Source organism: Mesorhizobium australicum WSM2073 (assembly GCF_000230995.2).
GTDB lineage: Bacteria > Pseudomonadota > Alphaproteobacteria > Rhizobiales > Rhizobiaceae > Mesorhizobium > Mesorhizobium australicum.
Genome location: NC_019973.1, coordinates 4,233,480 through 4,289,543 on the forward strand (window position 1 = coordinate 4,233,480; position 56,064 = coordinate 4,289,543).

General features: G+C 61.8%; 54 protein-coding genes (2 of these 54 running past the window's edge). 14 read left to right on the plus strand and 40 right to left on the minus strand.

The window, feature by feature from the left end:
* Window positions 1-799 carry the 3' portion of a nucleoside triphosphate pyrophosphohydrolase gene (gene mazG / locus MESAU_RS20295; protein ID WP_015317916.1) on the plus strand. Its footprint begins 26 nt before the window's first position, so 799 of the gene's 825 nt are visible here — the last part of the coding sequence; its start codon lies beyond the left edge, outside the window; the stop codon is at window positions 797-799.
* Window positions 800-861: 62 nt separating this feature from the next.
* Here mazG and hflX read toward each other — a convergent pair whose 3' ends face one another.
* The 8 genes from hflX to dusB form a co-directional block, all read right to left on the minus strand.
* Window positions 862-2,253, minus strand: a complete 1,392-nt coding sequence (gene hflX, locus MESAU_RS20300; RefSeq protein ID WP_015317917.1) for a GTPase HflX — start codon at window positions 2,251-2,253, stop codon at window positions 862-864.
* Complete coding sequence (gene hfq, locus MESAU_RS20305; RefSeq protein ID WP_006202172.1) at window positions 2,254-2,499, minus strand: RNA chaperone Hfq; 246 nt, start codon at window positions 2,497-2,499, stop codon at window positions 2,254-2,256.
* A gap of 144 nt (window positions 2,500-2,643) precedes the next feature.
* Window positions 2,644-3,507 (minus strand): D-amino-acid transaminase, encoded by an 864-nt coding sequence (locus tag MESAU_RS20310; protein WP_015317918.1) that lies wholly within the window; start codon window positions 3,505-3,507, stop codon window positions 2,644-2,646.
* Window positions 3,508-3,593: 86 nt separating this feature from the next.
* Window positions 3,594-4,955, minus strand: a complete 1,362-nt coding sequence (ntrX, locus tag MESAU_RS20315; RefSeq protein WP_015317919.1) for a nitrogen assimilation response regulator NtrX — start codon at window positions 4,953-4,955, stop codon at window positions 3,594-3,596.
* Entirely contained in the window at window positions 4,945-7,275 is a 2,331-nt protein-coding gene (locus tag MESAU_RS20320; RefSeq protein ID WP_411961428.1) for a sensor histidine kinase NtrY-like, read from the minus strand. Before MESAU_RS20320 ends, ntrX begins: the two co-directional genes overlap by 11 nt.
* A gap of 84 nt (window positions 7,276-7,359) precedes the next feature.
* On the minus strand, window positions 7,360-8,820 hold the full coding sequence (gene ntrC, locus MESAU_RS20325) for a nitrogen regulation protein NR(I) (protein ID WP_015317921.1): 1,461 nt from the start codon (window positions 8,818-8,820) through the stop codon (window positions 7,360-7,362).
* Complete coding sequence (locus MESAU_RS20330; protein ID WP_015317922.1) at window positions 8,817-9,959, minus strand: two-component system sensor histidine kinase NtrB; 1,143 nt, start codon at window positions 9,957-9,959, stop codon at window positions 8,817-8,819. The genes ntrC and MESAU_RS20330 overlap by 4 nt, the downstream gene beginning before the upstream one ends.
* Complete coding sequence (gene dusB, locus MESAU_RS20335; RefSeq protein ID WP_015317923.1) at window positions 9,956-10,984, minus strand: tRNA dihydrouridine synthase DusB; 1,029 nt, start codon at window positions 10,982-10,984, stop codon at window positions 9,956-9,958. Before dusB ends, MESAU_RS20330 begins: the two co-directional genes overlap by 4 nt.
* Window positions 10,985-11,124: 140 nt before the next feature.
* Here dusB and MESAU_RS20340 point away from each other — a divergent pair, with 140 nt between their 5' ends.
* Both MESAU_RS20340 and MESAU_RS20345 read left to right on the plus strand, forming a co-directional pair.
* The gene (locus MESAU_RS20340) at window positions 11,125-12,354 is read left to right on the plus strand and encodes a bifunctional 2-C-methyl-D-erythritol 4-phosphate cytidylyltransferase/2-C-methyl-D-erythritol 2,4-cyclodiphosphate synthase (protein ID WP_015317924.1); all 1,230 of its coding nucleotides are present in this window, start codon (window positions 11,125-11,127) and stop codon (window positions 12,352-12,354) included.
* Complete coding sequence (locus MESAU_RS20345; protein ID WP_015317925.1) at window positions 12,351-12,860, plus strand: CinA family protein; 510 nt, start codon at window positions 12,351-12,353, stop codon at window positions 12,858-12,860. The genes MESAU_RS20340 and MESAU_RS20345 overlap by 4 nt, the downstream gene beginning before the upstream one ends.
* Here the strand turns inward: MESAU_RS20345 and MESAU_RS20350 are convergent.
* The 11 genes from MESAU_RS20350 to eno form a co-directional block, all read right to left on the minus strand.
* A complete protein-coding gene (locus MESAU_RS20350) occupies window positions 12,836-13,294 on the minus strand; it encodes a type II toxin-antitoxin system RatA family toxin (RefSeq protein WP_015317926.1) in 459 nt (152 codons plus the stop codon). The genes MESAU_RS20345 and MESAU_RS20350 overlap by 25 nt on opposite strands.
* A gap of 10 nt (window positions 13,295-13,304) precedes the next feature.
* The gene (lipA, locus tag MESAU_RS20355) at window positions 13,305-14,270 is read right to left on the minus strand and encodes a lipoyl synthase (protein WP_015317927.1); all 966 of its coding nucleotides are present in this window, start codon (window positions 14,268-14,270) and stop codon (window positions 13,305-13,307) included.
* A gap of 137 nt (window positions 14,271-14,407) precedes the next feature.
* Complete coding sequence (locus MESAU_RS20360; RefSeq protein ID WP_015317928.1) at window positions 14,408-14,665, minus strand: GlsB/YeaQ/YmgE family stress response membrane protein; 258 nt, start codon at window positions 14,663-14,665, stop codon at window positions 14,408-14,410.
* Window positions 14,666-14,764: 99 nt separating this feature from the next.
* Window positions 14,765-16,213 (minus strand): dihydrolipoyl dehydrogenase, encoded by a 1,449-nt coding sequence (lpdA, locus tag MESAU_RS20365; RefSeq protein WP_015317929.1) that lies wholly within the window; start codon window positions 16,211-16,213, stop codon window positions 14,765-14,767.
* A 16-nt stretch (window positions 16,214-16,229) separates the two neighbouring features.
* A complete protein-coding gene (locus tag MESAU_RS20370; protein ID WP_015317930.1) occupies window positions 16,230-16,865 on the minus strand; it encodes an SGNH/GDSL hydrolase family protein in 636 nt (211 codons plus the stop codon).
* A gap of 4 nt (window positions 16,866-16,869) precedes the next feature.
* Window positions 16,870-17,283 carry a hypothetical protein gene (locus MESAU_RS20375; RefSeq protein WP_015317931.1) on the minus strand — a complete coding sequence of 138 codons (414 nt, stop codon included), beginning with the start codon at window positions 17,281-17,283 and terminating at the stop codon, window positions 16,870-16,872.
* 14 nt (window positions 17,284-17,297) lie between these two features.
* Window positions 17,298-18,674 carry a pyruvate dehydrogenase complex dihydrolipoamide acetyltransferase gene (locus tag MESAU_RS20380; RefSeq protein WP_015317932.1) on the minus strand — a complete coding sequence of 459 codons (1,377 nt, stop codon included), beginning with the start codon at window positions 18,672-18,674 and terminating at the stop codon, window positions 17,298-17,300.
* Between the two features lie 18 nt (window positions 18,675-18,692).
* On the minus strand, window positions 18,693-20,123 hold the full coding sequence (locus MESAU_RS20385) for a pyruvate dehydrogenase complex E1 component subunit beta (RefSeq protein ID WP_015317933.1): 1,431 nt from the start codon (window positions 20,121-20,123) through the stop codon (window positions 18,693-18,695).
* A gap of 14 nt (window positions 20,124-20,137) precedes the next feature.
* The gene (pdhA, locus tag MESAU_RS20390; protein WP_015317934.1) at window positions 20,138-21,175 is read right to left on the minus strand and encodes a pyruvate dehydrogenase (acetyl-transferring) E1 component subunit alpha; all 1,038 of its coding nucleotides are present in this window, start codon (window positions 21,173-21,175) and stop codon (window positions 20,138-20,140) included.
* 191 nt (window positions 21,176-21,366) lie between these two features.
* Window positions 21,367-21,690, minus strand: a complete 324-nt coding sequence (locus MESAU_RS20395; protein ID WP_015317935.1) for an FtsB family cell division protein — start codon at window positions 21,688-21,690, stop codon at window positions 21,367-21,369.
* 150 nt (window positions 21,691-21,840) lie between these two features.
* The gene (eno, locus tag MESAU_RS20400) at window positions 21,841-23,115 is read right to left on the minus strand and encodes a phosphopyruvate hydratase (protein WP_015317936.1); all 1,275 of its coding nucleotides are present in this window, start codon (window positions 23,113-23,115) and stop codon (window positions 21,841-21,843) included.
* A gap of 197 nt (window positions 23,116-23,312) precedes the next feature.
* On the opposite strand from eno, the gene MESAU_RS32255 reads away from it, so the two are divergent.
* The gene (locus MESAU_RS32255) at window positions 23,313-23,438 is read left to right on the plus strand and encodes a hypothetical protein (protein ID WP_015317937.1); all 126 of its coding nucleotides are present in this window, start codon (window positions 23,313-23,315) and stop codon (window positions 23,436-23,438) included.
* A gap of 58 nt (window positions 23,439-23,496) precedes the next feature.
* Here the strand turns inward: MESAU_RS32255 and MESAU_RS20405 are convergent, their stop codons facing one another.
* The 6 genes from MESAU_RS20405 to MESAU_RS32260 all read right to left on the minus strand — a co-directional run bounded on the left by MESAU_RS20405 (window position 23,497) and on the right by MESAU_RS32260 (window position 26,690).
* A complete protein-coding gene (locus MESAU_RS20405; protein WP_015317938.1) occupies window positions 23,497-23,862 on the minus strand; it encodes a PRC-barrel domain-containing protein in 366 nt (121 codons plus the stop codon).
* Between the two features lie 84 nt (window positions 23,863-23,946).
* The gene (locus tag MESAU_RS20410) at window positions 23,947-24,150 is read right to left on the minus strand and encodes a dodecin family protein (RefSeq protein ID WP_015317939.1); all 204 of its coding nucleotides are present in this window, start codon (window positions 24,148-24,150) and stop codon (window positions 23,947-23,949) included.
* A 77-nt stretch (window positions 24,151-24,227) separates the two neighbouring features.
* Window positions 24,228-25,070: a 3-deoxy-8-phosphooctulonate synthase gene (gene kdsA / locus MESAU_RS20415; protein ID WP_015317940.1), complete on the minus strand. Its 843-nt coding sequence runs from the start codon at window positions 25,068-25,070 to the stop codon at window positions 24,228-24,230.
* Window positions 25,067-25,948: a VOC family protein gene (locus MESAU_RS20420; protein ID WP_015317941.1), complete on the minus strand. Its 882-nt coding sequence runs from the start codon at window positions 25,946-25,948 to the stop codon at window positions 25,067-25,069. The genes kdsA and MESAU_RS20420 overlap by 4 nt, the downstream gene beginning before the upstream one ends.
* Before the next feature lie 147 nt (window positions 25,949-26,095).
* A complete protein-coding gene (locus MESAU_RS20425; protein WP_015317942.1) occupies window positions 26,096-26,386 on the minus strand; it encodes a Dabb family protein in 291 nt (96 codons plus the stop codon).
* A gap of 169 nt (window positions 26,387-26,555) precedes the next feature.
* Entirely contained in the window at window positions 26,556-26,690 is a 135-nt protein-coding gene (locus MESAU_RS32260; protein WP_023773660.1) for a hypothetical protein, read from the minus strand.
* Between the two features lie 335 nt (window positions 26,691-27,025).
* Between MESAU_RS32260 and MESAU_RS20435 the strand changes: the two genes are divergently transcribed.
* A complete protein-coding gene (locus tag MESAU_RS20435; RefSeq protein ID WP_015317944.1) occupies window positions 27,026-28,282 on the plus strand; it encodes an SAM-dependent methyltransferase in 1,257 nt (418 codons plus the stop codon).
* 122 nt (window positions 28,283-28,404) lie between these two features.
* Here the strand turns inward: MESAU_RS20435 and MESAU_RS20440 are convergent, their stop codons facing one another.
* Both MESAU_RS20440 and MESAU_RS20445 read right to left on the minus strand, forming a co-directional pair.
* Window positions 28,405-30,384: a bifunctional 2',3'-cyclic-nucleotide 2'-phosphodiesterase/3'-nucleotidase gene (locus MESAU_RS20440; RefSeq protein ID WP_015317945.1), complete on the minus strand. Its 1,980-nt coding sequence runs from the start codon at window positions 30,382-30,384 to the stop codon at window positions 28,405-28,407.
* Window positions 30,385-30,534: 150 nt separating this feature from the next.
* A complete protein-coding gene (locus MESAU_RS20445) occupies window positions 30,535-31,800 on the minus strand; it encodes an NAD(P)/FAD-dependent oxidoreductase (RefSeq protein ID WP_015317946.1) in 1,266 nt (421 codons plus the stop codon).
* 164 nt (window positions 31,801-31,964) lie between these two features.
* Between MESAU_RS20445 and MESAU_RS20450 the strand changes: the two genes are divergently transcribed.
* The gene (locus tag MESAU_RS20450) at window positions 31,965-32,624 is read left to right on the plus strand and encodes a 5-formyltetrahydrofolate cyclo-ligase (protein WP_015317947.1); all 660 of its coding nucleotides are present in this window, start codon (window positions 31,965-31,967) and stop codon (window positions 32,622-32,624) included.
* Window positions 32,625-32,628: 4 nt separating this feature from the next.
* Here the strand turns inward: MESAU_RS20450 and MESAU_RS20455 are convergent, their stop codons facing one another.
* Complete coding sequence (locus MESAU_RS20455) at window positions 32,629-33,102, minus strand: Lrp/AsnC family transcriptional regulator (RefSeq protein ID WP_015317948.1); 474 nt, start codon at window positions 33,100-33,102, stop codon at window positions 32,629-32,631.
* Between the two features lie 157 nt (window positions 33,103-33,259).
* On the opposite strand from MESAU_RS20455, the gene ald reads away from it, so the two are divergent.
* Both ald and MESAU_RS20465 read left to right on the plus strand, forming a co-directional pair.
* Complete coding sequence (ald, locus tag MESAU_RS20460; RefSeq protein WP_015317949.1) at window positions 33,260-34,375, plus strand: alanine dehydrogenase; 1,116 nt, start codon at window positions 33,260-33,262, stop codon at window positions 34,373-34,375.
* Window positions 34,376-34,590: 215 nt separating this feature from the next.
* Window positions 34,591-35,895 carry an outer membrane protein gene (locus MESAU_RS20465; protein ID WP_041163459.1) on the plus strand — a complete coding sequence of 435 codons (1,305 nt, stop codon included), beginning with the start codon at window positions 34,591-34,593 and terminating at the stop codon, window positions 35,893-35,895.
* A gap of 232 nt (window positions 35,896-36,127) precedes the next feature.
* Here the strand turns inward: MESAU_RS20465 and MESAU_RS20470 are convergent, their stop codons facing one another.
* The 5 genes from MESAU_RS20470 to MESAU_RS20490 form a co-directional block, all read right to left on the minus strand.
* Window positions 36,128-36,595 carry a DUF1203 domain-containing protein gene (locus MESAU_RS20470; RefSeq protein ID WP_015317951.1) on the minus strand — a complete coding sequence of 156 codons (468 nt, stop codon included), beginning with the start codon at window positions 36,593-36,595 and terminating at the stop codon, window positions 36,128-36,130.
* 199 nt (window positions 36,596-36,794) lie between these two features.
* On the minus strand, window positions 36,795-37,358 hold the full coding sequence (locus MESAU_RS20475; RefSeq protein WP_015317952.1) for a GNAT family N-acetyltransferase: 564 nt from the start codon (window positions 37,356-37,358) through the stop codon (window positions 36,795-36,797).
* A gap of 4 nt (window positions 37,359-37,362) precedes the next feature.
* Window positions 37,363-38,259, minus strand: a complete 897-nt coding sequence (gene sseA / locus MESAU_RS20480) for a 3-mercaptopyruvate sulfurtransferase (RefSeq protein WP_015317953.1) — start codon at window positions 38,257-38,259, stop codon at window positions 37,363-37,365.
* Between the two features lie 37 nt (window positions 38,260-38,296).
* A complete protein-coding gene (locus tag MESAU_RS20485) occupies window positions 38,297-39,040 on the minus strand; it encodes an alanyl-tRNA editing protein (protein WP_015317954.1) in 744 nt (247 codons plus the stop codon).
* On the minus strand, window positions 39,040-40,074 hold the full coding sequence (locus MESAU_RS20490; RefSeq protein ID WP_015317955.1) for a cysteine synthase A: 1,035 nt from the start codon (window positions 40,072-40,074) through the stop codon (window positions 39,040-39,042). The genes MESAU_RS20485 and MESAU_RS20490 overlap by 1 nt, the downstream gene beginning before the upstream one ends.
* A 224-nt stretch (window positions 40,075-40,298) precedes the next feature.
* Between MESAU_RS20490 and MESAU_RS20495 the strand changes: the two genes are divergently transcribed.
* The gene (locus MESAU_RS20495; RefSeq protein ID WP_015317956.1) at window positions 40,299-41,120 is read left to right on the plus strand and encodes an SDR family oxidoreductase; all 822 of its coding nucleotides are present in this window, start codon (window positions 40,299-40,301) and stop codon (window positions 41,118-41,120) included.
* A gap of 91 nt (window positions 41,121-41,211) precedes the next feature.
* Window positions 41,212-42,186, plus strand: a complete 975-nt coding sequence (locus tag MESAU_RS20500) for an alpha/beta hydrolase (RefSeq protein WP_015317957.1) — start codon at window positions 41,212-41,214, stop codon at window positions 42,184-42,186.
* A 103-nt stretch (window positions 42,187-42,289) separates the two neighbouring features.
* On the opposite strand, the gene MESAU_RS20505 is transcribed toward MESAU_RS20500, so the two are convergent.
* Complete coding sequence (locus MESAU_RS20505; RefSeq protein ID WP_015317958.1) at window positions 42,290-43,711, minus strand: DEAD/DEAH box helicase; 1,422 nt, start codon at window positions 43,709-43,711, stop codon at window positions 42,290-42,292.
* A gap of 409 nt (window positions 43,712-44,120) precedes the next feature.
* Between MESAU_RS20505 and MESAU_RS20510 the strand changes: the two genes are divergently transcribed.
* Window positions 44,121-45,653: an acyl-CoA carboxylase subunit beta gene (locus tag MESAU_RS20510; RefSeq protein ID WP_015317959.1), complete on the plus strand. Its 1,533-nt coding sequence runs from the start codon at window positions 44,121-44,123 to the stop codon at window positions 45,651-45,653.
* Window positions 45,654-45,665: 12 nt separating this feature from the next.
* Here MESAU_RS20510 and MESAU_RS20515 read toward each other — a convergent pair whose 3' ends face one another.
* Entirely contained in the window at window positions 45,666-47,213 is a 1,548-nt protein-coding gene (locus MESAU_RS20515) for a bifunctional ADP-dependent NAD(P)H-hydrate dehydratase/NAD(P)H-hydrate epimerase (RefSeq protein ID WP_015317960.1), read from the minus strand.
* A 357-nt stretch (window positions 47,214-47,570) separates the two neighbouring features.
* On the opposite strand from MESAU_RS20515, the gene MESAU_RS20520 reads away from it, so the two are divergent.
* Together MESAU_RS20520 and glnA are read left to right on the plus strand one after the other, a co-directional pair.
* The gene (locus MESAU_RS20520; protein ID WP_006205430.1) at window positions 47,571-47,909 is read left to right on the plus strand and encodes a P-II family nitrogen regulator; all 339 of its coding nucleotides are present in this window, start codon (window positions 47,571-47,573) and stop codon (window positions 47,907-47,909) included.
* 67 nt (window positions 47,910-47,976) lie between these two features.
* The gene (glnA, locus tag MESAU_RS20525; protein WP_015317961.1) at window positions 47,977-49,386 is read left to right on the plus strand and encodes a type I glutamate--ammonia ligase; all 1,410 of its coding nucleotides are present in this window, start codon (window positions 47,977-47,979) and stop codon (window positions 49,384-49,386) included.
* Window positions 49,387-50,049: 663 nt separating this feature from the next.
* Here glnA and MESAU_RS20535 read toward each other — a convergent pair.
* Entirely contained in the window at window positions 50,050-51,090 is a 1,041-nt protein-coding gene (locus tag MESAU_RS20535) for a glutamine synthetase beta-grasp domain-containing protein (protein WP_015317962.1), read from the minus strand.
* Window positions 51,091-51,403: 313 nt separating this feature from the next.
* Here MESAU_RS20535 and MESAU_RS20540 point away from each other — a divergent pair, with 313 nt between their 5' ends.
* The gene (locus MESAU_RS20540; protein ID WP_015317963.1) at window positions 51,404-51,598 is read left to right on the plus strand and encodes a DUF2735 domain-containing protein; all 195 of its coding nucleotides are present in this window, start codon (window positions 51,404-51,406) and stop codon (window positions 51,596-51,598) included.
* Between the two features lie 75 nt (window positions 51,599-51,673).
* Here MESAU_RS20540 and MESAU_RS20545 read toward each other — a convergent pair whose 3' ends face one another.
* From MESAU_RS20545 to MESAU_RS20560, 4 genes are all read right to left on the minus strand, one after another.
* Window positions 51,674-53,563 (minus strand): MFS transporter, encoded by a 1,890-nt coding sequence (locus tag MESAU_RS20545; RefSeq protein WP_015317964.1) that lies wholly within the window; start codon window positions 53,561-53,563, stop codon window positions 51,674-51,676.
* Window positions 53,564-53,740: 177 nt separating this feature from the next.
* The gene (locus tag MESAU_RS20550; RefSeq protein ID WP_015317965.1) at window positions 53,741-54,532 is read right to left on the minus strand and encodes an ATP12 family chaperone protein; all 792 of its coding nucleotides are present in this window, start codon (window positions 54,530-54,532) and stop codon (window positions 53,741-53,743) included.
* Window positions 54,533-54,544: 12 nt separating this feature from the next.
* Complete coding sequence (locus MESAU_RS20555) at window positions 54,545-55,417, minus strand: DMT family transporter (RefSeq protein WP_051041371.1); 873 nt, start codon at window positions 55,415-55,417, stop codon at window positions 54,545-54,547.
* Between the two features lie 47 nt (window positions 55,418-55,464).
* Window positions 55,465-56,064 carry the 3' portion of an RluA family pseudouridine synthase gene (locus tag MESAU_RS20560; protein ID WP_015317967.1) on the minus strand. Its footprint extends 381 nt past the window's final position, so 600 of the gene's 981 nt are visible here — the last part of the coding sequence; its start codon lies off the right edge, out of view — the gene reads right to left on this strand; it ends in the stop codon at window positions 55,465-55,467.

The following is a 56,064-nucleotide window of genomic DNA, read 5'->3' on the forward strand; positions in this document are numbered from 1 at the left end:
CCTGATCGAGATCATGGCGGCGTTGCGCGCGCCGAAGACCGGCTGCCCGTGGGACATCGAGCAGGACTTCTCCACCATCGCGCCCTACACGATCGAGGAGGCCTACGAGGTGGCGGATGCCATCGCGCGCGGCGATCTCGACGATTTGCGCGACGAACTCGGTGACCTCCTGCTGCAGGTCGTCTACCATGCCCAGATGGCGCAGGAAGCCGGCGAATTCGCCTTCCCTGACGTTGTCCAGGCCATCACCACCAAGATGATCCGCCGCCATCCGCACGTCTTTGGCGATGAGAAGGCCCGCAGCGCCGGCATGGCCAAGGGCATGTGGGAGAAGATCAAGGCGCAGGAGAAGGCCGAGAAGCGACAAGCCCGCCTCGCACGCGGCCTCGACCCGGAGGACAACGGCAAGGGGTTCCTGGACAGTGTTCCGGTCGCCCTGCCCGCCTTGACGCGAGCGCTGAAGCTTCAGGAAAAAGCCGCCCGTGTCGGCTTCGACTGGAGCGAGGCGGCTCCCATCCTGGACAAGATCGAGGAAGAGATCGGGGAGTTGCGCGAGGCTTTGGCCAGGGGTGAGACGGCCTCGATCAAGGACGAGTTCGGCGACATGTTGTTTGCCGTCGTCAATCTCGGCCGTCACCTGAAGCTCGATTCGGAGGCGGCACTCAGCGGCACCAACGAGAAATTCCGCTCACGCTTCCACTATGTCGAGCAGGCCCTGGAAAAATCAGGCGGCTCGCTGGAGGAAGCTAGCCTGGAGGAGATGGAAGCGCTCTGGCAGGAAGCAAAGACTGCAAGGTAAGCCTCTATAGCTCCGGCAATTCCGGACGGAAAGCGCGATACTTATCTTGGAATTTCTGCGCGTTAGCCGTTGTTTTTGCGACGCAATCGGCTTTCAATCTCTTCTCGGGCGCTTTGCGTGGCCTTCAGCGAAACGGTGGCGCTGCCATCGTCATTGTCGGTTCGCGAAACGACATCGCCATTGCGATAAAGCCAGTCGACCAGGCCGAATTGTGCCGGCTCGATGGTCACCGTCAGGTCTTGCAGTTCGCCGGCCATCCGCGTTTCGATAACCGCTTTCAGCGCATCGATGCCTTCGCCTGACACCGCCGATACGGCAATCGGCGGCTCCTTGGAACCGTCGGTGCTATCTGCGAGCAGCCGCTGCCTGTTACCTTCGTCCAGCAGGTCGATCTTGTTCCAGACTTCGATCACGCGCCTGGTGTCGCTGGCGTCGACGCCGAGATCGGCGAGGATGCGCTCGACATCCTCGGCCTGCGCCGCCGTGTCGGGATCGGAAATGTCGCGCAGATGGATGACGAGATCGGCCTCGACCACCTCTTCCAAGGTCGCCCGGAACGCTGCGATCAGATGCGTCGGCAGGTCCGAAATGAAGCCCACCGTGTCGGAAAGAATGATCGGCGTGCCATGCGGCAGCCGCACGCGGCGCAGTGTCGGATCCAGCGTGGCGAACAGCATGTCCTGCGCCAGCACCCCTGCTCCGGTCAGCTTGTTGAACAGCGTCGACTTGCCAGCGTTGGTGTAGCCGACGATCGCCACCACTGGAAACGGCACCTTCTTGCGCTTGGCGCGGTGCAGGTCGCGGGTGCGGCGCACGGTTTCCAGCTCGTGCTTCAGCTTTATGATCTTTTCCTGCAACTGCCGCCGATCGGATTCGATCTGCGTTTCACCGGGGCCACCGAGGAAGCCTGCACCGCCACGCTGACGCTCCAGGTGGGTCCAGCTGCGCACCAGGCGGCCCTTCTGGTAGTTGAGATGGGCAAGCTCGACCTGCAGCGTGCCTTCCTTGGTGCGCGCGCGCTCGCCGAAAATCTCCAGGATCAGCCCGGTGCGATCCAGCACCTTGGCGTTGAATTGCTTCTCGAGATTGCGCTGTTGCACCGGCGTCAGCGGATGGTCGACGATGACCACTTCCGCGTGCCCTTCCCTGACGATCCCGGCGAACTCCTCGACCTTGCCGCTGCCCAGCAACGTCGCCGGGCGCGGGTCGTTGACGGTCACGACCGCCGTATGGATCAGATCAAGGTCGATGGCGCGGGCAAGGCCGACCGCTTCGTCGTGGCGCGCCTCGGCCGAGCGCGTCAGCCGCGGACGGTTCGTGTCATCGTCGTTACGCGGTTGGCGCGTAAGCACAGGCACAATGACAACAGCCCGGGTCGGACCCTTGGCTTCCGTCCCGGGATGATGCGCTGGTTTTCCGCGAACCGTGCCGTCCGCGTCCTTCTCACGTGCCAATCAGGCGCCCTGGCTTTCCTCGCCATCGAACATCTGAACCGGCTGGCTCGGCATGATCGTGGAAATGGCGTGCTTGTAGACGAGTTGGGAGTGACCGTCGCGGCGCAGCAGGACGCAGAAATTATCGAAAGAAGTGACCACGCCGGTCAGCTTCACGCCGTTGATAAGAAAGATGGTGAGCGGGTTCTTGCTCTTGCGAACTGAATTCAGGAACAGGTCCTGAAGGTTTTGCGATCGTTCCGCCATTGTTTTTGTCTTTCGCCGATCCCCTTCGGTTTGCAGCCAATGCGCCAAATTAGCGGGCACATGTCAAGCGCGCAAACACCCTCTTGCCGTCAGTAACGACAAGCAGAACGAGATATATTGATGTTCATTCCACCTGTGCGGTTATCAGGCTGGACTTTTTTCCGCAATGTCAAAAAAGGCATGCCGCAACGAAAGTGTTATTGAGCCGGGGTGGCCATTGGCTATGGGATCGCCGTCAATGGCCACGATCGGCATGGCAATAGTCGTCGCGGAACTGATGAATGCTTCGCGGGCCGCTTTGGCCTCGGCGACGGAAAATTCCCGTTCCTCGATCTTCAGGCCGAGCCTTGCCGCGACTTCGAACATGGTGGTGCGCGTGATGCCGCGCAGAATGCCATGTTCGGCCGGCCGGGTGACCAGAACGCCATCCCTGTTAACGATCCAGGCATTCGACGACCCGCCTTCCTTGACGTTGCCGTCGGCATCCACGAACCACGCCTCCTGTGCGCCCGCTTCCTTGGCCTTCTGCTTGGCCAATACATTGGGCAGCAGCCCGACGGTCTTGATGTCGACACGGTCCCACCGGTTCTCCGGCACGGTGATGACGGCGATGCCGGTCTCGGCTCGCTTGGCTCCCGCAGCAGGATCGGCCTTCCTGGCTGTCACCACCAGCGCGGGCTTGACGTTCGCCGATGGGAAGACAAATTCCCGGCTGGCGACACCGCGCGTCACCTGAACATAGACCAGGCCGTTGACGACATGATTGCGGTTGACCACTTCGCGTAGGATCAGCGGCAACACATTGCGTGTCACCGGCCAGGCGATCGACAGTTCGGTCAGCGAGCGGTTCAGCCGGGCAAGGTGACGCGGCATGTCGACGATGAAGCCGCGCGCCACCTCGCAGACCTCGTAGACGCCGTCGGCGAACTGGTAGCCGCGATCCTCGATATGCACGGCGGCATCGGCATGAGTGATGTAGCGCCCGTTCACATAGGCAATGCGCGGCATGGTCACCTCGGGAGATTTGGTTCGGCCTGTTTAAGCGATTCCGCCGTGCAGGTAATGGACAATCGCGTGGGCCACCGAGGATTGGGTCAGACGCCCAGCGACTTCAGCTTGCGGTGCAAGGCGGAACGCTCCATGCCGATGAACTCGGCCGTCTTCGAAATGTTGCCGCCGAACCGGTTGATCTGGGCGATCAGATAGTCCTTTTCGAACTGTTCGCGTGCCTCGCGCAGCGGCAGCGCCATTATATGCTGGTCCGACTGGTTCGGCGTGCGCGGCATGACATCCCCGATTTCGGACGGCAGCAGATCCGCGGTGATCGGCGCGTCCACGTCCTCGCCGCGCGCCAGGATCATCAGTCGCTCGACGTTGTTGCGCAACTGGCGCACGTTGCCCGGCCAGTTGTGCGCCTGCAGCACGGCCAGCGCGTCGTCGCCGATACGGCGTGGCTTGATGCCAGCTTGGCGGGCGATCTGCTTCATGAAGTTGTCGACGAGATAGGGAATGTCCTCGCGCCGCTCGGCCAGTCCCGGCACCATGACCGGAACCACGGCGAGCCGGTGATAGAGATCCTCGCGGAAACGCCCGTCGGCGATCATCGCCTCGAGGTTCTGCGAGGTCGAGGAAATGATGCGGACGTCGACCTTGACCCGCTTAGTACCGCCCACCCGCTCGAATTGCTGTTCGACCAGGACGCGCAAAATCTTGTTCTGCGTCTCGCGCGGCATGTCGGCCACTTCGTCGATGTAGAGAATGCCGCGATGGGCCTCCTCCAGCGCCCCCACCTTGCGTTCGACCCCGTTCGATTCGGTGCCGAACAGTTCGATCTCCATGCGTTCAGGCGTGATATTGGCGGCGCTCAGTGTCACGAACGGCCCGCCCTTGCGCGTCGACAGCGTATGAATGGCGCGGGCGGCCAGTTCCTTGCCCGATCCGGAAGGGCCAACGATCATCACCCGGCTGTTGGTCGGCGCGACACGCTCGATGGTCTGGCGCAACTGGCTCATCGCCGAGGACATGCCGATCAAATCGAAAGTCTCGCCGCTGCGCAGCTTGAGGTCGGAAACTTCGCGGCGCAGTTTCGAGGTCTCGAGTGCGCGTTCGGCAATGAGGATCAGCCTGTCGGCCTTGAACGGCTTTTCGATGAAATCATAGGCGCCGCGACGGATGGCGGAAACCGCCGTTTCGATGTTGCCGTGGCCTGAAATCATCACTACCGGCAGGTTCGGGTGCATGGTCTTGATCTCGTCGAGCAGCGCCAAGCCGTCCAGACGCGAACCCTGCAGCCAGATATCAAGGAAGATCAGCCTCGGTGCTCGGTCGGCGATGGCCGCCAGTGCGCTGTCGGCATCGAATGCCGTACGGGTTTCGTGACCCTCGTCACTCAGGATGCCCGCGACGAGTTCGCGGATGTCTTCCTCGTCATCGACGATGAGAATATCAGACGCCATTATCGACCTTTTCAGTTTCTCTTTCGTGGTCCGCCTTGGTTTCGCCGCGCGGCAGCGCGCTGGTTGCAGGCGGCAGGATGATGCTGATCATCGCGCCGCGCCCGCCGTGGAAATCCGCAGGCGCGTCATGGAGTTCCAGCCTGCCGCCATGGTCCTCCACGATCTTCTTGACGATAGCGAGACCAAGCCCGGTGCCCTTTTCACGCGTGGTCATATAGGGCTCCAGCAACCGTTGGCGATTCTCGCGCGGCAGGCCTTTGCCATTGTCGATGACATCGATGCGAATCGCGCCATTCTGACGGCCGGCTTGAATCCGGATTATGCCGTGCGAACCGTCCTTATGTTCCAGTCCGTCGATCGCCTCGGCGGCATTCTTGATCACATTGCCGAAAGCCTGGGCCATCAGCCGGCTGTCGAACGTGCCCTTGAGCGGCTCGTTGCCGAATATCCGCTCGAAGGTGATGTCGGCGCGGCTGACTTCGACCAGGAAGGAAGCCTCGCGCAGCGATTCGCGCAGGTCGATGGCCTTCATCTCGGGCTTTGGCATGCGCGCGAAAGCCGAGAACTCGTCGACCATGCGGCCGATATCCTCCACCTGCCGGATAATGGTGTCGGTGCACTGGTCGAAAACCTCGCGGTCTTCGGTGATGACCTTGCCGTAGCGGCGCTTGATGCGTTCGGCGGAAAGCTGGATCGGCGTCAGCGGATTCTTGATCTCGTGGGCGATGCGCCGCGCCACGTCGGCCCAAGCGGATGAGCGCTGGGCCTGAACCAGATCGGTGATGTCGTCGACGGTCACGACGTAGGATTTTTCCTCCGAGCCGTCGTCGCCTGCCTCGATGGTGACCTGCACATTGAACGTCCGCTCGGCGCCGGCGCGATAGAAGGTCACCTGTTCGCGGTAGACCGGCTTGCCGGATTTACGGCCGATCTCGAAGACGCGGCCGACATGCGGCAGGATCGCGGAAAGATTCTGCCCAAGTGCCGCGCTGGCGGAAACGGCCAGCATCGATTCGGCAGAACGATTGACGATGGTGATGATGCCGTAAGGGTCGACGCCGATGACGCCGGCGGTGACACCGGCAAGCACGGCTTCGGAAAAACGCCGCCTCTCATCGATCAGGTCCTTCGCCGACAGGATCTCGTTGCGTTGTGATTTGAGCTCCAGCAGCATCTTGTTGAACGTGTCGCCGAGCGAGGCGACATCGCCATCGGATGGCCGCACCGGCACCGCGACGTCGAGATTGCCGGTCGCGACTTCGTCGGCAGCGCCGATCAGCTGACGGATCGGCCGCACGAGCCGGTCGGCAACAGCTATGCCGGTCCAGATTGCCGACAGGATGATGATCAGGGTCAGCGACAGATAGGGCAGCGCAAACGCCACTTGCGAGGTACGCCTGTTGTCCTCGAGATTGCGATACTCGTCGGTGTTGGACCTGACGATCTGCCGCGCCTTGATCACCTCGGGGTCGACCAGACGGATGGTGTAGAGATAGAGGCCATCGAGCTCGCGCAGCTTGACGATGGCGCCCATGATGTTGCGCGTGCGCGGCTCGATCAGCACCGGCTTGCCGTCGGTGGCGGTGGCCACCGCTCCTTCCGGCGGTTCCGGCATGGCGAAATCGGCATCGGTCTTGGCGCTCATGACGAAGGAGCCATCGGGCTTGATCAGGGCGGCATGCGCCAGCGAGCGCCCCACGGCTTCCTTGTTCATGAGATCGAGAAAGCCGGTGCGATCGAGGCCGTAGAGCGTTCGCGACGCATCGAGATCGTAGGCCATCGACAACGTCGTACCCTGCAGGTTGCGCGCGTTCTCCTGCACATAGGCGTCGGCGATCGACAGGGACGAATTGACGATCGTCTTGGTGCGAATTTCGAACCAGCGATCAAGGCCGATATCGAGCGTGATCGAGGCGATGATCGCCACCATGATGGCGGGAATGGCGGCAACGAGAGCGAACATGGCAACGATGCGCACATGCAGCCGAGAAGCCGCTTTGCCATGCCGGCGCGCCATGACGATGCGATGCACCTCGCGTCCAACCAGCGCGATGAGGAAGAGCACGAAGGCGGCGTTGAGAGCGATCAGCGCCCAGGTCGTTTTGGCGTCAGGCGCAATCGGTGTCGCACCGACCAGGATGGCGAACGAAATAGCCGCCATGACCAAGGCACCGACGACCGCCACCACGCCGGGGAGTGCCAGCAGCCGGCGCCCGTCGCGCGCGCCAGGTTCGCTGAAGAGCGGTTTGTTGAGTACAGGTGTCTGCGGAGCCATGTCGCCGTCTAGAGCCAGTGATTGCGTCCGATCTATGCAACGCATTGTGGCGATTATGCAACAAGTGTGACAACTACAGGACTCTTTCCCCGGTCGGTCCCCTGAAAAGATCCTGTATGCAGCGCGGGCTCAGGTCTGGCGGGAGGACTTGTAAACGTTGACGCCCAATTCGCGAATCTTCTTGCGCAGGGTGTTGCGGTTGAGTCCCAGGAGCTCCGCGGCCTTGATCTGGTTGCCGCGGGTTGCCGTCATCGAAGCCAGCACCAACGGATATTCGACTTCGGACAAGATACGCTCGTACAGACCGGCAGGCGGCAATTCGCCCGCAAAGGAGGCGAAATAGCGCTGCAGGAAGTGCTCCACCGCCTGCCCGATGGAAAGATCGTCGGGAATGAGGTTGCCGCCACCCGGTACCACGGGGCGTTCGCCCGTCTTGAGCTCCGTCTCGATGATCTCGGCGGAAATCTCGTCCTGCGAATAAAGCGCGGCGAGCCTGCGGACCAGGTTTTCCAGCTCGCGCACATTGCCTGGCCAGGGATAGCGCTTCATCAGTTCGATGCCGCCGGAAGAGATGCGCTTGGTCTGCAGCCCCTCCATTTCGCCGAGCTTGAAGAAATGGCGCACCAGATCGGGCACATCCTCGGAGCGTTCGCGCAGGGCCGGCAACCTGAGCGGCACGACATTGAGACGGTAGAAAAGATCCTCGCGGAAGAGGCCCTGGTTGATCAGCGTACGCAGGTCCTTGTTGGTGGCGGCGACAATGCGCACATCGGTCTTGATCGGCGTGCGGCCGCCGACAGTCGTGTACTCGCCCTGCTGCAGGACGCGCAGCAAGCGCGTCTGCGCCTCCATCGGCATGTCGCCGATCTCGTCAAGGAACAGCGTGCCGCCCTCCGCCTGCTCGAAACGGCCAGTCGAGCGGCTCTGCGCGCCGGTGAAGGCGCCCTTCTCGTGACCGAACAGTTCCGATTCAATAAGGTCGCGCGGGATAGCCGCCATGTTGATGGCAACGAACGGGCCGCCACGACGGCGCCCATATTCATGCAGCGCTCGTGCCACCAGTTCCTTGCCGGTGCCCGATTCGCCCGAAATCATCACCGTCAGGTCGGTCTGCATCATGCGCGCCAGCATGCGGTAGATGTCCTGCATGGCCGCCGAACGGCCGACCAGCGGCATCGTTTCGGGCGGCTCTTCTTGCCTGGCATCGATCTTCGGCCGCCGGGGCTCGGACAAAGCGCGGTTGACGATGTTGAGGAGTTCGGTCAGATCGAAAGGCTTCGGCAGATATTCATAGGCGCCCGTTTCGGAAGCGCGGATCGCCGTCATGAAGGTATTCTGGGCGCTCATGACGATGACAGGCAGGTCCGGCCGCGCCTTCTTGATGCGCGGCAGCATGTCGAAAGCGTTCTCGTCCGGCATCACGACGTCGGTGATGACGAGATCACCCTCGCCGGCCGCGACCCAGCGCCACAGGGTCGACGCGTTGGAGGTGACGCGCACCTCGTGACCGACACGCGACAGGGCCTGATTGAGAACGGTGCGGATCGCAGCATCGTCGTCGGCGACTAGAATATTGCCGCGAACGGTCATTTGCGGCCTCCTTCACCGTCTTGATCAGCGCCAAGCGCCGTTTCCTTCCAGGCCGGCATCAGGACCCGGAATGTTGTCGCGCGCGGCGTCGAATCGCATTCGATGATGCCGCCATGTTCACCGACGATCTTGGCGACCAGCGCCAGCCCGAGCCCCGAGCCGTTCGGCTTGGTGGTGATGAAGGGATCGAACAGGATTGGCAGGATATCCTCCGACACGCCGGAACCATTGTCGCGCACGCAGAACTCCAGCGGCAGCGACACGCGGTCCTGCGTCCCCGGAACCGAAACGCGAATACCGGGCCGGAAGGCGGTGGACAGCACGATCTCGCCCTGGGGGTCGCTGCCGATTGCCTCGGCGGCGTTCTTGATCAGGTTGAGGAACACCTGGATCAGCTGGTCGCGATTGGCAAATACCGGAGGCAATGACGGATCATAGTCCTCCAAAATCTTGATTTTCCTAGCGAAGCCGTTCTTTGCGATCGCTTTCACATGATCGAGCACCACATGGATGTTAACGGGATAGCGGTCGATCGGCCGCTCGTCGGAAAACACCTCCATGCGGTCGACCAGCGATACGATACGGTCCGTCTCGTCGGTGATCAGCCGCGTCAGCGCGCGATCCTCATCGGAAGCGGACAGCTCGAGCAGCTGAGCCGCCCCCCTGATGCCGGAGAGCGGGTTCTTGATCTCATGCGCCAGCATCGCCGCCAGACCGGTCACCGAGCGCGCCGCGCCGCGATGCGTCATTTGCCGGTCGATCTTGTCGGCCATCGACCGCTCCTGGAACATGACCACGACGGAGCCCGGAAACTCCGGCACCGGCGCGACATAGAGATCGACGACCTTTTCGATGCCGAGGCGCGGCGACGAAACGTCGACCCGATATTCGTTGACGGGCGCGCGGCGCTCGCGCACCTGGTCGACCAGTGTCAGCAGCGGACTGCCGAAGGGTATGAGCTTGGACAGGGTGTTGCGCGCCAGCATGGTCGCGCTGGAGCGAAAGAAGTCCTCGGCATCGGCATTGGCGAAGGTGATGAAGCCTTCCTCGCTGATCATGATCACCGGGCGGCGGATCGTGTTTAGCACGATCTGGGCAGCATCCGCCATTTCAACGCCTTGGCCAGGGGTTGCGGTCATGCGGCGCTCCGCAGGTTCAAGGTTTGCGGATCGCGCGAAAACACGTCACGCAGCAAGGCAATGACGCGGGCCGGTTCGGACGCGGTCAATATCGCTTTCCTACTCTCGCCAGCGACACCCTCGGCATGTCGGTCGAGATACCAGCCCAGATGCTTGCGCGCTTGGCGCAGGCCGCTCTCGATGCCGTAAAGCGCCAGCATGTCCTCGTAGTGGGCGGCAACATAGTCGGTAAGCGCTTGCGGGGTCTCGGGAATGCCCGGCGAAAATGTCCCGGTGGCAGCCGCAGCGATGCCGCCGGCGACCCACGGCGCGCCATAATGGGCGCGGCCGACCATCAACGCGTCGGCGCCGGACTGTTCGAGAACGGCGACTGCCTCGCTTGGGGAGCAGACATCGCCATTGGCGACGACCGGAATGGAAACAGCCTCCTTGACGCGAGCGATGGCGCGCCAGTCCGCCTTGCCCTGGTAGAACTGGCAGCGTGTGCGGCCGTGGACCGTGACCATCCTGACGCCCGCCTGCTCGGCCCGGCGCGCCAGGATAGGAGCGTTGAGCACGCCTTCGTCCCAACCCAGCCGCATCTTGACCGTCACCGGCACCTGGACCACGCCTACCACGGCCTCGATCAGCGAGAGCGCGTGGTCGAGATCCAGCATCAATGCCGAACCCGCATAGCCACCGGTGACCTTCTTGGCCGGGCAGCCCATGTTGATGTCGATGATGTCGGCGCCCTCGCCGGCGGCGATCCGCGCGCCTTCGGCCATATGCTTGGCCTCGCGCCCGGCAAGCTGCACCATATGGACGGGCAGTCCGGAATGGCGTATCCGCAGGCCACAACCCGCCCTGCCCTTGGCGAGCTCGCCGCTGGCCACCATTTCGGACACGACCAGGCCTGCGCCATGCCCATGGGCGCGCTGCCTGAACGCCTCGTCCGTGATCCCCGACATTGGCGCGAGGAAGACGCGGTTGCGTATTCTGACGCCGCCGACGTCGAGAGACTGGGCCAATCCGGTCAAGTTAACCATGCACAAAAACCAAGCACGTCCATTCGTTGCACATTCTCTAGCCAGATCGAGAGAAATGTGCAACGCGGAATGACGCCACATTAAGGCGCAATTGGGAAAATGCTGGCCTTCGGCCTTGGCCGCGACTAGGACCGGACTGCATGACTGGCGCAACCGAAAATCAGGCTCCGGATCCGGGTGGCAAAGTCGCGGTGGTTATCGTCGCGGCCGGTCGCGGCGCGCGCGCCGGACAAGCCGATGGTCCTAAGCAATATCAACGAATTGGCGGACGCGCCGTCATCGCTCGTGTCATAGACATTTTTCTGGCGCACCCGCTCATCGGCCGGGTCGTCGTGGCCATCCATGCCGAAGACCGCGAGCTTTTTCAGCAAGCGGTCGGAACCGATGCGGATCGGGTAACGGCAATTGCCGGAGGCGCCACCAGGCAGGATTCGGTTCGGCTCGGGCTACAGGCGCTGAGAAGCTACGCGCCGGACAAGGTCCTCATCCACGACGCCGCGCGCCCCTTTGTCGACATGGATCTGATCGACCGCACCATCGCGGCCATCGGCGAACGTGAAGGCGCGCTTCCCGCCCTGCCGGTCGCCGACACACTGAAACGCGAATCGGCGACCGGCATGGTCGGCGAAACGGTGCCACGGAGCGGGCTGCACGCGGCGCAAACGCCGCAAGGCTTTCCCTTCCTCGCGATCATGACGATGCATGAGCAAGCCTATGACAGCGGCAAATCCGACTTTACAGACGACGCGTCGATCGCCGAATGGATGCAAATGCCGGTGAAGCTCGTTCCTGGATCGCCCGACAATGTCAAACTCACATGGGCACGGGATATCGCCATGGCGCACCAGCGACTTTCTAGCGAGCGGACACACTTTCCCGACATCCGCACCGGCAATGGCTACGATGTCCACGCCTTCGAGCCCGGCGACCATGTTACGCTTTGTGGCGTCGCCATCCCGCATGACAGGAAACTGTCGGGCCATTCCGACGCGGATGTCGGCCTGCACGCCCTGACCGACGCGCTGCTGGCGACCTGCGGGGCCGGCGATATCGGCACGCACTTTCCTCCATCCGATCCGCAGTGGAAAGGCGCTGCATCGCGGATATTCGTCGAACATGCGGCAAGACTGGTGCGCGAGCGCGGCGGACGCATCGCCAATGCCGATATCACGCTGATCTGCGAGGCGCCGCGCGTCGGCCCGCACCGCGAGGCGATGACATCAGTCCTTTCGCAGATGCTGGGCATTTCCGCCGACCGCATCTCGGTCAAGGCGACAACCAACGAGAAGCTCGGCTTTGTCGGCCGCGAGGAAGGTATCGCGGCGATCGCCACCGCCAGTGTGGTGTTTCCAGGCGAGGTTCCGGAATGACCAACAGCGAACTGGCAATCGCCCTGTTTGAGGCGTGCCGGGAGCGCGGCATCATGCTGGCGACCGCGGAAAGCTGTACCGGCGGGATGATCATCGCCGCGCTGACCGACATTGCCGGTTCTTCCGCCGTGGTCGATCGCGGCTTCATCACCTATTCCAATGAAGCCAAGATGGACATGCTCGGTGTTCGCGCCGCCACGCTCGACGTGCATGGTGCGGTCTCCCGCGAGGCAGCCATCGAGATGGCCGCTGGAGCGCTCGCCCGTTCGCGTGCCGGGCTGGCGCTGGCTGTCACCGGCATTGCCGGTCCGGGTGGCGGTTCCAGGGAAAAGCCGGTCGGGCTGGTCTGGTTTGGCGTTGCGGTGAACGGCCGACCCGTGACGGCTGAACGCAAGCTGTTTGCCGACAATGGCCGTGACTTCATCCGCCAGGAAACGGTCCATCATGCACTTGAGATCGGCTTGCAGGCGCTTGTCGAGAGTCAGGCCGCCGGTTTCTTGCCGTAGATGATGTCGGCGCGCTTTTCAAAAGCTTCGGCGAACATGCGGAAGGCACGATCGAACATCGTGCCCATCAGCGCACCCAGGATGCGGCTCTTGAATTCATAGTCGATGAAGAAGCGCACGGCACAGCCGGCACCATCCGGCTCGAACCGCCAGACATTGCTCAGATATTTGAACGGGCCGTCGATATACTTCACGTCGATGGCATGTTCGTCGGGCTTGAGCAGCACCTGCGTCGTGAAAGTCTCCCGGATCGCCTTATAGCCGATGCTCATGTCGGCCACGAGGATGGTGCGGCCGTCACGCTCCTTGCGCGAGCGGACCGCCAACGCTTCGCAAAGCGGCAGGAATTGCGGGTAAGTTTCGATGTCGGCGACCAGCGCGAACATCTGCTCAGGCGTGTGGGCGACGCGTCGGGTGGCTTCGAATTTCGGCATGAAACCGGCGTTAGATCAATTTCTGGAGCTGCGCTTCGCGCGCGGCGCGCAGCCGGGCGAAATCGTCGCCGGCATGGTGCGAAGAGCGTGTCAGCGGGCTCGATGCCACCAGCAGGAAACCCTTGGTCTTGCCGATCGTCTCGAAGGACTTGAATTCCTCCGGCGTGACGAAGCGGATCACCGGGTGGTGCTTCTTCGACGGCTGCAGGTATTGGCCGATGGTCATGAAGTCGACATTGGCCGAACGCAGATCGTCCATTAATTGCAGGATTTCGTTCCGCTCCTCGCCAAGGCCGACCATGATGCCGGACTTGGTGAAAATCGACGGATCGAGTTCCTTGACCCGCTGCAGCAGCCGGATCGAGTGGAAATAGCGGGCGCCCGGCCGGACCTTAAGATAATTCGACGGCACGGTTTCGAGGTTGTGGTTGAAGACGTCGGGCCGGGCCGCCACGACGATCTCCAGTGCGCCTTCCTTGCGCAGGAAATCGGGCGTCAGGATTTCGATCGTCGTCAGAGGCGTTGCCGCCCGGATCGCACGGATGACATCGGCGAAGTGCTGCGCACCGCCATCGTCGAGATCGTCGCGGTCAACGGAGGTGATGACGACGTGGCTGAGGCCCATTTGCTTGACGGCATGCGCGACACGCGCGGGCTCGTCGGAGTCGAGTGCGGTCGGGATGCCAGTGGCGACATTGCAGAAGGCGCAGGCGCGCGTGCATATCTCGCCCATGATCATGAAGGTGGCGTGCTTCTTTTCCCAGCACTCACCGATGTTCGGGCAACCGGCCTCTTCGCATACCGTCACCAGCTTGTGCGATTTCACAATCTCCCGTGTCTCGGCATATCCCTTCGACACCGGCGCCTTGACGCGGATCCAGTCCGGCTTGCGCAATACCTCCTGGTCGGGCTTGTGGGCCTTCTCGGGATGCCGCAGCCGCGGCGCGTTGGCGATCGTGTCGAGGACAGTGACCATCTGAACCCTGGCCTTTCTTGCGACCGCCCGTCGGCGATCGTCACCTTAACGTCATCTAGGACTTTTCGGGACAAAGAAAAAGGCTGCAGCGGCGCATGCCGCTACAACCGTTTTCGCATAGCCGAAAACGATATCGACTAACGGCGCAACAGGCGACCTACCCAGATCAGCAGGCAGGCACCGATGAAGCCGGTGATCAGATAGGCGGTCCAGCCGACGCCGAACACGCCGATGTTGAGCGCCTGCAAGACTGCGTTCAGCACCACCGCGCCAACGATGCCCATGATAATGTTCATGAATATGCCGGTGTTGCTCTTCATGACCATTTCGGCCAACCAGCCTGCCAGGCCGCCGATAATGATTGCTGCGATCCAGCCCACGCCGTTCAAGTGCATATGCCTTCTCCTTGCGCCAGTAAAAATGCATTCGGAAACGAACTGCCTCGCCGTCGAGATCCCACCGCTTTGACAGCTGAGTCTCCTGCGGGGAATCTATCATGCGTTCAAGGCGCGGCCATAGGCGTCGAGCACGCTTTCCTTCATCATCTCGGACAGCGTCGGATGCGGGAAGATGGTGTGCATCAGCTCTTCCTCGGTGGTTTCGAGGTTCATCGCCACGACAAAACCCTGGATCAGTTCCGTAACTTCGGCGCCGACCATATGTGCGCCGAGCAACTGACCGGTCTTCTTGTCGAAGATGGTCTTGATGAAGCCTTGGTCTTCGCCAAGCGCGATGGCCTTGCCGTTGGCCCCGAACTGGAAGCGGCCGACGCGGATATCCTTGCCCTCGGCCTTGGCTTTTGCTTCCGTCAGTCCAACCGAGGCGACCTGCGGATTGCAGTAGGTGCAACCAGGGATCTTGAGCTTGTCCGTGGCATGAACACCGGGGAAGTTCGCGATCTTCTCGACGCACACGACGCCCTCGTGCTCGGCCTTGTGAGCAAGCATGGGCGGACCGGCGACATCGCCGATGGCGTAGATGCCAGGCACATTGGTCTTGCCATACCCGTCGATGACCACGCAACCGCGCTCGGTCTTAACACCAAGTGCTTCAAGTCCGAGGTTCTCGATATTGCCCTGGACGCCAACGGCCGAGATCATACGGTCGGCGGTGATCTTCTCGACCTTGCCGTCCTTCATCTCGACATGCGCGGTAATCGAGTTCGCCCCCTTCTCGACTTTGGTCACCTTGGCCTCGAGGATGATCTTCATGCCTTGCTTCTCGAACTGCTTTTGCGCGAATTTCGAGACCTCTGCATCCTCGACCGGCATCACCGCCGGCAGCAGCTCGACGACCGTGACGTCGGCGCCCATTGTGCGATAGAAGGAGGCGAATTCGATGCCGATGGCGCCTGAGCCCATCACCAGCAGCGACTTCGGCATCTCCTTCGGCACCATGGCTTCGAAATAGGTCCAGATCAGCTTGCCGTCCGGCTCTATGCCGGGCAGAGCGCGCGGCCGGGCGCCGGTCGCCAGGATGATGTGCTTGGCGGTGTAGGTGCCCTCGCCCTTGACGCCTTTCGGCACCGGCGGCTGCGGCTCCATCGGCTTCTTGGCCGTCTTGGAAACCACGATCTCACCGGGCTTGGATAGTTTGGCCTCGCCCCAGATGACGTCGACCTTGTTCTTCTTCATCAGGAAGGCGACGCCGCCATTGAGCCTGAGCGACACTTTTCGCGACCGATCGACGACGGCAGCGGTATCGGCACTGATCTTGCCGCCATCGAGCTTCAGGCCGTAATCCTTCAGATGATCGGAATAATGCATGATCTCGGCCGACCGCAGCAGCGCCTTGGTCGGAATACAGCCCCAATTCAGACAGATGCCGCCTAGATGCTCGCGCTCGACGATCGCCGTCTTGAAGCCGAGCTGGGCGGAGCGCACCGCGGTGACATAGCCGCCGGGACCGGAGCCGATGATGATGACGTCGTAGTTCTCAGCCACGGGTTTTCTCCTTCAATCACAATTCCAGCATGACGCGCACGACCGGCGTCAGCGCCTCGCCAATGTTTCGCGTATTCTCGGCATCGAGGTGGACGCCATCGAGAGGTGTTGTTTGCGCCACCGTGCCAGCGTCGAAGAAGCCGCAGCCGACCTCGTCGGCGAGTGCGGCGTATTGCGGCGCAAGCTGCTTCGAGGCCTCATCGCCGCCGGCGAACATCTCCCTGAAGTCGGCATTTTCGGTGCGGCTGACAAGAGGCGGCGAAACGATCAGTATCTGCGGTGCCGGCCAGTCGAACGGATAGTCGTGGCCACGCACGATATCGATCAGCCGCTGGATGCCTTGCTTGGCGGCAACCGGGTTGCCATGGATCCATGGCTTCATGTCATTGGCACCGAGCATGATGACGATCAGGTCGATCGGCGCATGCGTCGTCAACACTGTCGGCAGCAGCCGCGCGCCGTTGCGATCGGCTCCGGCCAGATGATCGTCGAAGGCGGTGGTGCGGCCATTGAGCCCCTCCGCGACGACTTGAACGCCTTCGCCGAGGCCTGCTTGCAGGACGCTTGGCCAGCGATCCCCGAGCCCATGACGGCCGCCCTCGGCATTGTAGCCCCAGGTCAGCGAGTCGCCGTAACAAAGCACCGTCTTCATCCGTTCAACCTGCCTTTGTGTCGGCCACGCCGCGCTTCACGCGCCAGCGTACGAACAACCAATGGATGACGATCGTCACCAGGCCCGGCAGACCGAGACCGGCAACCATCGGTATGTCTTTCCTGACCACCGCGGCGCTGCTGTCGCTGTAGAGGACCAGCGCGACCAGCAGGACGAGAAGCGCCACAAAGGCAATCAGCGTCCACTTGCCTGCGCTGGCAACGGCCGCGACCGGATCGTTCGTCAATTGCGCAACGAAGAAGATGAAGGTGACGACAAAAGTCACCAGCACCGAGAACATGAAGACGATGATGTATTCTTCCTCGGCGCCGGTGGCGACAGCCAACCATTGCGCGATAAGGCCGCCGGCCAAGCCGGAAATCAAAAAGGCGAAAAGGCTGGTGAAGAATATCCGCACAGCCTTTCCCTTTCCTAGACCAGCATGCCCATCGGATTCTCGATCAGCTTCTTGAAGGCGACCAGCAGTTCGGCCCCCAGCGCGCCATCAACCGCACGATGGTCGGTTGACAGCGTCACCGACATCACGGTGGCTATTCTGATCTCACCGTTCCTGACCACCGCCCGCTCCTCGCCGGCGCCGACCGCCAGGATCGTCGCATGCGGCGGGTTGATGACGGCGGCAAAGTCCTTGATGCCGAACATGCCGAGATTGGAGACGGCGGTCGTGCCGCCTTGATATTCCTCCGGCTTCAGCTTGCGGCTGCGGGCGCGGCTGGCCAGGTCCTTCATCTCGTTGGAGATGACCGACAGCGTCTTTTCGTCGGCATGCCGGATGATCGGCGTGATCAGGCCACCGGGGATCGAAACGGCGACGCCGACATCGGCATGCTTGTGCTTGACCATGGCGCTCTCGGTCCATGAGGCATTGGCATCCGGCACCGCCTTCAGCGCCATCGCCATCGCCTTGATGACCATGTCGTTGACCGACAGCTTGTAGACGGGCGCCTCACCCTTGTCGGTCTTTTTCACCGGTGCCGCGGCATTGAGCTGAGTGCGTAAAGCCAGCAGCGCGTCGAGTTCGCAGTCGAGCGTCAGATAGAAATGCGGGATGGTGGTTTTTGCTTCGACCAGGCGCCGCGCGATGGTCTTGCGCATATTGTCCTGCGGGACGAGTTCGTAGGAGCCTTCCTCGAACAGTTTCAGCACCTGCTCGTCCGACATCGCCTTTACCGCCGGGGCGGAGGCAGGCGCGCCGGCCGGAGCCTTGGCAGCCGGTGCCGCCTTGGCGCCACCACCGGCAATCGCGGCATCTACGTCAGCCTTGACCACGCGGCCGTGCGGGCCGGTGCCGGTGACCGCAGAGACGTCGACGCCGGCGTCCTTGGCGATACGGCGGGCAAGCGGCGATGCAAAGGTGCGGTCGCCAGCCGCGTTGCCATTGGCGGCCGGAGCCGCCTGCGCCTTTGGGGCCTCGGCCTCGGCCTTTGGCGCTTCAGCATTCGGCGCTTCGGCTTTAGGCGCTTCGGCTTTAGGCGCATCCGCTTTCGGAGCTTCGGCTTTCGCCGGTGTGGCGCCGCCGCTTTTCGCCGCGGCGCCGGCATCTTCGCCTTCCGCCGCAAGCACCGCGATCAGCGCGTTGACCTTGACCCCTTCGGTTCCGGCCGGCACGACGAGCTTGGCAACCGTGCCCTCATCGACGGCTTCGACCTCCATCGTCGCCTTGTCGGTTTCGATCTCGGCGATCACGTCGCCGGGCGAAACCTTGTCGCCTTCCTTGACCAGCCACTTGGAAAGATTGCCCTCTTCCATAGTGGGCGAGAGCGCCGGCATGGTGATGTTGATTGGCATATTGTCCTCCCACCCGGTTCAGCGATATGCGACGGCTTTGACGGCCTCGATGACCTCGCCGACATTCGGCAAAGCCAGTTTTTCGAGGTTCGCCGCATAAGGCATCGGCACGTCCTTGCCGGCAATGGTGATGACCGGTGCGTCGAGGAAATCGAAGGCGCGCTGCGAGACCTGGTTGGCGATGTGGTCGCCAACCGAATTCTGCGGGTAGCCTTCTTCGACCACGACCAGCCGGTTGGTCTTCTTGACCGAGGCGATGACGGTGTCGAGATCGAGCGGACGGATAGTCCTGAGGTCGATGATCTCGGCGTCGATGCCCATGCCGCGCAGCTCGGCTTCAGCCTTCACCGCATAGGTCATGCCGATGCCGAAGGAGACGATGGTGACATCCTTGCCTGCCTTGTGGATGCGCGCCTTGCCGATCGGCAGCACGAAGTCGTCCAGCTTCGGAACGTCGAAGGACTGGCCGTAGAGGATTTCATTCTCGAGGAAGATGACCGGGTTCGGATCGCGGATCGCTGCCTTGAGCAAGCCCTTTGCGTCGGCGGCCGTGTATGGCATCACCACCTTCAGGCCTGGAATGTGGCTGTACCAGGCGGCATAGCACTGCGAGTGCTGTGCCGCGACGCGGGCCGCCGCGCCATTTGGCCCGCGGAACACGATCGGCGCGCCCATCTGGCCGCCCGACATATAGAGCGTCTTGGCGGCGGAGTTGATGATCTGGTCGATCGCCTGCATGGCGAAGTTGAAGGTCATGAACTCGACGATCGGCTTCAGCCCAGCCATCGCCGCGCCGACACCAACGCCGGCAAAACCATGCTCGGTAATCGGCGTGTCGACGACGCGCCGCGGCCCAAATTCCTGCAGCAAGCCCTGTGTGATCTTGTAGGCGCCCTGGTATTCGGCGACTTCCTCACCCATGACGAAGACATCGCCGTCGCGGCGCATTTCCTCGGCCATGGCATCACGCAGCGCCTCGCGCACCGTGGTCGAGACCATTTCGGTGCCGGCAGGAATGTCCGGATCGGCAGCGAGGTTGACCACCGGGGCGGCGGGGACGGAGGCTTTCGGCGCCTCTCCAGCATCCTGCGGCGCCCGTTGCGAGCCTTCCTCGGCCGCGTCGGCGCGCTGCCCACCAGTTGACACCGCGTCTTGCGTCGAGGCGGGAGCCGCCTTGGAGGCCTTGTCGATGTCGCCAGAACTTTCGCCATCCTGCAGCAGAACGGCGATCGGCGTGTTGACCTTGACGCCTTCGGTGCCGGCGGCGATCAGGATCTTGCCCAGCGTACCTTCGTCGACGGCTTCGACTTCCATCGTCGCCTTGTCGGTTTCGATCTCGGCAATGACGTCGCCGGCGACGACCTTGTCGCCCTCGTTCTTCAACCACTTGGAAAGATTGCCCTCTTCCATGGTCGGCGAGAGGGCGGGCATGAGAATTTCGATAGGCATGTCCTGGCCCTCCCTTACAATACGATATCGGTCCAGAGCTCGGACGGATCCGGCTCCGCGTCGTGCTGGGCAAATTCGGCGGCGTCGGCGACGATGTCGCGAACCTCCTTGTCGACGGTTTTGAGTTCGTCCTCGGTCGCCCACTTCTTCTCGATGAGCCGCGCCTTGACCTGCTCGATCGGATCATGATCGGAGCGCATCTTCTGGACTTCTTCCTTGGAGCGATATTTCGCCGGGTCGGACATCGAGTGGCCGCGATAGCGATAAGTCTGCATTTCGAGAATGATCGGCCCGTTGCCGGCACGGCACCACTCGGTAGCCAGATCGCCAGCCGCCTTCACCGCACGCACATCCATGCCGTCGACCTGGATGCCCGGAATCTTGAACGACGCGCCACGATGCGAAAAATTGGTTTCCGCCGAAGAGCGCGACACCGAGGTGCCCATGGCGTAGCGGTTGTTCTCGATGATGTAGATCACCGGCAGCTTCCACAGCGAGGCCATGTTGAAGCTTTCGTAGACCTGGCCCTGGTTGGCGGCGCCGTCGCCGAAATAGGTCAGCGAGACATTGTTGTTGTCGCGGTAGCGGTTGGCAAAGGCCAGACCTGTTCCAAGCGACACCTGCGCACCGACAATGCCGTGACCGCCATAGAAATGCTTCTCCTTGGAGAACATGTGCATGGAACCGCCCTTGCCTCTGGACAAGCCGCCGCGGCGTCCGGTCAGCTCGGCCATCACGCCACGCGGCGACAGCTCCATCGCCAGCATGTGGCCGTGATCGCGATAGGCCGTGATCATCTGATCGCCGTCGATCAGCGCCATCTTCATGCCGGTGACGACCGCTTCCTGGCCGATATAGAGGTGACAGAAACCGCCAATGAAGCCCATGCCGTAGAGCTGGCCGGCCTTCTCCTCGAAACGGCGGATGAGCAGCATGTGCCGGTAGGCGGCAAGCTCTTCGTCCTTGGTGAAGTCAACAGGCTTGGGTGCTGATAGACCGGGTTTGCCGTCGGATTTCGATTTGGCAGGCGCTTTTCTGGCTGCGGTGGCCATGCATCACTCCCTGTTGGCGTCTCTTTGCGGACACTGGAGCAAGATCAAACTGCTCCGGGGAGATCGCCCTCCCCTTCGATTTATGGGAGGCTAACACGTAGAAAGGCGTTCCGCCATGTCGAAATTGCATAGCTGGCATGCGCCTAAGCAATTAAAATCATTGAAAATATTGGCGATTAACCTGAAATTGGTTACTTCGCCGGAGCCGGCAGCATGATGGTGATCTCGTCGGCCTGCGACAGATTGAGTGCCTTGCGCACCTGCTCGTCGAGCATGTCCTTCTCCAGCGTGCCGTCATGCATGAGCTTGACGCGCCGCTCGAGTTCCATCCTGCGTGCCTTGATCGCATCGAGCTGACCCTGCAACGCAACCGTCTCGGCCTCAAGCTTGTATTTCGAATTGATGCCGAATTCGCCGTGATAGGCGTGGAAGCCGAAATAAGCCAGGAACAGCACGCACAGCGAGGGAATGATCAGCCGGCCGGTGTTTCTCTGCTTGTGCTGACGCGTCCACATAACCGATTCCCCGTGCCGCGAACTCAAACGGCTCGAAGTCTTTTTCGCCTGATTGTGCTTAACGGACGGTTACGGGAGACCGCCATGCCGGCCTGAAATGAAAAAGGGCGGGATGTCCCGCCCTCTCCGTATCAACGATGTGCGGCCGGATCAGCCCTTGATCACGGACTTGCCGGCATAATGCGCCTGCTTGCCGAGTTCTTCCTCGATGCGGATCAGCTGGTTGTATTTGGCCATGCGGTCGGAGCGCGACAGCGAGCCGGTCTTGATCTGCCCGCAATTGGTGGCGACGGCGAGATCGGCGATGGTCGAATCCTCGGTTTCGCCCGAACGGTGCGACATGACGGCGGTGTAGGCAGCCTTGTGCGCGGTCTCGACCGCATCCAGCGTCTCGGTCAGCGAGCCGATCTGGTTGACCTTGACCAGGATCGAGTTGGCGACGCCCATGCGGATGCCGTCGCGCAGGCGCGCCGTGTTGGTGACGAAGAGATCGTCACCAACGAGCTGCGTCTTCTTGCCGATCAGGTCGGTCAGGTACTTCCAGCCTTCCCAATCGTCCTCGGCAAGGCCATCCTCGATCGAGATGATCGGATAGTCGGCCGCGAGCTTGGCGAGGTACTTGGCTTGCGCCTTGGGATCGCGCGTCTTCTTCTCGCCCTCATAGACATAGTTGCCGTCCTTGAAGAACTCGGTCGCGGCGCAATCGAGGCCGAGCGCGATCTCTTCACCTGGTTTGAATCCGGCCTTCTCGATCGATTCCATGATGAAGTCGAGCGCCACCGGCGCGCTCTTCAGGTTCGGGGCGAAGCCGCCCTCGTCGCCGACATTGGTGTTGTGGCCGGCATCCTTCAGCTTCTTGCGCAGCGTGTGGAAGATTTCCGAGCCCCAGCGCACGCCTTCGCGCAGCGTCGGCGCACCGACCGGCAGGATCATGAATTCCTGGAAGTCGATCGGATTGTCGGCATGCGCGCCACCATTGATGATGTTCATCATCGGCACGGGCAGGACATGCGCCTTGGTGCCGCCGACATAGCGGTAGAGCGGCAACCCGGCTGCATCGGCCGCGGCCTTCGCGACCGCCAGCGAAACGCCCAAGATGGCGTTGGCGCCGAGCCGGCTCTTGTTGGGCGTGCCATCAAGCTCAATCATGGTCTGATCGATATGGATCTGGTTTTCGGCTTCCATGCCGCCGATCGCCTCGAACAATTCGCCATTGACCGCCTCGACGGCCCTGAGCACGCCCTTGCCAAGGTAGCGGGCGCCGCCGTCGCGAAGCTCGACGGCTTCGTGGGCGCCGGTGGAGGCACCCGACGGCACCGCGGCGCGGCCCATCGAACCATCTTCGAGAACAACATCGACCTCGACGGTCGGGTTTCCACGGCTGTCCAGGATTTCACGCCCGACAATGTCGATGATGGCGGTCATTGCGATGTCCTCGATTGATCTGGAGAAAACGTCGCGCCCGTCTTAGCCAAAGCGACGCAAAAGGCAATCGGGGCCTGATCGAATAGTGCCGCCCGCCCGATTCACGAAGCGCAATTTCCTGTCATCATAAGTCATGCCACCGGACGCGCATTTCGGGTTAGGAATGTTATCGCGGGGCGAAACAGGAGGGGTTCGCCATGTCTGAGTTGAGCGGTATTGTCAGTCTGTTCCTGATCGCCGCGGCGTTCCTGACGTCATGCGACAACCAGCAGTCGCCGCCAAAGGCTATTGCGTCTTTGCCGGATTTGCACATCAGCGAGTAGCGTTGCATTTGAATCAAAAAGGGGGCCGTGGAAACGACCCCCTTTTTCGATTGTGGCGTCAATGCCAGTAGGGCGCGACCTTATAGTATTCGTATGACTCGTCGCGCGCGCTCTCGCCATCCGCGCCGGCCAGTTCGTTGATGGAATGGGCAGGCGCTGCCTTCAGCTGTTCCTTGGAGAAGGGTATGACATAGCCGCCCCTTGCCTCATCATAGTCGAGGCTTGCCCAGGGGATGGCGTGGTACTTCTCGCCAATGCCGAGAAAGCCGCCAAATCCAATCACCGCGAACATGATGCCGTTCGACGTCTTGTCGAGCATGACGTCCTCGATGCTGCCGATGCTGTCGCCTTGGGTGTTGTAGACGGTCGTGCCGATGACTCGCGAAGCGGCAATGGCTTCGGTGTGGCCTGTTTGCGTCGTCATTGTTTGCTCCTCGTTGTCGTTAATCCGCACTTTGACAATGAGGGGCGCGGGCGAAAGTTCCCGACTTTTTTGGCGGCTGCCCAATCACTCCGCGAGGATGAAAGTCACCTTCATATTGACGCGATAGGCCGCGATCTTGCCATCCTCGACGACGATCTTCTGGTCCTGGATCCAGGCGCCTTCGACGTTCTTCAGGGTCTTCGCGGCGCGCGCAATTCCCTTCTCGATGGCGTCTTGAAAGCTTTTCCTGGACGACGAGGTGATTTCGGTGACGCGGGCGACGGACATTGGCTTCCTCCTGCCAAAGCGCTCATTTGCCGGACGAGCCTACAACCGGGGCTTATCCGCTACAAGACATTGGCTTTTCAGCCCTTTGCAATCCTGTCGAAGGCCATCAGCCTTTCCAGCAGTGCCGGCATATCCTTTAGCGGCAGCATGTTGGGACCGTCGGAGGAAGTCGAATTGTCGGGGTCTTGGTGGGTCTCGATGAAGACGCCGGCAACACCGACGGCAACAGCCGCGCGGGCCAGCGTCTCGACGAAGTGGCGCTCCCCGCCAGACGATCCGCCCTGCCCGCCCGGCTGCTGCACCGAATGGGTGGCATCGAAAATCACCGGGGCGCCGATCTCGGCCATGACAGGCAGCGCCCGCATATCCGACACCAGCGTGTTGTAGCCGAAAGAAGCGCCGCGCTCGGTGGTCAGCACATTGGCATTGCCCGAGCCGGTGATCTTGGCGACGACGTTCTTCATGTCCCAGGGCGCGAGGAATTGCCCCTTCTTCACATTGATGACCTTGCCCGTCCTCGCGGCTGCGACCAGCATATCGGTCTGGCGCGACAGGAAGGCCGGAATCTGCAGCACGTCGACATGCGGCGCCACGATCGCGCACTGTTCCTCGGTGTGGACATCGGTCAGCACGGGAAGCGAGAATTCCTTGCGCAACTCGTCGAAGACGGGAAGCGCGGCATCCATGCCGGCACCCCGCGTCGCCGACAGCGAGGTGCGATTGGCCTTGTCGTAACTCGTCTTGTAGACGAGGCCGATGCCGAGCCTGCCGGTCAGCTCCTTCAGCGTGCCGGCCATGTCGAAGGCATGCTGGCGCGATTCGAACTGGCAAGGGCCGGCGATCAGCGCCAGGGGTCCCGCATTGTCGAAGACGACGTTGCCGACGGTTACCGACGAATTGGGCGCCAGGGGGTTGCTCATGGGATCTCCCGAAAGATGAAAGCCGCGCCCTGCCCGGATGCCGGCCGCACGATGATGTCATTGCCCGACATATCGTGCTGGACGGCATTGGCCGCAAGCAGGCCTGCGGTGGCGCCAATGTCGCGGATCGAAAAAACCACGGCGGCGAAGTGCAATTCTGATGGCGTACCGGCCGGTATGCCGAAGCGCGCCGTGAAAGCGGCGGCCTCCAGCACGGTCAAGGCCGCGTTCGGCAGATGAAAGACGCCGTCGTGCGCATCGGCGGCCTGATCATTGACCGCCACTGAAATCAGCCGATGCTGCTCGGCGGAAGCGCTGCTGATTGCAACCACCTCGACAATTCCGTCGACCCCATTGGGGTGAGCCTGCAAGGCTCCTCGGTCTACTCTCGGCGCGTTGATGCGCTGACAGGCAAAAAGAAATGCGTCCGTTTGGCCGGGAGCCGCGGCAAAGGCGAGCTTGAATGACGCCGTATCGCTTTTGCCCGCCGTGTCGGTGAAGGCTCGGGAGAAGCTCAGCTTGTCTCCCGCCGACAGACCCGCTTCGACATAGCGTTCATGGTCGTCATCGGCATTGTCCGTGCCAAGCACCACCGCGGAAAATCCCTCGTTGCCACGACTTTCGCGATAGAGGCGATCGCGCGCAACGAAGACATTGCCCTCGGCAGCCGCCTCTGTCGCAGCCTGTTCACGGCCGATCGCAAGCGGCTCCAGATAGGTGCCATCGGCGAGGAAAACGCAGCAGTTTTCCGTGCCAAACGGATGGATGCCGGTCGGAGCGACGACGAAGCCAAGGGCGTTGAGCCGGGCACGCGCCACATCGAGGCTCTGCGTCGGCAGAACCAGATGATCGAGCGGATGAATGCCTGACGAGGTCATGGAAGCGCGATGTGCATCATTCGGAAGATCGGTTCAAGACTTGATCGCAATGCCGCCGGCGGCGGCCCCGCAACAACCACCTGAAACAGTCGTGGACTTTCCCTTCCGCCGCAACTGGACTTGACATGAGGCTATCCCGGCACGGGATCAGCTTCCAGCCACGACATCAGCGGAATAGCGCAGCTCGCGCAATGGTTTGACCTTGCTGGTGGTCTGCGCATAGAGCGGATGCGACTTGTAGGCTGCCAGCGCCGCGTCATCGGCAAATTCCGCGTAGACGACGACATCCACTTCATCCGACAGCGGGTCGACCTTGGTGTTCAACGTGACCTCGAAGAGACTGGAATGAGGAATGTCCCCAAGCGCCAGCAGTCCGGTGCGAACTGCTTCCACATCTTCCTTGCGGCGCGCGCTGAAGAAAACGATATGCCGGATCAATCCCGCCTCCTCGATCTGAAATGTCGGTGTCTTTTGTGACGGCGGTCTCTTTGCGTCAACCGGTCATGGCGCCACGCGTCCTTGCGACGCGCCTCGATCGGGCTGGACCTCGTCTCACACCGGTGAGCACCTCAAATGAGGCGCCAGGCTGCTATCTCAAGAGGGGATATCAGGCTTTTCCGGTGACGTAGCGCACGACATGGGAGAGTTCCCTGACCGTGACGTCGAGATACCGGCCCTGATTGTAGAGACCGTCCCAGATCAGGAAGAACGCGATGGCGGCAATGACAATCACATAACGCATGGCTAAAGCTATCGCACTAGCGCCGCGGCTGCCATAGACGTTTTCGATTTTGGGCAGCAGCCTGCCGCAAGGCGGCGGATGCCAGCCGCCCGCGTGGCACAGTCCAGCTCTTGGCATGCCTCTTGAAGTTCCGCCTCATGGCGTGGAAGATTGGCGCAGGCATTCATCGGGAAGCGCTGAAGCTCTGGCTAAGGGGCGCGCGCTTCGTTCGAGCCCGCCTGTCGCCGGATCCGCAAGCTACCGGGACCAGGCAATGGCGTTCGAACCCGGCGGATGAACCAAGAGAACCGCGGCTCGGCGATCGCGCCGGCACCACGGAGATCCAGGGGCTTGGAATGACACACGGGGAACATCATGGCATAGCACCGGGCGACGCGGTCAGGCTCGACGAGTTCAATTTCGCCGAGATCGTCAAGGGCCTGCCGGCCAAGGCGCGCATGGTGCTGTCGGCGGCGATGAACCTGCCGCGCGGCTCGCTGAAAGTCTGGATGCCGGACGGCCGCGCCGTTCTCGTCGGCGGAAAGGCGCCGGGGCCCGATGCCGAACTGGTGCTCAAGAACTGGCGCCTGCCGGGCCGCGCCTTTTCCGGCGGCACAATTGGTGTTGCCGAATCCTATATGGACGGCGATTGGGAAAGCCCTGACGTCACCAGCTTCCTGGAATTATTCGTGGTCAACTCCGCCTTCGGTGAGAGGGTTGCCGGCGGCGCCAGCTGGCTCATCAACACAGTCCAGCGCATCCGTCACTGGTTCAACGAGAACACACGCGCGGGATCGAAGCGCAATATCTCCGCGCACTACGATCTCGGCAACGCCTTCTACAAGGAATGGCTTGACCCGAGCATGACCTATTCCTCGGCGCTTTACGCGAATGGCGTCAACGATCTCGAGAGCGCCCAGGCCGCCAAATACCAGGCGCTGGCCAGGGATACCGGCATAGGCGGGAAGGATCATGTGCTGGAGATAGGCTGCGGCTGGGGCGGCTTTGCCGAATTCGCGGCACGCGAAATCGGTTGCCGGGTTACCGGATTGACCATCAGCCGCGAGCAGCACGACTTCGCCAAGGCGCGCATCGCCAAGGCCGGCCTTGACGAAAAGGTCGACATCAAGTTGCAGGATTACCGCGACGAAACGGGCACCTACGATCGCATCGCCTCGATCGAGATGTTCGAGGCGGTCGGCGAGAAATACTGGCCGGTGTTCTTCTCCAAGATGAAGGACTGCCTGAAGCCCGGCGGCATGGCTGGACTGCAGATCATCACCATCAACGAAGCCGCCTACGACACCTATCGCGCAAGGCCGGATTTCATCCAGCGCTACGTCTTCCCGGGCGGCATGCTGCCGACGCCGTCCATCTTGAAATCACTTGGCGCCGCGCACGGCCTTGCTCATCTGCGCGAACGCGTTTTCCCCGAAGACTATGCCCGTACACTTGCCGAATGGCGCCAGCGTTTTCGAGGGTCCTGGGAGAAAATCGTACCGCTCGGTTTCGACGATCGTTTCAAGAAACTCTGGGAGTTCTACCTGCACTATTGCGAAGCCGGCTTCCGAGCCAGCTACATCGATGTGCGCCAGGTGGTCTACAAGGCGTAGCTGGGTACGCACGTCGACTTCCTTTTGCGGGCGGCATTTCCATCGATGCGCTGGATCTTGTCATGCCGGGCGATTCGTGCCGCCGGCCTCCAAGGCTGACCGCATCCAGCTTTGACAGCTGATCAGAGAAGGATGCGATATCGGGCAAAGCCAGCTTCGCCCTCGCCGGCAGGTTCGATCTTCAGCGACTTCACATCGGCGATGACGTCCTTTGCCTTGACGCCGGTGTCGAAGACGACGCTGGTTCCCGGCAACGGCGCAAACGACCAGTTGTCGTCGGCCGACGGGTTGATGGTGTCCTGGCTGACGATGTAGCGGACGATGACGTCCCGGTTGGTGTCCGGCGCCTCGTAGATGATCTTCGCGGCATTGATGTCGGGGAAATTGCCACCGCCGCCAGCCCGGTAATTGTTGGTCGCGACGACGAATTTCGCTGCCGGATCAATCGGTTTTCCGTCGAACATAAGCTCAACAATGCGATTGGAACCGGCATTGGCGATGCCGCCCTTGGCATCGTATTTCGGCGGCTGCGACAGATCTATCCTGTAGGTGACGCCGTCGATGACGTCGAAATTGTAGGACGGAAAATCAGTGTTGATCAGGACCTGGTCAGCCTTCCCCGCCTCGATCTTGTTGAAGATGCCGGCCGACATTTCCAGCCATTCCTTGACCTGAGCCCCGGTGATTTCCACGGCGCGCACCGTGTTGGGATAGAGGTAGAGGTCGGCGACGTTCTTGATGGCGATGTCGCCCGCCGGCACATCGGTATAGTAATCGGCGCCGTTGCGTCCACCGGCTTTGAACGGGGCCGCCGCCGACAGCAACGGCACGTCCTTCCACTGTGTGCTTTTCAATATGTCCTTCAGGTACCAGGTTTGCGCCTGGCTGACGACCTGCACCGACGGGTCGTCAGCGACCAGCGCGAAATAGGAATAGAGCGGCGCGGACGTCTTGCCGACAGGGCGGCGCACATAGGCGAGCGTCGCCTGGTGGTCCTGCTCGAGAGCGGCGATGATGCGCTTGTCGTCCGGGACGGTCGGCTTGTTCTTGTTGTCGACACGCTCGAAGATCGGCCGTGCCTCCGATGTCGCCGAGACCACTTTCCACTTCGACCCGTCGCGCTCCAGCATCAGGTCGATCAGGCCCATATGTGAGCCCCAGAACCCGCCCATGACGGCGGGCTTGCCTTGCAGCGTCCCCTTCTGTGCGTCGACGCCCTCGAGCGCCTGGAAATCTTTCTTGCCGGGGAAGACCAGATGCTGGTGGCCGGTGAAGACCGCGTCGATGCCTTCGACGCCGGCGACGAAGAACGAGGCATTCTCCATCATGTCACCCTGCTTGACGTCGATGCCGGAATGCGAGAGCGCGATGACGATGTCGGCGCCCTCCTCCTTCATCCGCGGCACCCACGCCCTCGCCGCTTCGACAATGTCGCGTGTCTTGACGTTGCCTTCGAGGTTCTTGAGGTCCCAGACCATGATCTGCGGCGGCACGAAACCGATGATGCCGACCCTGATCGGCTGTTCCGAGCCTGACCCGTCCTTGATCTTCTTGTCCAGGATTACGTAAGGCTTGAGGTAGAGCTTGTCGTCGCGCGGGTTGGCGGCAAGCTCGGTACCCCGGATCAGGTTGGCGCAGACGAACGGGAAATTGGCGCCGGCCAGCACCTTGTCCAAAAAGGACAGGCCATAGTTGAATTCGTGATTGCCCAGTGTCGAACACTCGTAGCCGAGCAGGTTCATGCCTTTCATGATCGGATGGAGATCGCCCTCCTTCAGGCCCTTCTCATAGGCGATGTAGTCGCCCATCGGGTTGCCCTGCAAAAGGTCGCCATTGTCGATCAGCATCGAATTGGCGGCTTCCTTGCGCACCGCGTCGATGAGGGAGGCCGTGCGCGACAGGCCCATCGTGTCATTGGCTTTGTCGGCGTAGTAGTCATAAGGCAGCACGTTCACATGGATATCGGTGGTTTCCATGATCCTTAGATGCGCCTGGTTGGCCTGCGCCCGGGCGGAGAAGGGATGAAGCACGATCAGCGCCCCTGTGGCGGCGGCCCCGGCTAGGAGACCACGGCGAGAGACGGGATGGAGCAGTTGCGACATGTTTTCTCCTTCTTCAACGACCTGACGAGTCCTGCCCCGAAGCGAACTTCGCGCTGAAATCAGCTCAAGTCCACTCAAGAAGTCGCGCGCATCGGCACGCCAATCCATCAGCAACAGATGACGGCCGGATGAAAGGCGCGGTGAAGAAAGTCAGGTCCTGTCGTCGTCGCCCTGGGTGATCAGCCGGGCGCTGCGCTGGCCTGTGACGTAGATCCATAGCCAGCTCAGCGAAACCGCAAGCCGGTTGCGAAAACCGATCAGGAAATAGATATGTGCAATGCCCCAAAGCCACCACGCAAGCCAACCGGTGAGCTTGATCCAGCCGAAATCAATGGCGGCGGCGCGCTTGCCGATCGTCGCCAGATCGCCGGCGTGCTTGTAGTGGAAAGGCCGCGGGCTGGTGTCGCCGGCAAGCCTGGCCTTGACGGTCGCGGCAACATGCCGTCCCTCCTGCTTGGCGGAAGGCGCGACGCCGGGCACGGGCCGCCCGTCGGGCCGCAGCACGTGGGCGGCGTCGCCGATGACAAAAATCTCCGGGCTGCCGGGCACGCTGAGATCAGGCTCGACCAACACCCTGCCCGCCCGATCCGCCTTCGCTTCCAGCCATTCGGCGGCTGGCGAAGCGGCAACGCCGGCTGCCCACAGGATCGTGCGGGCCGGCAGAATCGTGTCGCCAAAAACCACGCCGTCGGCATCGCAGCGCGTAACGGCCCGGCCGAGCTCGACCGAAACGCCAAGCCGTTCCAGCGCCTTCCGAGCGTAGTCGGAGAGCTTTGGCGCGAAATTGGCCAGAATGCGGTCGCCGGCCTCGATCAGCACCACCCGCGTCTGGCGCGTATCGATGTTGCGGAATTCGCCGCGCAGCGTGTCATGTGCCAGTTCGGCAATGGTTCCGGCGAGTTCGACCCCGGTCGGCCCGCCGCCGACGATGACAATGGTCAGCAGCGCTTGGCGCCTGGCAGGGTCAGATTCCCGCTCCGCCTGCTCGAAGGCCAGAAGAATGCGGCGCCGAATGGTGGTGGCATCCTCCAAAGTCTTCAGGCCCGGCGCGAAAGGCTCCCATTCGTCATGGCCGAAATAGGCATGGCGCGCGCCGGTGGCGAGCACCAGCGTGTCGTAGGCGACGGCGCTGCCGTCGTCGAGCAGAACGCGTTTGCCGGACCGGTCGACATCCGTGACATTGGCGAGCAGTGTCGTCACATCCTTGCGCTTGCGCAGGAGATGGCGGATCGGCCAGGCAACCTCCGAGGTTGCCAGCGCCGTGGTTGCCACCTGATAGAGCAGCGGCTGGAACAGATGATGGTTGCGCTTGTCGATCATGGTAATGCGCACCGGTGCACCGGCCAGTGCGCGGGTGAATTCGAGACCGCCGAACCCGGCACCGACGACCACGACATGATGTCTGGCATCGCTCATTTGATTCACCCCTGATGGGCAAGATTGCCTGCCCTAGATGTAGGTATCTTGTGCAATGCAACAATGGCAGGACAGTGCTTGAGACTCGTCGTTCCATGTCGTGAATGCACATGTTCTATCGTATCGCGAGGTATAGCGTCATCGAACATGAGATGAGGTGAGGCATGGCTAACGATCATGACAACCAGGGCCCGGCGCAATACTCTTCGCCGCCCTGCTTCATGCACGAGCTCGACCCTGCGTTCCAGGCACCACTCAGCGACTGGACCGACGTGCGGCGTTGGCGCAAAGCCGAGCGCGAAAGGCTAATCGCCGCCCGGCTTGAAGTTTCCGCCGACGCCCGAACAGCAATGTCGCAACGCATCGCCGGCGGGCTGGATGCACTTGTCGGCGAGATCGCGGGCCGCATGGTCAGCCTTTACTGGCCGTTTCGCGGCGAGCCGGATCTGCGGCCCTGGATGGCGTCCGTCAATGAGCGTGGCGGTCGCACCGCGCTGCCCATCGTTGTCGAGAAAGGGCAACCGCTGATCTTCCGCGCCTACAAACCGGGCGACCGGTTGGAAAAGGGCGTCTGGAACATCCCGATTCCGGCAGAGGGTGATCCGGTGCTGCCGGACATCGTCATCTCGCCCATTGTCGGCATTGATCCGGCAAGCTATCGCCTGGGCTATGGCGGCGGCTTCTTCGACCGTACGCTGGCCGCCATGCCGTTCAAGCCGCTGGTCATCGGTGTCGGCTACGAATTGCAGCGCATCGCCACCATTTATCCGCAGCCGCACGACATCCCGATGGATCGGATCGTGACGGAGGCGGCCACGGTATAGGGCTCTAGGCCATCTCCGGCTTCAGACCCATTGCCGTCCGGTCGACGATTTCGCGCAGGGCGAAGGACGAATTGATCTTCGTCACATGCGGCATCGCCGACAGCCATTCCTTGTGGATGCGCTCGTAGTCGACGAGATCCTTGGCCGCGATCCTCAGGATATAGTCGTACTCGCCCGACATCAGGTGGCACGACAGCACGTTGGGGCAGCGTTTGATCGCCGCCTCGAAATCCGACAGCGTCTTTTCGAACTGGCCGGAGAGCGATATGTGAACGATCGCCGTCATCTGGTGGCCAAGGGCCGCGTTGGACAGCCGGGCGTGATAGCCGCGGATGGTTCCGGACTTCTCCAAATTGTCGAGCCGCCGCGAGCAGGCCGACTGCGACAGGCCAACCTTCTCGGCAAGGGCCGCGTTCGGCATCCGCCCGTCCTTCTGCAAAGTCTCAAGAATGGCGATATCAATCCTGTCGAGCGGCATTTTTCGTGATTCCTGCGAAAATCCGTTTATTTTTTGCAACGAATATCGAAACCGGCCTGTTCGCGCAAGCGCATTCGCAAACACCTGCACGCCGATTCATGGTTCACTCCAGCACTACAGGGAGTGAGCCCAAAAGGGCCCGGATCAGGAGAAGAAAATGCGCATCGGCTGCCCCAAGGAAATCAAGAACCACGAATACCGTGTCGGCCTGACGCCGGGCTCGGTACGCGAATATGTCGCCCATGGCCATGAAGTGCTGGTCGAGACCGGCGCGGGCGCCGGCATCGGCGCCGATGACAACGCCTACCGCGCCGCCGGCGCCATCATCGCCAAGACGGCCGCCGACGTGTTCGCCAAGTCGGACATGATCGTCAAGGTCAAGGAGCCGCAGCCCAATGAATGGGCACAGCTGCGCGAAGGCCAGATCCTGTACACTTATCTCCATTTGGCTCCGGATCCGGAGCAGACCAAGGGCCTGCTCGCCTCGGGCGTGACGGCGATCGCCTACGAAACCGTGACCGACGATCGTGGCGGCCTGCCGCTGCTGGCCCCGATGTCGGAAGTCGCCGGCCGCTTGTCGATCCAGGCCGGCGCCACGGCGCTGCAGAAGGCCAATGGCGGCCGCGGCGTGCTGCTCGGCGGCGTACCCGGCGTGCTGCCGGGCAAGGTCACCGTGCTTGGCGGCGGCGTCGTTGGCCTGCACGCGGCCCGTATGGCCGCCGGCCTTGGCGCCGATGTCACTATCATCGACCGCTCGATCCCGCGCCTGCGCCAGCTTGACGACCTCTTCGCCGGCCGGGTCCACACCCGTTACTCGACCGTCGAGGCGCTCGAGGAAGAATGCTTCTCGGCCGACATCGTCGTCGGCGCCGTGCTCATCCCGGGCGCCGCCGCACCGAAGCTCGTCAGCCGCGAAATGCTGTCCGGCATGAAGAAGGGCTCGGTACTGGTCGATGTCGCCATCGACCAGGGCGGCTGCTTCGAGACCTCGCACGCCACCACCCATGCCGAGCCCACCTACGAGGTCGACGGCGTGATCCACTACTGCGTTGCCAATATGCCAGGTGCCGTGCCGGTCACCTCGGCCCACGCGCTCAACAACGCGACGCTGCACTATGGTCTGCAACTCGCGGACAAGGGCCTGAAGGCTCTGGTCGATGACCATCACCTGCGCAACGGCCTCAATGTCCACAAGGGCAAGATCACCAACCGCGCGGTCGCCGAAGCGCTCGGCTACGAACTGGTCGAGCCGAAAGCAGTGCTGGCGGCTTAATATACCCGGAAAAAGTCAACTCACACTCTTGCCCGCCGGTTCACTCCGGCGGGCTTTTTGCTTTGGGCAATGATGCGCCAAACCCGCTTCCCAGAGGACCATCGAAGCGTGTGCCGTAAGGGCACTTTACCCCCTATTGTTGCATTTTTGTCATACCCTTCTTGGCCGACTCCCTGCTAGGAACATCTTGGGCTTATTGATTAGGGGTACGGGCTATGTTTCTTCGCGTTTCAGCGAAATCTATTCTTCTTAGTGCAGTATCGGCGGTGGCAATTATGTCGGTCGCGCATGCCGCTGATGTTGTGCAACCGGTCGAGGCATCCGGTTTTAACTGGAGTGGCGTTTATGTTGGCTTCGGTATCGGCGCCGGAGCCAACTCGCACAAGCTCAGCAGCGATTTCATCCCCGGTCTGTCTTTGGATGGCATCGGCGGTGAAGGGGTCTACGGCGAACTTACCGCTGGTTACGACTATATGGTGTCGCCCCGCTTCGTTCTGGGTGGGCTTGTCGATGTCCATGTTGGCAACATTGAAACGTCGCTGGATGTCGGCCCTTTCGACGCGTCTATTCAGGAGACATACGGCTTCGATGCCGGTTTGCGTGCTGGTTACCTGATCACGCCGACTACGCTGGGCTACGTCATGGGCGGCTATTCCTGGCAGAAGTACAAGCTCGATACCAATGCCGGTTTCGGCTTCGATTGGGACCAGAGCGGATATTTCGTCGGGGGTGGTCTCGAAACCGCGATCAACAGCAACTGGACGATCAAAACAGAATACCGCTACACCCGCTTCGGCACCAAGGACGATCTCCTTTCCGAAGCTGGCATTCCTTCGCCGGACGGCGCACTCAATCTCGACACGTCGCGTCACACATTCCAGGTTGCCGCCAGCTATCGCTTCGGTGCGCAGAACGGAGCCGCCGCTTCGTTTGAAACACCCGCCTACAACTGGACCGGCTTCTATATCGGTGGTGGCTTGGGCGCCGGCGCATCGGTGCACCAACTCGAAATCCCGCCGCTTCTCGGTGCCAAGTTCAACGGCCTTGGTGGTGAAGGCGTGCTTGGCGAGTTGAACGTCGGCTATGATCATGACTTCGGCAGCTGGGTTGCGGGTGTCATGGTCGATGCTCGTTATTCGGGCATGACCAGCCAGCTCGACATCCCAGGCGGCTCGATCAATCTGGATACGGACTACGGCTTCGATGTGCTGGGCCGCGTCGGCATGAAGATGAACGAATCGACCCTTGCCTATGCACTGGCTGGCTATAGCTGGCAGCATTTCGATCTGAACGCTTCCGATCCGGTCGGTGATATCATCGACTGGGGTTCCAGCGGCTTCTCAGTCGGTGGTGGCCTGGAAACGGCAGTGTCAAGCAACGTCACGCTCGGTCTGGAATACCGCTATTCGCAGTTTGCCAAGAAGGATTTCTCGTCGGATCTCGGCCTCCCCGACGACTCCATCACTTCCAAGGCTTCCTTCCATACCGTGCGTATCGGCGCGAAGTACAAGTTCAACTAAGCCCCCTCCAGGCAAACAGTCGAAGCCCGTCGGCCATGCCGGCGGGCTTTTTTGCGGCGAAAGACGTTAGGGCCGAACGCGGGCAACAAAAAAGCGGAGCCAAAGCCCCGCTTCCTCGATATCGAGATTGCCGCCGGTTCATCCGCGGTCGGCCAATCGATCGACACTGGCTTTCTAGCGCGTCTATGCGACAGCAGTGCGACAGAGACTTTCTGCCGCCAATCCCTTGATCTTATGCGCGCTCGATGCGGCACTGATAGCAATTGTTGCGCGCCGAGCGGACATGCACATAGGCAATGTCCTCACGCTCCAACAAAGTCTCGGCTCGTGCGGCAATTGCTCCGGTCGGGATAATGCCACCGCTGCCGTAGACGAAGCGATCATCGCCGCCATAGCCGCGCACGATATAGTCCGGGCTGTCGAGGATCTCCGGCGGCTCCCTTGTCCCGACGGCACGCTCGCATTCCTGGGCATGCAGGAAGATCGGCCCGGTTTCTGCATAGGGCTGAGGGTCTGGAAATGGCCGGTAGGCGAGGATGAGATAGACATCGCCGGCGGCGATATTCCTGAGACAATGACGGCAAGGCATCCCGTCGCCGTCAGAGATTTTCCGCTCGGGCGTACGGCCATAGGCATCGGGGCCGCCGCGCTGCAGCGCCCTGACATTTTCGGTCGGCAGAGCTGTGAATTGGATGGTCATCGTAAGATCTCCGGAACTGGCGACCGGAAACTATGCGCTCGCCGCCGTGCTTCCCACCCGATTCCCGCCAAGCGTGCATGAGCCGATCCGATGTCGGATCCTCCCTTCGAGCTCCGGGAGGGCACGAAGTCGTTAATCGGCTAATCAGTTCGACAATCCCTTGATGAATCATCGAAGCGGCGGCAGATTCCGGCTGAACTTACGGCCGCATGACGCTGGCCGAGCGCTCGGCGAAAGGCAGGGGATGCACGACTTCCTTCTTCTGCGCCACCGGCTTGAAACCGAGCTTCTGGTAGAGCGGTAGCGCGGCCGGGTGGTCGAGCGTGCAGGTCTGCACCGTCACCCTTTTCGGCCCATACGACCATGCTGCGGCAATCGCCGAACCAAGGAACCAGCGACCGATGCCTTGACCGGTGGCATGTTCCATCATGCCGAAATAGGCGAGTTCGACTTCCTCGGGCAGATGCGGCTTGAGATCGAAGAAGCCGGCCGGCGCACCGTCGAGATAGAGCACCCTGATGTCGCGATCCTCGCGGTGGATTCCGGCTGACAGCTCATCGTCATTCAGCCTCAGAACATTCACCCAGTGCCATTTGCGTCCCACCCGGTCCATCAGGTAGCGATAGAAATGCAAGGGAATGTCCCTGGTCTTCAGAAGTGCGACCTGACGGTTGTAGGGTACCGGCGGCGAGACGGGCGGTGGGGCATGCATTTCGAGAAAAGTCACCGTGACCTCAATGTCCTGCAGCACGCCGTTTTCCATCAATTCATTCCTTGCCGGTCGTTGCTGGGCCGGTCGTTGTAGGGCCGGTGGTCGCTGGGCCGGTCACGACTGGTGTATTGGGCAATCCGCCCCACTCGGTCCATGAGCCGTCATAAAGCCTGTTGTCGGTATGGCCAAGCGTCTCCAGCGCCAGCGTGACCACCGCGGCGGTGACGCCGGAGCCGCAGGATGTGACCACGGGTTTGGATAGGTCGATACCGGCGTCCTCTATCACCTTGCGCAAACGGTCCTTCGGCAGCAGCCTGCCGTTTTCCGACAGTGCGGAGTACGGCACATTGCGCGCGCCCGGCATGTGGCCGGAGCGGATGCCAGCGCGGGGCTCGGGTTCGCTGCCGGTGAAGCGGCCCGGCCCACGGGCATCGGCGATCTGTGCTGTCTTTGTATCGACAATCCGGCGCATATCGGCCAGACCGACGACGCGACCGGCGTCGAAATCGGCATGAAAGACGCTTGGCGCGATCTTCGTCGGCTCGGCCGTTACCGGCCGGCCGGTCGCCTTCCAGCCATCAAAGCCGCCGTCCAGAATATAGGTCTGGAAGACACCCATGATCCGGAACATCCACCATGCCCGCGGTGCGGAGAAAAAGCCCGGGCCATCATAGACGACGATGGTATCATCGGCCGAAACGCCCATCGCGCCGACATATTGGGCGAAATGCTGCGGGGATGGCAGTGTATGCGGCAAGGCAGCGTCAGGATCCGAAACCGCGTCCTGGTCCAGGAAACGGGCGCCAGGAATGTGAGCCGCATCATACTCGGCGCGCGCGTCGCGCCTTTGTGCAGGCAGATACCAGGAGGCGTCAATGATCGTCAGGCCCGGCTGGCCGAGGCGTTCCTGCAGCCAGTCCGCATCGACGGTAAAAGGACTGTCTTCGGCCATTCTTTTCTCCTGCCGCCTTTTGATGGTGTCTGTCTGTTCAGTTCGCCGGCATCGGGCCGAAGCGGATGCGGAAGCGCCTGTTCTCCCGGCCCTTCTTTTCGATCTTGCCGATGTGGATTTCGCCGATTTCGCCGGTGCTCCTCACATGGGTGCCGCCGCAGGGCTGGCTGTCCACCGAGGCATTGTCACCGATGCAGACCAGACGGATCTTGCCGGTGCCAACAGGCGGTCGGACGTTCTTGGACTTCACCAAGCCAGGATTCGCGGCCAATTCCTCGTCGCTGATCAGCCTGGTGAAGATGGGATGATCGGCCCGCACCAGATCCATCATGCCGGCGGTCACCTCTTCCTTGATGAAGCTGGCGTCTGGAATGTCAAAATCGACACGGCTGTCGTCCTCGGAAACCGCCGCCCCGGTGATCGGGAACGGGCAGACAACGGTGAGCAGGTGGCAAGCCGCGTGCATGCGCATCAGCAGATGCCGGCGCTCCCAGTCGATGGCGAGCTTCACCGTCTCGCCCACCTCCGGCAAGGCCTGCTCCGGTGACGGCACATGGATGATCTCGTCCTTGGTCTCGCCAGTGATCGTGGCGGCAATTGCGACGCGGCTGCCGTCGGCACGCTCCAACGTGCCGCTATCGCCCGGCTGGCCGCCGGAAGTGGCATAGAAGATCGTCCGGTCGAGGATGATGCCGCCGCGCTCATTGATGGCGACGACCGTGGCATCCGCCGTGCGGAGATAGGCGTCGTCGCGAAACAGCGCTTCGGTCCGGTGCGCCATCACGTGACCTTCTCGAAGGGCACTGAAATCTTGCTCTGCAATTCCATCCAGCCTGGTACCGGCAGTTGCTTTTCGCGCAGGAATTCGGGGTTGAATAGCTTCGACTGGTAGCGCGTCCCGTAGTCGCAAAGGATCGTCACGATGGTGTGGCCCGGACCCAATTCCGCAGCCAGCCGCACCGCGCCGGCGATGTTGATGCCGGTCGAGCCGCCGACGCACAGGCCTTCCTCCTGGATCAGGTCAAAGACGATCGGCAGCGCGTCCTCATCCCTGATCTGGTAGGAGAAGTCAGGCGTGAAGCCTTCGAGGTTGGCGGTGATGCGCCCCTGCCCGATGCCTTCGGTAATCGAACTGCCTTCTGACTTCAGCTCGCCGCTGGTGTAGAAACTGTAGAGCGCGGCGCCGAGAGGGTCGGCGAGCGCGATCTTGACGTTCTTGCTCTTGGCCTTCAATCCGAGCCCGACACCGGCCAGCGTTCCGCCCGACCCCACCGCCGAGACAAAACCGTCGACCTTGCCGCCGGTCTGGGCCCAGATTTCCTCGGCCGTGGTGCGGATATGGCCATCGCGGTTGGCGACATTGTCGAACTGGTTGGCCCAGATCGCGCCGTTCGGTTCGCTCCTGGCCATCTGCTCCGCCAGCCGTCCCGACAGTTTCACGTAGTTGTTGGGATTCCTGTAAGGCACGGCCGGCACTTCGATCAGCTCGGCGCCCAGCAGCCTGATTGTGTCCTTCTTTTCCTGGCTCTGCGTATCCGGAATGACGATGACAGTGCGATAGCCCAGCGCCTTGGCGACGAGCGTCAGCCCAATGCCGGTGTTGCCGGCGGTTCCCTCGACGATGACACCGCCCGGCAGCAACAGGCCGCGTTGTTCGGCATCACGGATGATGAACAGGCCGGCGCGATCCTTAACCGACTGCCCCGGATTCATGAACTCGGCCTTGCCCAGGATCTCGCAGCCGGTTTCTTCGGAAGCCTTGTTGAGGCGGATCAGGGGCGTGTTGCCGATCGCGTCGATCACTGAACGGGGCATTCGGGATTCCTTGTATGCGTGCGCCGAAACCCTAGAAACCCAACGCTTCGGTTTCAAGGCAAGAATTCGTCTGGTCCAGTCGCATTTCCGGCGCTGCGGTGTATGGATGTCGCTGGGGACCGGTGGACACCGGACAGTTCATTTGCACCCGGCGTCGAGAAGCACTCTTTTCATTCGATTTCTCCACCGCTAGAGCAAGACATCAACAACTCGGCAGGCGCAGCATGACACTCTATCGGGCCGATCCGAACCACGGCGTAGCCTGGGTCACCGGCGGCAGCAGCGGCATTGGCCGCTCGCTGGCCAGGGATCTGGCGTCACAAGGCTATGCGGTGGCGGTGACAGCGCTGGACGACGATCCGATCGACACGCTCATCGTCGAGACCGCGCAGATGCCGGGCAAGGTCGTGTCCTTTCCCTGCGACGTCACCGACGAGCCGCGCATGGCAAGAACGGTGGCGGCGATCGAGAACGGCCTCGGGCCGATCGTGCTCGCTATCTTCAATGCCGGAAATTACATCTCGACACCCGGAGAGTCCCTCGTCGTCAAGGATTTCCGCCGCTCCTTCGAAGTCAACTATTTCGGCATCATCAATGGGCTGGTGCCTGTCGTCGAGCATATGCGGGTGCGCGCGCGTGGGCATGTCGTTCTGGTCGGCTCGGTGACCGCCTATTTCGGCTGGCCGACCACGGCGGCCTATGGCGGTACCAAGGCGGCTATCAACATTCTGGCCGAGTCGCTGAAATATGATTTCGACAAGATGAACATCCGCGTCCAGGTGATTAACCCCGGTTTTGTCGACACGCCATTGACCGAAAAGAACATGCTGCCGATGCCTGGCCTGATGCCGGTCGGCCGCGCGACGCGCCGCATGGTGCGGGGAATCAAATCCGGCGGCTTCGAAGTGACGTTCCCGTACAGAACGAGCTGGCCGTTGAAAATTCTCGGCATGCTGCCAAGGCCGCTATGCCGATGGGTGATCGGCCTGACGACCAGCTGGAAAGCGCGCCCGCTGCATTATGAGCGCAAACCGCCCAACAAATAATGCCCACAGGATTGGTGGCTTGGCCGCCTGAACGGCCGTTGCCTGTTCATGGCCACCACCATAGTTTGAATGTTGTTGTGTGGAGTCTGCGATGGGGCGACGGATCGTGCTTGCTGTGCTGGGCCTGATCGCCGTCCTTGCACTGACCTTCCTACTGGGTGCACGCGTACCCGTCGACACCACGATCCATTTCGATCCTTCCGCCATCGGCGACGACCCACAGGCCTATGTGGCAAAAGTGGAGGCTGCCGTACCTGGTATCCGCGACGGGCTGGAGAAGGAGATCGTCTGGGCCAACCCAATGGTGCACGCAAAGACACCGCTGTCGATCGTCTACATCCACGGCTTTTCCGCATCGAAGGGCGAGATCCGACCCTTGCCCGACGACGTGGCCGACCAGCTCGACGCCAACCTGTTCTACACCCGCCTCACCGGCCACGGGCAGGACGGCGCGGCGATGACGCAAGGCAGCGTCAACGCCTGGATCAACGACTATGAGGAGGCGCTCGCCATCGGCCGGGCAATCGGCGACAAGGTGATCGTCATCTCAACGTCGACCGGCGGCGCGCTGGCGGCCTGGGCAGCGACGCAGCCCGGGGCATCCGAGGGTGTGGCGGCCATTGCATTCATCTCGCCCAATTTCGGCGTGAAAGCATCCGGCGCCGAGATCCTGACCATGCCCTGGGGCAAGCAGATCGCCGAACTCGTCGCCGGCAAGGAACGCAGCTTCGCGCCGCGCAACGCGCTGCATGAGAAATTCTGGACCACCAGATATCCGATCGCCGCGACGATGCCGATGCAGGCGCTGACCGACCTTGCCTATGGCGCGCCGGTGGAGAAGGCGACCATTCCCGCCCTGTTCATCTTCTCGGATATAGACAAGGTCGTGCGACCCGACCGCACGCGTGAGATCGCCGCGCGCTGGGGTGCCGCGCATGAGCTGGTGCCCATCGAAAGCACTGGCGATCCAGACAACCATGTCATTGCCGGCGACGCGCTATCGCCATCCACCACCGCATTCCTGGCGCAACGGATTGCCGTCTGGATCGAAGCGGTGGCGAAGTGAGGTTCGAAGACAAAACGGCGGCTGAAGCAATGTTCAGCCGCCGTTTCATTCGTAGTCGGCACCAGGCAACCGTTAGGAACTGGCCGGTTGCCGCGAGGTTTCGTTAGGCAGCCCGTGCGGCCGGACGCTTGCCGCCGAAGCGGCGCTTGTTGTTGCCCTTGAAGGGTTTTGCACCTTCCGGCTTGCGCTCACCGGCAAAGGCCGGCTTGTCGCCGAAACGCTTCTTGCCGAAGCCGTTGTTCGGCTTCTTCTCGCCGCCCGGCCGCCTGCCGTCGCGACGGCCATTGCGGTCGCGATCGTTGGCAGGTTCGAAGCGCTCGTTCTTTTCCGCAGGATTGCGTGCGGGATCGGGGCTGCCGAGATGGTCGGCAACGATTGGCAGCTTCGTGCGGATGATGCGCTCGACCTGACGCAGCTTGCTGTTCTCCGAAGGATCGCAGAGCGTGATCGCGATGCCATCCATACCGTTGCGGCCGGTGCGGCCGATACGGTGGACATAGCTTTCGGCTTCGTCCGGCAGGTCGAAATTCACGACATGGCTGATGCCGGGCACGTCGATGCCGCGCGCGGCGATGTCGGTCGCGACCAGAATGCGCACCGATCCATCACGGAAATCATTCAGTGCCTTCTGACGGGCATTCTGCGACTTGTTGCCATGAATGACGGCGGCCTTGAAGCCGTCGCGTTCCAGGTCCTTGGTCACCCGGTCCGCGCCATGCTTGGTGCGCGAGAAGATGATGACGGACTTCATCGCTTCGTCGGCGAGCATCGTCGACAGCACCTGGCGCTTCTGCTTGGTGCGGGCGAAGACGACGCCCTGGACGATCTCTGCCGCCGCGGTGCTTTGCGGCGAGACCTCGATGCGGACCGGGTTCTTCAGGAGGCCCTTGGCGAGTTCGGCGATCTCGTCCGGCATGGTGGCCGAGAACAGCGCCGTCTGACGATCGGGCGCGGTCGCCTTGGCGATGCGCTTGACGTCGTTGATGAAGCCCATGTCGAGCATGCGGTCGCCCTCGTCCAGCACCAGCCATTTGGTGTCGGAGAGGATGAGGTCGCCCTCGCGCACCAGGTCGGTCAACCGGCCGGGCGTGGCGATGAGGATATCGACGCCGGGAGCAACCTTCTTCACCTGGCTGAAGCGCGAGACACCGCCCAGCACGAGTGCCGTCGAGACATGCGCGCCCTTGGCGAGGATCTTGATGGTGTCCTCGATTTGCACCGCGAGTTCGCGGGTCGGCGCCAGGATGAGCGCGCGGGTCGTCTTGGCGCGCCGCTTGGTGCCGAGTGCGATGATCTTCGACAGGATCGGCAGCGCGAAGGCAGCGGTCTTGCCGGAGCCGGTCTGGGCGATGCCGAAAATGTCACGGCCTTCCAGCTGCGGCGGGATCGCCTGCATCTGGATCGGCTTCGGTTCGGCGAAGCCGGCATTGTGGGTGGCCTTGAGCAGCGCACCGGTAATTCCCAGCGCCGCGAAACCGGAGAGTTCCGCGGTGTCGTTGCCGGGCAATGTGTTTTCGTTGGTCAAAATAATCTTCTTTCACGCGGCCTCTGGCCGCAAACGTCAATGGCGGCAGGGCGCAACCTGCCGTCGAAAATTTGATATGAAACGACAAGGCGGGCGGACGCGTGCGTCCACTCGGCTGCGCTGTCGTGCCCGCAGGCTTCATGCCACGGGGCTTTTTCGCCACTTTGTGATGTACCGGAAGAGGGCCGATATACCGGAAAGAGGGAAAACAGACGCAACCAGTCTCATTTGTCGAGAAGGCCGGAATCTCCCGGCCCAAGCGCCTATGGGCTGGATATGGCTGAGTTCGCCCCGGAATGCAAGGGGCGCGATGTTGCGGTGCAGCAAAAACCAGCCAAAAAGCCGACGCTTGCACTCCCCGACCGGCATCATTACCACAAACGCGGCTTCCGATTTTGGGGATCGAACGATGAAGGACGTGCTGAAGGAACTCGAGCGGCGGCGCGACATCGCCCGCATGGGTGGTGGCCAGGCCCGTATCGATGCGCAGCACAAGAAGGGCAAGCTCACCGCGCGCGAACGCATCGAAGTGTTTCTCGACGAAGGCTCATTCGAGGAATTCGACATGTATGTCGAGCACCGCTCGACCGATTTCGGCATGGAGAAGACCAAGATCGCCGGCGACGGCGTCGTCACCGGCTGGGGCACGGTCAATGGCCGTCCCGTTTACCTCTTCGCCAAGGATTTTACCGTGTTCGGCGGTTCGCTGTCGGAAGCCCATGCCGAGAAGGTCATCAAGGTGCAGGAGATGGCGCTGCGCAACCGTGCGCCAATCATCGGCCTCTACGATGCCGGCGGGGCGCGTATCCAGGAGGGCGTGGCAGCCCTCGGCGGCTATGCCGAGATCTTTCAGCGCAACGTGCTTGCGTCCGGCGTCATTCCGCAGATTTCGGTCATCATGGGCCCATGCGCCGGCGGTGACGTCTATTCGCCCGCCATGACCGACTTCATCTTCATGGTGCGCGACACCTCCTACATGTTCGTCACCGGACCGGACGTGGTGAAGACCGTGACCAATGAGACGGTGACCGCCGAGAGCCTCGGCGGCGCGTCGGTGCACACGACGAAGTCCTCGATCGCCGACGGCGCCTATGACAATGACGTCGAGGCGCTCTTGCAGATGCGGCGGCTGATCGACCTGTTGCCGGCTTCCAACACGTCGGAGATCCCCGAGATCGAATGCTACCAGTCGGTCACCGACCATGACATGTCGCTCGACCGGCTGATCCCCGACAACGCCAACAAGCCTTACGACATCAAGGAATTGATCCTGAAGGTCGCCGACGAGGGCGATTTCTTCGAGATCCAGCAGAGTTTTGCCAAGAACATCGTGACCGGTTTCGGCCGGGTCGAAGGCCGGACCGTCGGCTTTGTCGCCAACCAGCCGATGGTGCTGGCCGGCGTGCTCGATTCCGACGCCAGCCGCAAGGCGGCGCGCTTCGTGCGCTTCTGCGACTGTTTTTCTATTCCCATCGTCACCTTCGTCGATGTTCCAGGCTTTTTGCCGGGCACGGCGCAGGAATATGGCGGGCTGATCAAGCACGGCGCCAAGCTGCTTTTCGCCTATGCCGAGGCGACCGTGCCGAAGATCACCGTGATCACCCGCAAGGCCTATGGCGGCGCCTATGATGTGATGGCGTCAAAACATCTGCGCGGCGACATGAACTATGCCTGGCCGACGGCGCAGATCGCCGTCATGGGGGCGAGAGGCGCGGTCGAGATCATCTACCGCAAGGACATCGGCGATGCCGAAAAGATCGCGGCTCATACAAAGGCTTACGAGGACCGCTTCCTGTCGCCTTTCGTGGCCGCCGAGCGCGGCTATGTCGACGAGGTGATCATGCCGCATTCGACCCGCCGCCGCATGGCCCGGGCGCTTCGCATGCTGCGCAACAAGGATATCCAGAACCCCTGGAAGAAGCACGACAACATCCCGCTGTGAACGGCATCGAGGTCATCGCTCAAGTGCGGTTGAACAGCGCCCTCCTCCGGCAGCCACCAGTTCGCGCAGCACCGGCACCATCGCCAGCGGCAAATCCTCGGCGATCAACCCCGGTCCGAACCTTCTGCCGGTCTCGGCATGGATCCAGACCGCCGCGCAGGCCGCTTCGAAAGCCGGCATGCCTTGGGCAAGCAGTCCGGTCGTGATGCCGGACAACACATCGCCCGATCCTGCGGTGGCAAGCCAGGCCGCGCCGTTGGAATTGATCGCCGCCCTGCCATCGGGAGCGGCGACCACCGTGTCGGCGCCCTTGTAGACGATGACGGCATTGGCGCGCGCTGCCGCCGCGCGTGCCTTGTCCAGCTTGGACGAGACATTGTCATCGGCGATATCTGCGAACAGCCTGGCGAATTCGCCTTCGTGCGGTGTCATCACCAGCGCGGGCGCGTCCGGCCTGCGGGCGGCTTCGAACAAGACATCCGGCGCCTCACGAAACGAGGTGATCGCGTCGGCGTCGAAGACCAGGCCGTCAATTCCGGTGGACGCGGCCGGCTTGCCCGACGCGAGTAGCGCAAGTGCGAACGCCCGGGTTTTTTCGCCGATGCCAAAGCCGGGCCCGAGAACGAAGGCCGATGGCCGGCGCTCCCCGACGAATGCTTCTATGTCGGCAGCTTCGTCGGCCTTGCGCAGCATGATCGAGGTCAGGTGCGCGGCATTGACCTGCATGGCGTTGCCCGGCGACAGAACCGTCACCGCCCCTGCCCCGCTTCGGGCAGCGGCAAGGGCTGAGAGCCGCGCCGCGCCGGTGGCGTTCGGCCCGCCGGAAAAGACGCCGACATGACCGCGCTTGTATTTGTGGGCATCGATTGCCGGCACCGGTAAATCGCGCAACCAAAGCGCTGGTCCGTTCTCGAACGTGCGGGGCTGCAGCCTTGCGATGATCTCCGCCACTATGCCGATATCGGCAAGCACGATCTCGCCGCATCTTTCCCGGCCCGGCAGCAGCAGATGGCCGGGTTTCTTGCGCGCGAAGGTCACTGTGAGGTCTGCTGAAAACGACGTTCCGAGCACTTTGCCGCTGTCACCGGAAATGCCGGAAGGCAGGTCGACGGCGACAACCCGCAAATGCAGCTTGGCGGCCAGATTGACCGCCCTGGCGGCTTCGCCGGACAGCGGCTTGGACAGCCCTGCCCCATAAAGCGCATCGACCACGATCGAGCGGGGACCGGGATCAAAGTCCGATAGCGGTCGGGGCTTGATGGGGCATTCCGCGGCGGCGACTGCCGCGTCGCTACCCGGCCTCGGCGGGCCAGACGTCCAGACCGTGGTGGCGACACCGCTGCCGGCCAGAATGCGAGCGACGACATAACCGTCGCCGCCATTGTTGCCCGGGCCGCATAACACATGGACATGCGCTGCCGAGGGATAGCGGCTGAGCACTTCGGTCGCGACGGCCCGCCCGGCACGGCGCATCAATCCAACGCCGTCGGTTGGACCTGCTGCAATTGTCAGCCGATCCGCCTCGCCCATCTCGGCGGAGGTAAGAAGTTCGTGGCTCATGGATTGCCGATCCGCATTCGATCAAGCATTGTCCAGTTTTCGGCTCGACGCAAACGGGGAGGAGTTGGCGCTGTCATGAGCACGTCGATCGGCGCGAGGATTGCAGGCACCGATCTGCCCGCAGGATGAGCAATTTGCCCGAATATTGGGCAGACATGCACAGTCGTGCCGGGTAGGCTGCAGCCATCTATGCCGCTTCCGATGCAGCGAATGACGCGGATTTGCATATGGGCGTGACATGACTTTGAAATCGTATGACACCGCTTCTGTTCCCTCCGACTGGCACAGTTCGTGCTTGATTGAGGCGCAAGCGGGGGCTCACAACCCGTTTTTTTGGCAGTGGAGGCCACTTTTTACATGAAAAAGATCGAAGCGATCATCAAGCCATTCAAGCTGGACGAAGTGAAGGAAGCGCTTCAGGAGGCCGGACTGCAAGGCATTACGGTGACCGAGGCCAAAGGCTTCGGCCGCCAGAAGGGTCATACCGAACTCTACCGCGGCGCTGAATATGTCGTCGATTTCCTGCCCAAGGTGAAAATCGAGGTCGTCCTTGGCGACGATGCCGTGGAAGGCGCGATCGAGGCAATCCGCAAGGCGGCCCAGACCGGCCGCATCGGCGACGGCAAGATCTTCGTCTCCAACATCGAGGAAGTGGTGCGCATCCGCACCGGCGAAACCGGAATGGACGCGGTTTGATCCGAGCCGGCCATCCTCTAAGAAACGTCATCTATCAAAAAACGTCAGCACACAGGGATTACATGACATGACGACAGCCAAAGACATCATGAAGCAGATCAAGGACAACGACGTGAAATTCGTCGACCTGCGCTTCACCGACCCGAAGGGCAAGCTGCAGCACGTCACCATGGATGTCGTCGAGGTCGAGGAAGACATGTTCGCCGACGGTGTCATGTTCGACGGCTCCTCGATCGCCGGCTGGAAGGCCATCAACGAATCCGACATGGTGCTGATGCCCGATCCGGACACCGTCCACATGGATCCGTTCTTCGCGCAGTCGACCATGGTCATCCTGTGCGACATTCTCGATCCGGTCTCGGGCGAATCCTACAACCGCGACCCGCGCGGCACCGCCAAGAAGGCCGAGGCCTACATGAAGTCGGAAGGCATCGGCGACACCATCTATGTCGGCCCGGAAGCCGAGTTCTTCGTGTTCGACGACGTGAAATACAAGGCCGATCCCTATAACACCGGCTTCAAGCTCGATTCGACGGAACTGCCGTCGAACGACGACACCGATTACGAGACCGGCAACCTCGGCCACCGCCCGCGCATCAAGGGTGGCTATTTCCCGGTGCCGCCGATCGATTCGGCGCAGGACATGCGCTCCGAGATGCTGACGGTGCTCGCTGAAATGGGGGTTCGCGTCGAAAAGCACCACCACGAGGTGGCAGCCGCCCAGCACGAGCTCGGCATCAAGTTCGACACGCTTGTCCGCAACGCCGACAAGATGCTGATCTACAAGTACGTCGTGCACCAGGTCGCCAATGCCTATGGCAAGACGGCCACCTTCATGCCGAAGCCGATCTTCGGCGACAACGGCTCGGGCATGCACGTTCACCAGTCGATCTGGAAAGGCGGCAAGCCGACTTTCGCCGGCAATGAATATGCCGGTCTTTCGGAGAGCTGCCTGTTCTACATCGGCGGCATCATCAAGCATGCCAAGGCGATCAACGCCTTCACCAACCCGCTGACCAACTCCTACAAGCGCCTGGTGCCGGGCTACGAGGCGCCGGTGCTGCTCGCCTATTCGGCGCGCAACCGTTCGGCTTCCTGCCGCATCCCGTTCGGCAGCTCACCAAAGGCCAAGCGCGTCGAAGTCCGCTTCCCCGATCCGGGCGCGAACCCCTACCTCGCTTTCGCCGCCATGCTGATGGCAGGTCTCGACGGCATCAAGAACAAGATCCATCCGGGACAGCCGATGGACAAGGATCTCTACGACCTGCCGCCGAAGGAACTGAAGAAGATCCCGACCGTCTGCGGTTCGCTGCGCGAAGCGCTCCAGAGCCTCGACAAGGACCGCGGCTTCCTGAAGGCCGGCGGCGTCTTCGACGACGACCAGATCGACAGCTATATCGAGCTCAAGATGGCCGAAGTGATGCGCTTCGAAATGACCCCGCATCCGGTCGAGTACGACATGTACTATTCGGTCTAGGATTCCGCTCGAATAATGTTTCAAGGCCCTTGAAGGTTTTCCCCTTCAAGGGCTTTTTGCTGATCCAAAGGCTCATCTATGGATTGCGTGCGGCCAGCCACGCAACGATGGTCAACTTGCTTTTTTGGGGGACGCAATCAATCGCCAGGAGCGAGCGGCACACTGCCTCAGGCTGCAATGCCCGCTCGTCCGGCGCCCCCGCCAATGCCGTCGTTCACGAAACCCCCGCCCCGTTCGAACAGCATCGCTTGGCGTAACCCCAAGGCCACGAATACGCATGCCGCGGCGTAGCCTGTCAACGCCGCCACACGGAGGCATAAATCGCCGATTTCAATGTATGAACAGTGGCTTATATAAAGGACCGCCGCGTACGAACCGAGCTGAAACAGGCTGTTTTCCGGGCTTTTTCAATGAAAACTTGGAACCGCACGAGACGAGTAGCGGCAAGGAGCGTCAGCCAAAGCCGCTCGTTTTGGTGAAACCGCTCGTTGTTTTTCAACCTGACTTTTTTTGGGGGAATTCGCCGCTCCGGGGCAGTCGGTGACGACGCTGACCGCGCGTGGCGTCATGTCGGGTCGGTAAAAAGAAAGGCCCGGGCGCTTCCGCCCAGGCCTGTCTGCAAGAACATCCATCTGCCGCGCATTGAAGCGCCCGCAAAACGGATCAGGCGGCGGCCGAAATCTCTGCGCTCGCCGGCACCGAAGCGATCGTCTTCAGGATCTGCGAGGCGATCTGGTAGGGGTCGCCCTGCGAGTTCGGACGGCGGTCCTCCAGATAGCCCTTGTAATCGTTCTTGACGAACGAATGCGGGACGCGGATCGAGGCGCCGCGATCGGCGATGCCATAGCTGAACCTGTTCCACGGCGCGGTCTCGTGCTTGCCGGTCAGACGTTTGTCGTTGTCCGGGCCGTAGACGGCGATGTGGTCCATCAGGTTCTTGTCGAAAGCCGCCATCAGCGCTTCGAAATAGGCCTTGCCGCCGACTTCACGCATATAGGTGGTCGAGAAATTGGCATGCATGCCCGAGCCGTTCCAGTCGGTGTCGCCGAGGGGCTTGCAGTGGTATTCGATGTCGATGCCGTACTTTTCGGTCAAGCGCTGCATCAGATAGCGGGCCATCCACATCTGGTCGGCGGCCTTTTTGGAACCCTTGCCGAATATCTGGAATTCCCACTGCCCCTTCGCCACTTCGGCGTTGATGCCTTCATGGTTGATGCCGGCCGCGAGGCAGAGATCAAGATGTTCCTCGACGATCTGGCGCGCAACGGAGCCGACATTCGAGTAGCCGACGCCGGTATAGTACGGCCCCTGCGGTGCGGGATAGCCGCTCTCGGGAAAGCCGAGCGGACGGCCGTCCTTGTAGAAGAAATACTCCTGCTCGAAGCCGAACCAGGCGCCTTCGTCGTCGAGGATAGTGGCGCGCTTGTTGGATGCATGCGGCGTAACGCCGTCGGGCATCATGACTTCGCACATGACGAGCACGCCGTTGGTGCGGGCCGGATCGGGATAGACCGCGACCGGCTTCAGCACGCAATCGGAGCTGTGGCCCTCGGCCTGCTGCGTCGAGGATCCGTCGAAACCCCACAGCGGCAGCTGCTCGAGCGTCGGGAACTCAGCGAATTCCTTGATCTGCGTCTTGCCGCGAAGATTCGGGACCGGGGTGTATCCATCGAGCCAGATATACTCGAGCTTGTATTTGGTCATTCTAGAGCCTCTCGTTGCTTGGACACCGCAAGCAGGCGGATGTCGATGCATGGCCGAAACAGGCCGGCCTGCCGATGGATAAAAAGCAATTCGTGTGCCACTCGGCTCTCGCAGGGTGCGGCAAAATGATCGTGCCCAGGCGATTATTTTAATGAGCCGCCTCAGCAATGCTTGCGGATGATCCAGGCAGCAATATTGCTTAAATCATAGGCAAATCATGATCTTTTCATAGGCATATTGCCTAAATGAATCGCAGGACCTATTTTGGTGAAAGCTGAATCAACGAGCGCCTGAAAAAGCGGGGAGACCGGCAATGCAAGTCACGCAATCGCGTCCGTCGGCGAAAATCCTGATGTTCCCGCTGGCAGCGCGCAGGTCTGCCTTAAATTTAGGCGCCAAGGCCAAATTCGCGGCAGAGCTTGCCGCGCTTCGCGGCGAGCACGCCGATTTCGATGGCTGGTACCACGAGGCCGCCGTCGAGGAAGAAGACCTGCGGCGGAAGGGCTGAACCCTTCCACGTCGATCTTGAATAAAAAAGCCCGGCGCGATCGCTCGCGCCGGGCTTTTCGTTCTGGCCTACCGACTATTCCTTGGCGTGCAGGTCGGTGCCGAGCGTGTCCTTGACGAAGATCATGCCGATGATCAGCGTCATCGCCGCGATGACCACCGGATACCAAAGGCCGTAGTAGATGTCGCCCTTGTAGGCGCTGAGCGCGAACACCGTCGCCGGCAGCAGGCCGCCGAACCAGCCATTGCCGATGTGGTAGGGCAATGACATGCCCGTGTAGCGAATGCGAGTCGGGAACATCTCGACAAGGATCGCCGCGATCGGCCCATAGACCATGGTCACGAACAGGACCAGGATGAACAGGATGCCGATCGTCATCGGCCAGTTAACCGCCGCCGGATCGGCGAACATGGCAAAGGCGCCGCCGCCCGGTATGTTGTAGACGGTGACCTCGGGTGCGCCCGCTGCCTCATCGGCGGTCAAGAGCTTGTCCTTAACCGCCTGGTCGGTCGGCACCGCTGCCTTTTCGCCGCCGCGGATGGCGGCTGCGTCGAGCTTAAGTTCAGGATTGGCTGCGATGAAGGCATCGAGTTTCTGGTCCGCGACCTTGATCGCCCCTCGCTTCAACGGATAGCCGCCGTCCTGCAAGGACATGTTGACTGCCTTGACGAAGGCGGCGTCCTTGGCCTTGGCCTGATCGCCGGCGGCGACCGCATCGTAGGACGCCACTGTCTCTGTACCGATCTTGACTGACGCAGGCGTCCCGGCCGCTGCCGTCGACACCACTTCATAGGGAACCGAGTTCTTGGTCAGGAACGAAGTCGCGATGTCGCAGGACGTCGTGAACTTCGCCGTGCCGACCGGATTGAACTGGAACTTGCAGTCGCCGGGAGCTGCCGTCACCGTTGCCCGAGTGCTCTGCTGAGCCTTGGCGAGCGCCGGATTGGCGGCCCAGGTCAACGCCTTGAACAGCGGGAAGGTACAGACGATGGCCAGCGCAAGGCCAGCCATGATGATCGGCTTGCGGCCGATCTTGTCGGAGAGCCAGCCGAAGACGACGAAGAAGATCGAGCCGATAGCCAGCGCGATGGCGATCATGATGTTGACCGACTGCGCGTCGACCTTCAGCACGTTCTGCAGGAAGAACAGCGCGTAGAACTGGCCATTGTACCAAACCACGGCCTGACCGGCGGTGAGGCCGAGCAGCGCCAGGAGCGCGATCTTGGCGTTCTTCCACTGACCAAAGGCTTCCGAGAGCGGCGCCTTTGAGCCCTTGCCTTCGTCCTTCATCTTCTGGAAGGTCGGAGACTCCGAGAGTGACAACCGGATCCAGATCGAAACGGCGAGCAGCAGGAAAGAGACGATGAACGGAATGCGCCAGCCCCAGGCGGCGTAGGTCTCCTTGCTCAGCGATCCCTGTACGATCAGGATGACGATCAGCGACAGGAACAGGCCGAGCGTCGCTGTTGTCTGGATCCACGAGGTGTAGAAGCCACGGCGGTCATCGGGTGCATGTTCGGCGACATAGGTCGCCGCGCCGCCATATTCGCCGCCCAGCGCCAAACCCTGCAGCATGCGCAGGACGATAAGGATCACCGGAGCCGCGATGCCCAAGGTTGCATAGCCGGGCAGCAGACCGACCAGGAAGGTCGACAGGCCCATGATCGTCATTGTGACCAGGAACGTGTATTTGCGGCCGACGAGGTCGCCGATGCGACCGAACAGCAGCGCGCCGAACGGGCGAACCAGGAAGCCTGCGGCAAAGGCCAGCAGCGCGAAGATGTTGCGCGTTGCCTCGGGAATGGTCGGACTGAAAAAGGTCGAGCCGATGAAAGCCGCCAGTGAGCCGTAGAGATAGAAATCGTACCATTCGAAAACAGTGCCGAGCGAGGAAGCGAAGATGACTTTCTTCTCCTCCCGCGTCATGCCGCGGCTCGTTCCGCCGGCGGTCGATGCCATTGCCATAGAGCTATCCTCCCGTGAGACTTCGATGCTGTGCGCCGACGTCCGCGTTCTCCTCCGAACGCGGACTCAAAGACGCAGCCAACACAGGAAAAATGGCAGAAAGGGCGGGGAAAGGGCACCGCGACGATGGGATTATGACTTTCGTATTAGGTGCAGTGCGAAGGCGGAGCGAAGCCCTCAGGCCCGCAGCGCTTCGAGCAAGCTGACGGCGGCCATCATGTCCCGTTTGCGAGCGGCGCGGCGCGCGACGGCTTCGGCGTCCTGTCCCCACTGTGCGATCTGCCAGTCCTCATCGACATGGCCGGCGGCCCAGGCCTCCTCGCCGTCGAGCTCGCCGAAATCGACCGCCAACGCCAGCAATGCCGAGCCGGTCAACGATGTCATGACATGGATGGCGGCAAGGCGCAGCGGTTCGGCGCGTTGCGCCAGATGGCTGCCCAGCACGGCAATGGTTTCGCGTGGCTGCTCGACATGGATGATGCCCTCGGCAAGGTTGAAACGGGCCCCAAGTGCTGCGCGAGCCCAGTCGATGACGGGATCCCACCGCTCGTTCTGCCGCTCGACCAGCCCTTGCGGGGCATCGGCGCGATAACAGAGCAGATCCGACGAGGCAAAACGCAGAATGTCTTCCAGCACCGCCTGCGGATCGCTGGCCACGCCATCGATGGCGGTGTTGACCAGCCGCATCACCGGCATCGTCATCGGATTGATCGTCTCGCCCTGTTCCGCGAACTCGCCGGCAACCAGCGTCGCGGCCGCCTCGGTCGGCAGCGCCAGCATTGCCTTGCCCGGCGTGCGCACCGGCTTGCCGTCGAGATGGACGGCAAAGCCACCTTCCGCCGACGCGACCGAGACCTCCTTATAGAAGCGCTTGGGCAGCGGCGTCTTCATCTGAATCTGGGCGCGACGCACCGGATCCGGATCGGAAAGATACTTGCCCGCTTCGAGGTCGTTGAGGATATCACGCATGAAGTGCCTTTCTTACACCGGTATCAGCTTGCGTGCCGGCCGGTTGACGATGATCAGGCCGGCCGCAATCAAGCCAAGTGCAAGAAAAATGCGAATGGTCAGCGGCTCGTTCAAGATGATCGCACCGCACAGGACACCGAAGACCGGCGACAGGAAGGTGAAGCTGGACAAGCCTGAAGCCGGATAGCGGCGCAGCAGCCAGAACCAGAGCACATAGGTGAAAGCGACGATATAGACCGCCTGGAAAAGCAGCGCCAATGTCGGCAACAGGGACGGATCGCGCACCGGTGGGCCGGCAAGAGGCAGCACCATCATGCCAACGATCGCCGCGCCGGCGAGTTGATAGAGCAGCAGTTTTTCCGCACTCGCCTCGACCAGTTTTGATCGTTTGATAAGGATATTGGTCAGGGCCCAGAAAAACCCCGAACCGAGGCTCAGGAGATCACCGAACAGCATGTCTCCGCTACCGCCGAGCTTGTCGGAAAAGACCGTGGCAAGACCGGCGAAGGCCAACAGCAGGCCGAGAAACTTGCGCATGGTGATCTGTTCGCCGAGCAGGAAATGGCCGCCGATCAGCATCCAGAACGGCATTGAGTTGACCAGCAGCGTATTGCGCGCCACGGTCGTATGCTCCAGGCCAACGTAGAGACAAAGGAACTCAACGCCGAAAAGCACGCCGACCGCAATGCCCGCCGGCAATGTCCCATCCCTGCTGAACAGCGCAATGCCGCGCCAGCGGCACCAGAGAAAGACGCAGAAACCACCGATGACCGAACGCGCGATCGATAGGAAGACGGGATCATAGCCTGCATAGGAGATCTTGGCGGCGACGTAGTTCAGCCCCCAGGAAAAGGTCAGGCCGACCATGATGGCGGCTGCGGCCATGTCGACCGCGTCGCGCCGATCGAGCGCATCGGTGGCGCCGCTCACGGTTAGTCCTCCGCGCTGGCGTCGTCGAAGCCGATCAGGTTCCAGCTCTGGCGCATATGCGGCGGCATCGGAGCGGTGACGTCGATGACGCCCTTGTCCGGGTGCGGGATAATGATGCGGCGCGCGTGCAAATGCAGGCGGTTTTGTATGCCGCCAGGAAAATCCCAGTTGGTGTCGGCCTCGAAGTATTTCGGATCGCCGATGATCGGGCAGCCGATATGGGCGGCATGGACGCGAAGCTGGTGTGTGCGGCCGGTATAAGGTTCCATCTCCAGCCAGGTCATGGTCTGCGCCGCCTGCTCGATAATGCGATAATAGGACACGGCATGGTCGGCGCCTTTTTCGCCATGCGCGGCGATGCGCACGCGGTCGCCGTCCGGCGTAGCCTCCTTGATCAGCCAGGTCGAGATCTTGTCCTCGCGCTTGGGCGGCACGCCCTTGACCAGCGCCCAGTAGGTCTTCTTGGTTTCCCGCGCCCGGAACGCCTCTGAAAGCTTCATCGCGGCCAGCCTGGTGCGGGCCACCACCAGCACGCCCGACGTGTCGCGGTCGAGCCGGTGCACCAGCCGCGGCTTCTCGCCTTTCTGGCTGCGCCAGGCTTC

What these genes read in the sequence shown, in the direction of transcription:
- hfq (WP_006202172.1), bottom strand. Translation starts at nt 2,499, where the DNA reads ATGGCGGAACGATCGCAAAACCTTCAGGACCTGTTCCTGAATTCAGTT.
- MESAU_RS20310 (WP_015317918.1), bottom strand. Translation starts at nt 3,507, where the DNA reads ATGCCGCGCATTGCCTATGTGAACGGGCGCTACATCACTCATGCCGAT.
- ntrX (WP_015317919.1), bottom strand. Translation starts at nt 4,955, where the DNA reads ATGGCGTCTGATATTCTCATCGTCGATGACGAGGAAGACATCCGCGAA.
- MESAU_RS20320 (WP_411961428.1), bottom strand. Translation starts at nt 7,275, where the DNA reads ATGCGTTGCATAGATCGGACGCAATCACTGGCTCTAGACGGCGACATG.
- ntrC (WP_015317921.1), bottom strand. Translation starts at nt 8,820, where the DNA reads ATGACCGTTCGCGGCAATATTCTAGTCGCCGACGACGATGCTGCGATC.
- MESAU_RS20330 (WP_015317922.1), bottom strand. Translation starts at nt 9,959, where the DNA reads ATGACCGCAACCCCTGGCCAAGGCGTTGAAATGGCGGATGCTGCCCAG.
- dusB (WP_015317923.1), bottom strand. Translation starts at nt 10,984, where the DNA reads ATGGTTAACTTGACCGGATTGGCCCAGTCTCTCGACGTCGGCGGCGTC.
- MESAU_RS20340 (WP_015317924.1), top strand. Translation starts at nt 11,125, where the DNA reads ATGACTGGCGCAACCGAAAATCAGGCTCCGGATCCGGGTGGCAAAGTC.
- MESAU_RS20345 (WP_015317925.1), top strand. Translation starts at nt 12,351, where the DNA reads ATGACCAACAGCGAACTGGCAATCGCCCTGTTTGAGGCGTGCCGGGAG.
- MESAU_RS20350 (WP_015317926.1), bottom strand. Translation starts at nt 13,294, where the DNA reads ATGCCGAAATTCGAAGCCACCCGACGCGTCGCCCACACGCCTGAGCAG.
- lipA (WP_015317927.1), bottom strand. Translation starts at nt 14,270, where the DNA reads ATGGTCACTGTCCTCGACACGATCGCCAACGCGCCGCGGCTGCGGCAT.
- MESAU_RS20360 (WP_015317928.1), bottom strand. Translation starts at nt 14,665, where the DNA reads ATGCACTTGAACGGCGTGGGCTGGATCGCAGCAATCATTATCGGCGGC.
- MESAU_RS20370 (WP_015317930.1), bottom strand. Translation starts at nt 16,865, where the DNA reads ATGAAGACGGTGCTTTGTTACGGCGACTCGCTGACCTGGGGCTACAAT.
- MESAU_RS20380 (WP_015317932.1), bottom strand. Translation starts at nt 18,674, where the DNA reads ATGCCAATCAACATCACCATGCCGGCGCTCTCGCCCACTATGGAAGAG.
- MESAU_RS20385 (WP_015317933.1), bottom strand. Translation starts at nt 20,123, where the DNA reads ATGCCTATCGAAATTCTCATGCCCGCCCTCTCGCCGACCATGGAAGAG.
- pdhA (WP_015317934.1), bottom strand. Translation starts at nt 21,175, where the DNA reads ATGGCCACCGCAGCCAGAAAAGCGCCTGCCAAATCGAAATCCGACGGC.
- MESAU_RS20395 (WP_015317935.1), bottom strand. Translation starts at nt 21,690, where the DNA reads ATGTGGACGCGTCAGCACAAGCAGAGAAACACCGGCCGGCTGATCATT.
- eno (WP_015317936.1), bottom strand. Translation starts at nt 23,115, where the DNA reads ATGACCGCCATCATCGACATTGTCGGGCGTGAAATCCTGGACAGCCGT.
- MESAU_RS32255 (WP_015317937.1), top strand. Translation starts at nt 23,313, where the DNA reads ATGTCTGAGTTGAGCGGTATTGTCAGTCTGTTCCTGATCGCCGCGGCG.
- MESAU_RS20405 (WP_015317938.1), bottom strand. Translation starts at nt 23,862, where the DNA reads ATGACGACGCAAACAGGCCACACCGAAGCCATTGCCGCTTCGCGAGTC.
- MESAU_RS20410 (WP_015317939.1), bottom strand. Translation starts at nt 24,150, where the DNA reads ATGTCCGTCGCCCGCGTCACCGAAATCACCTCGTCGTCCAGGAAAAGC.
- kdsA (WP_015317940.1), bottom strand. Translation starts at nt 25,070, where the DNA reads ATGAGCAACCCCCTGGCGCCCAATTCGTCGGTAACCGTCGGCAACGTC.
- MESAU_RS20420 (WP_015317941.1), bottom strand. Translation starts at nt 25,948, where the DNA reads ATGACCTCGTCAGGCATTCATCCGCTCGATCATCTGGTTCTGCCGACG.
- MESAU_RS32260 (WP_023773660.1), bottom strand. Translation starts at nt 26,690, where the DNA reads ATGCGTTATGTGATTGTCATTGCCGCCATCGCGTTCTTCCTGATCTGG.
- MESAU_RS20435 (WP_015317944.1), top strand. Translation starts at nt 27,026, where the DNA reads ATGACACACGGGGAACATCATGGCATAGCACCGGGCGACGCGGTCAGG.
- MESAU_RS20440 (WP_015317945.1), bottom strand. Translation starts at nt 30,384, where the DNA reads ATGTCGCAACTGCTCCATCCCGTCTCTCGCCGTGGTCTCCTAGCCGGG.
- MESAU_RS20445 (WP_015317946.1), bottom strand. Translation starts at nt 31,800, where the DNA reads ATGAGCGATGCCAGACATCATGTCGTGGTCGTCGGTGCCGGGTTCGGC.
- MESAU_RS20450 (WP_015317947.1), top strand. Translation starts at nt 31,965, where the DNA reads ATGGCTAACGATCATGACAACCAGGGCCCGGCGCAATACTCTTCGCCG.
- MESAU_RS20455 (WP_015317948.1), bottom strand. Translation starts at nt 33,102, where the DNA reads ATGCCGCTCGACAGGATTGATATCGCCATTCTTGAGACTTTGCAGAAG.
- ald (WP_015317949.1), top strand. Translation starts at nt 33,260, where the DNA reads ATGCGCATCGGCTGCCCCAAGGAAATCAAGAACCACGAATACCGTGTC.
- MESAU_RS20465 (WP_041163459.1), top strand. Translation starts at nt 34,591, where the DNA reads ATGTTTCTTCGCGTTTCAGCGAAATCTATTCTTCTTAGTGCAGTATCG.
- MESAU_RS20470 (WP_015317951.1), bottom strand. Translation starts at nt 36,595, where the DNA reads ATGACCATCCAATTCACAGCTCTGCCGACCGAAAATGTCAGGGCGCTG.
- MESAU_RS20475 (WP_015317952.1), bottom strand. Translation starts at nt 37,358, where the DNA reads ATGGAAAACGGCGTGCTGCAGGACATTGAGGTCACGGTGACTTTTCTC.
- sseA (WP_015317953.1), bottom strand. Translation starts at nt 38,259, where the DNA reads ATGGCCGAAGACAGTCCTTTTACCGTCGATGCGGACTGGCTGCAGGAA.
- MESAU_RS20485 (WP_015317954.1), bottom strand. Translation starts at nt 39,040, where the DNA reads ATGGCGCACCGGACCGAAGCGCTGTTTCGCGACGACGCCTATCTCCGC.
- MESAU_RS20490 (WP_015317955.1), bottom strand. Translation starts at nt 40,074, where the DNA reads ATGCCCCGTTCAGTGATCGACGCGATCGGCAACACGCCCCTGATCCGC.
- MESAU_RS20495 (WP_015317956.1), top strand. Translation starts at nt 40,299, where the DNA reads ATGACACTCTATCGGGCCGATCCGAACCACGGCGTAGCCTGGGTCACC.
- MESAU_RS20500 (WP_015317957.1), top strand. Translation starts at nt 41,212, where the DNA reads ATGGGGCGACGGATCGTGCTTGCTGTGCTGGGCCTGATCGCCGTCCTT.
- MESAU_RS20510 (WP_015317959.1), top strand. Translation starts at nt 44,121, where the DNA reads ATGAAGGACGTGCTGAAGGAACTCGAGCGGCGGCGCGACATCGCCCGC.
- MESAU_RS20515 (WP_015317960.1), bottom strand. Translation starts at nt 47,213, where the DNA reads ATGAGCCACGAACTTCTTACCTCCGCCGAGATGGGCGAGGCGGATCGG.
- MESAU_RS20520 (WP_006205430.1), top strand. Translation starts at nt 47,571, where the DNA reads ATGAAAAAGATCGAAGCGATCATCAAGCCATTCAAGCTGGACGAAGTG.
- glnA (WP_015317961.1), top strand. Translation starts at nt 47,977, where the DNA reads ATGACGACAGCCAAAGACATCATGAAGCAGATCAAGGACAACGACGTG.
- MESAU_RS20535 (WP_015317962.1), bottom strand. Translation starts at nt 51,090, where the DNA reads ATGACCAAATACAAGCTCGAGTATATCTGGCTCGATGGATACACCCCG.
- MESAU_RS20540 (WP_015317963.1), top strand. Translation starts at nt 51,404, where the DNA reads ATGCAAGTCACGCAATCGCGTCCGTCGGCGAAAATCCTGATGTTCCCG.
- MESAU_RS20545 (WP_015317964.1), bottom strand. Translation starts at nt 53,563, where the DNA reads ATGGCAATGGCATCGACCGCCGGCGGAACGAGCCGCGGCATGACGCGG.
- MESAU_RS20550 (WP_015317965.1), bottom strand. Translation starts at nt 54,532, where the DNA reads ATGCGTGATATCCTCAACGACCTCGAAGCGGGCAAGTATCTTTCCGAT.
- MESAU_RS20555 (WP_051041371.1), bottom strand. Translation starts at nt 55,417, where the DNA reads ATGGCCGCAGCCGCCATCATGGTCGGCCTGACCTTTTCCTGGGGGCTG.